The organism is Streptoalloteichus hindustanus (assembly GCF_900129375.1).
GTDB lineage: Bacteria > Actinomycetota > Actinomycetes > Mycobacteriales > Pseudonocardiaceae > Streptoalloteichus > Streptoalloteichus hindustanus.
In genome coordinates this window covers 57,672-111,643 of record NZ_FQVN01000002.1, presented here as the reverse complement: position 1 = coordinate 111,643, position 53,972 = coordinate 57,672, and the positions used below count along the sequence as shown (strand labels likewise).

Annotated in this window: 64 protein-coding genes (2 of these 64 cut by a window edge); 37 read left to right on the top strand and 27 right to left on the bottom strand. The window is 70.4% G+C overall.

Going from position 1 to position 53,972, the window contains the following annotated elements; all coding sequences use genetic code 11:
- On the top strand, nucleotides 1-788 hold the 3' portion of the coding sequence (locus tag BUE43_RS06075; protein ID WP_073480423.1) for a M20/M25/M40 family metallo-hydrolase. The gene continues 580 nt to the left of window position 1, outside the view; 788 of the gene's 1,368 nt are visible here — the last part of the coding sequence; its start codon lies beyond the left edge, outside the window; its stop codon occupies nucleotides 786-788.
- A gap of 127 nt (nucleotides 789-915) precedes the next feature.
- Here the strand turns inward: BUE43_RS06075 and BUE43_RS06070 are convergent, their stop codons facing one another.
- From BUE43_RS06070 to BUE43_RS06060, 3 genes are read right to left on the bottom strand one after another with little or no spacing between them, the layout of a single operon-like run.
- Nucleotides 916-1,440: a DUF2017 family protein gene (locus tag BUE43_RS06070; RefSeq protein WP_073480422.1), complete on the bottom strand. Its 525-nt coding sequence runs from the start codon at nucleotides 1,438-1,440 to the stop codon at nucleotides 916-918.
- Complete coding sequence (locus BUE43_RS34070) at nucleotides 1,440-1,682, bottom strand: ATP-dependent Clp protease adaptor ClpS (RefSeq protein ID WP_159447697.1); 243 nt, start codon at nucleotides 1,680-1,682, stop codon at nucleotides 1,440-1,442. The genes BUE43_RS06070 and BUE43_RS34070 overlap by 1 nt, the downstream gene beginning before the upstream one ends.
- A gap of 56 nt (nucleotides 1,683-1,738) precedes the next feature.
- Nucleotides 1,739-2,809, bottom strand: coding sequence for an ABC transporter substrate-binding protein (locus BUE43_RS06060; protein WP_234995574.1), 1,071 nt, complete (start codon nucleotides 2,807-2,809; stop codon nucleotides 1,739-1,741).
- 169 nt (nucleotides 2,810-2,978) lie between these two features.
- On the opposite strand from BUE43_RS06060, the gene BUE43_RS06055 reads away from it, so the two are divergent.
- On the top strand, nucleotides 2,979-3,683 hold the full coding sequence (locus tag BUE43_RS06055) for a Clp protease N-terminal domain-containing protein (RefSeq protein WP_073480419.1): 705 nt from the start codon (nucleotides 2,979-2,981) through the stop codon (nucleotides 3,681-3,683).
- 145 nt (nucleotides 3,684-3,828) lie between these two features.
- On the opposite strand, the gene BUE43_RS06050 is transcribed toward BUE43_RS06055, so the two are convergent.
- Entirely contained in the window at nucleotides 3,829-5,076 is a 1,248-nt protein-coding gene (locus tag BUE43_RS06050) for an FAD-dependent monooxygenase (RefSeq protein WP_073480418.1), read from the bottom strand.
- Nucleotides 5,077-5,220: 144 nt separating this feature from the next.
- On the opposite strand from BUE43_RS06050, the gene BUE43_RS06045 reads away from it, so the two are divergent.
- On the top strand, nucleotides 5,221-6,006 hold the full coding sequence (locus BUE43_RS06045) for a TetR/AcrR family transcriptional regulator (RefSeq protein ID WP_073480417.1): 786 nt from the start codon (nucleotides 5,221-5,223) through the stop codon (nucleotides 6,004-6,006).
- Nucleotides 6,007-6,157: 151 nt separating this feature from the next.
- On the opposite strand, the gene BUE43_RS06040 is transcribed toward BUE43_RS06045, so the two are convergent.
- On the bottom strand, nucleotides 6,158-6,907 hold the full coding sequence (locus BUE43_RS06040) for an SDR family oxidoreductase (RefSeq protein WP_073480416.1): 750 nt from the start codon (nucleotides 6,905-6,907) through the stop codon (nucleotides 6,158-6,160).
- Nucleotides 6,908-6,926: 19 nt separating this feature from the next.
- On the bottom strand, nucleotides 6,927-7,805 hold the full coding sequence (locus tag BUE43_RS06035; protein WP_456114860.1) for an NAD(P)-dependent oxidoreductase: 879 nt from the start codon (nucleotides 7,803-7,805) through the stop codon (nucleotides 6,927-6,929).
- A gap of 166 nt (nucleotides 7,806-7,971) precedes the next feature.
- Between BUE43_RS06035 and BUE43_RS06030 the strand changes: the two genes are divergently transcribed.
- Nucleotides 7,972-11,241, top strand: a complete 3,270-nt coding sequence (locus tag BUE43_RS06030) for an AfsR/SARP family transcriptional regulator (RefSeq protein ID WP_073480415.1) — start codon at nucleotides 7,972-7,974, stop codon at nucleotides 11,239-11,241.
- A gap of 25 nt (nucleotides 11,242-11,266) precedes the next feature.
- Here BUE43_RS06030 and BUE43_RS06025 read toward each other — a convergent pair whose 3' ends face one another.
- The gene (locus BUE43_RS06025) at nucleotides 11,267-12,277 is read right to left on the bottom strand and encodes a helix-turn-helix domain-containing protein (protein WP_073480414.1); all 1,011 of its coding nucleotides are present in this window, start codon (nucleotides 12,275-12,277) and stop codon (nucleotides 11,267-11,269) included.
- 252 nt (nucleotides 12,278-12,529) lie between these two features.
- Here BUE43_RS06025 and BUE43_RS06020 point away from each other — a divergent pair, with 252 nt between their 5' ends.
- Nucleotides 12,530-13,111 carry a maleylpyruvate isomerase N-terminal domain-containing protein gene (locus BUE43_RS06020; RefSeq protein WP_073480413.1) on the top strand — a complete coding sequence of 194 codons (582 nt, stop codon included), beginning with the start codon at nucleotides 12,530-12,532 and terminating at the stop codon, nucleotides 13,109-13,111.
- 347 nt (nucleotides 13,112-13,458) lie between these two features.
- Here BUE43_RS06020 and BUE43_RS35575 read toward each other — a convergent pair whose 3' ends face one another.
- Nucleotides 13,459-13,593 carry a hypothetical protein gene (locus tag BUE43_RS35575; protein ID WP_268844411.1) on the bottom strand — a complete coding sequence of 45 codons (135 nt, stop codon included), beginning with the start codon at nucleotides 13,591-13,593 and terminating at the stop codon, nucleotides 13,459-13,461.
- 27 nt (nucleotides 13,594-13,620) lie between these two features.
- Complete coding sequence (locus tag BUE43_RS06015) at nucleotides 13,621-14,331, bottom strand: TetR/AcrR family transcriptional regulator (RefSeq protein ID WP_073480412.1); 711 nt, start codon at nucleotides 14,329-14,331, stop codon at nucleotides 13,621-13,623.
- A 104-nt stretch (nucleotides 14,332-14,435) separates the two neighbouring features.
- Here BUE43_RS06015 and BUE43_RS06010 point away from each other — a divergent pair, with 104 nt between their 5' ends.
- Nucleotides 14,436-15,377, top strand: coding sequence for a quinone oxidoreductase family protein (locus BUE43_RS06010; protein ID WP_073480411.1), 942 nt, complete (start codon nucleotides 14,436-14,438; stop codon nucleotides 15,375-15,377).
- A 40-nt stretch (nucleotides 15,378-15,417) separates the two neighbouring features.
- On the opposite strand, the gene BUE43_RS06005 is transcribed toward BUE43_RS06010, so the two are convergent.
- On the bottom strand, nucleotides 15,418-16,356 hold the full coding sequence (locus tag BUE43_RS06005; RefSeq protein WP_073480410.1) for an amidohydrolase family protein: 939 nt from the start codon (nucleotides 16,354-16,356) through the stop codon (nucleotides 15,418-15,420).
- A gap of 261 nt (nucleotides 16,357-16,617) precedes the next feature.
- Between BUE43_RS06005 and BUE43_RS06000 the strand changes: the two genes are divergently transcribed.
- From BUE43_RS06000 to BUE43_RS05990, 3 genes are all read left to right on the top strand, one after another.
- On the top strand, nucleotides 16,618-17,460 hold the full coding sequence (locus BUE43_RS06000) for an isocitrate lyase/PEP mutase family protein (RefSeq protein ID WP_073480409.1): 843 nt from the start codon (nucleotides 16,618-16,620) through the stop codon (nucleotides 17,458-17,460).
- 194 nt (nucleotides 17,461-17,654) lie between these two features.
- Nucleotides 17,655-18,350: an esterase/lipase family protein gene (locus BUE43_RS05995; RefSeq protein WP_143173987.1), complete on the top strand. Its 696-nt coding sequence runs from the start codon at nucleotides 17,655-17,657 to the stop codon at nucleotides 18,348-18,350.
- 244 nt (nucleotides 18,351-18,594) lie between these two features.
- A complete protein-coding gene (locus tag BUE43_RS05990) occupies nucleotides 18,595-19,452 on the top strand; it encodes an NAD(P)H-binding protein (protein WP_073480407.1) in 858 nt (285 codons plus the stop codon).
- A gap of 64 nt (nucleotides 19,453-19,516) precedes the next feature.
- Here BUE43_RS05990 and BUE43_RS05985 read toward each other — a convergent pair whose 3' ends face one another.
- Nucleotides 19,517-19,918, bottom strand: a complete 402-nt coding sequence (locus tag BUE43_RS05985) for a J domain-containing protein (RefSeq protein WP_073480406.1) — start codon at nucleotides 19,916-19,918, stop codon at nucleotides 19,517-19,519.
- Between the two features lie 458 nt (nucleotides 19,919-20,376).
- Entirely contained in the window at nucleotides 20,377-20,808 is a 432-nt protein-coding gene (locus tag BUE43_RS05980) for an Hsp20/alpha crystallin family protein (RefSeq protein ID WP_073480405.1), read from the bottom strand.
- A gap of 226 nt (nucleotides 20,809-21,034) precedes the next feature.
- On the opposite strand from BUE43_RS05980, the gene BUE43_RS05975 reads away from it, so the two are divergent.
- Nucleotides 21,035-21,751, top strand: a complete 717-nt coding sequence (locus tag BUE43_RS05975) for a methyltransferase (protein WP_073480921.1) — start codon at nucleotides 21,035-21,037, stop codon at nucleotides 21,749-21,751.
- A gap of 88 nt (nucleotides 21,752-21,839) precedes the next feature.
- Nucleotides 21,840-22,736 (top strand): dihydrodipicolinate synthase family protein, encoded by an 897-nt coding sequence (locus BUE43_RS05970; protein WP_073480920.1) that lies wholly within the window; start codon nucleotides 21,840-21,842, stop codon nucleotides 22,734-22,736.
- 124 nt (nucleotides 22,737-22,860) lie between these two features.
- Here the strand turns inward: BUE43_RS05970 and BUE43_RS05965 are convergent, their stop codons facing one another.
- The gene (locus tag BUE43_RS05965; RefSeq protein WP_073480404.1) at nucleotides 22,861-23,862 is read right to left on the bottom strand and encodes a helix-turn-helix domain-containing protein; all 1,002 of its coding nucleotides are present in this window, start codon (nucleotides 23,860-23,862) and stop codon (nucleotides 22,861-22,863) included.
- A gap of 70 nt (nucleotides 23,863-23,932) precedes the next feature.
- Here BUE43_RS05965 and BUE43_RS33285 point away from each other — a divergent pair, with 70 nt between their 5' ends.
- Entirely contained in the window at nucleotides 23,933-24,175 is a 243-nt protein-coding gene (locus BUE43_RS33285; protein WP_143173986.1) for a hypothetical protein, read from the top strand.
- Here BUE43_RS33285 and BUE43_RS05960 read toward each other — a convergent pair.
- Nucleotides 24,117-24,761, bottom strand: a complete 645-nt coding sequence (locus BUE43_RS05960; protein ID WP_073480403.1) for a TetR/AcrR family transcriptional regulator — start codon at nucleotides 24,759-24,761, stop codon at nucleotides 24,117-24,119. The two genes, BUE43_RS33285 and BUE43_RS05960, sit on opposite strands and share 59 nt — an antisense overlap.
- 92 nt (nucleotides 24,762-24,853) lie before the next feature.
- On the opposite strand from BUE43_RS05960, the gene BUE43_RS05955 reads away from it, so the two are divergent.
- The 3 genes from BUE43_RS05955 to BUE43_RS05945 all read left to right on the top strand — a co-directional run bounded on the left by BUE43_RS05955 (nucleotide 24,854) and on the right by BUE43_RS05945 (nucleotide 27,290).
- Entirely contained in the window at nucleotides 24,854-25,327 is a 474-nt protein-coding gene (locus BUE43_RS05955) for a nuclear transport factor 2 family protein (RefSeq protein WP_073480402.1), read from the top strand.
- Entirely contained in the window at nucleotides 25,324-26,199 is an 876-nt protein-coding gene (locus BUE43_RS05950; protein WP_073480401.1) for an NAD(P)H-binding protein, read from the top strand. The genes BUE43_RS05955 and BUE43_RS05950 overlap by 4 nt, the downstream gene beginning before the upstream one ends.
- 71 nt (nucleotides 26,200-26,270) lie before the next feature.
- A complete protein-coding gene (locus tag BUE43_RS05945) occupies nucleotides 26,271-27,290 on the top strand; it encodes an SDR family oxidoreductase (RefSeq protein ID WP_073480400.1) in 1,020 nt (339 codons plus the stop codon).
- Between the two features lie 117 nt (nucleotides 27,291-27,407).
- Here the strand turns inward: BUE43_RS05945 and BUE43_RS05940 are convergent, their stop codons facing one another.
- A complete protein-coding gene (locus BUE43_RS05940) occupies nucleotides 27,408-27,755 on the bottom strand; it encodes a BP74-related protein (protein ID WP_073480399.1) in 348 nt (115 codons plus the stop codon).
- Between the two features lie 364 nt (nucleotides 27,756-28,119).
- On the opposite strand from BUE43_RS05940, the gene BUE43_RS05935 reads away from it, so the two are divergent.
- The gene (locus BUE43_RS05935; RefSeq protein WP_073480398.1) at nucleotides 28,120-28,461 is read left to right on the top strand and encodes a hypothetical protein; all 342 of its coding nucleotides are present in this window, start codon (nucleotides 28,120-28,122) and stop codon (nucleotides 28,459-28,461) included.
- Between the two features lie 65 nt (nucleotides 28,462-28,526).
- Nucleotides 28,527-28,850 (top strand): hypothetical protein, encoded by a 324-nt coding sequence (locus BUE43_RS05930; protein WP_073480397.1) that lies wholly within the window; start codon nucleotides 28,527-28,529, stop codon nucleotides 28,848-28,850.
- Nucleotides 28,851-28,877: 27 nt separating this feature from the next.
- Here the strand turns inward: BUE43_RS05930 and BUE43_RS35905 are convergent, their stop codons facing one another.
- Together BUE43_RS35905 and BUE43_RS33275 are read right to left on the bottom strand one after the other, a co-directional pair.
- Complete coding sequence (locus BUE43_RS35905) at nucleotides 28,878-29,171, bottom strand: HC3 family zinc finger protein (protein ID WP_159447696.1); 294 nt, start codon at nucleotides 29,169-29,171, stop codon at nucleotides 28,878-28,880.
- Nucleotides 29,172-29,627: 456 nt separating this feature from the next.
- Nucleotides 29,628-29,912 (bottom strand): hypothetical protein, encoded by a 285-nt coding sequence (locus BUE43_RS33275; RefSeq protein ID WP_143173985.1) that lies wholly within the window; start codon nucleotides 29,910-29,912, stop codon nucleotides 29,628-29,630.
- Between the two features lie 236 nt (nucleotides 29,913-30,148).
- On the opposite strand from BUE43_RS33275, the gene BUE43_RS05925 reads away from it, so the two are divergent.
- From BUE43_RS05925 to BUE43_RS05915, 3 genes are all read left to right on the top strand, one after another.
- Entirely contained in the window at nucleotides 30,149-31,006 is an 858-nt protein-coding gene (locus tag BUE43_RS05925) for a helix-turn-helix domain-containing protein (protein ID WP_073480396.1), read from the top strand.
- A gap of 12 nt (nucleotides 31,007-31,018) precedes the next feature.
- On the top strand, nucleotides 31,019-31,228 hold the full coding sequence (locus tag BUE43_RS05920; RefSeq protein WP_073480395.1) for a DUF397 domain-containing protein: 210 nt from the start codon (nucleotides 31,019-31,021) through the stop codon (nucleotides 31,226-31,228).
- Nucleotides 31,229-31,328: 100 nt separating this feature from the next.
- Nucleotides 31,329-31,544: a DUF397 domain-containing protein gene (locus BUE43_RS05915; protein ID WP_073480394.1), complete on the top strand. Its 216-nt coding sequence runs from the start codon at nucleotides 31,329-31,331 to the stop codon at nucleotides 31,542-31,544.
- 79 nt (nucleotides 31,545-31,623) lie between these two features.
- Here the strand turns inward: BUE43_RS05915 and BUE43_RS05910 are convergent, their stop codons facing one another.
- Nucleotides 31,624-32,340, bottom strand: a complete 717-nt coding sequence (locus BUE43_RS05910; RefSeq protein WP_200797391.1) for a hypothetical protein — start codon at nucleotides 32,338-32,340, stop codon at nucleotides 31,624-31,626.
- Nucleotides 32,341-32,718: 378 nt separating this feature from the next.
- Between BUE43_RS05910 and BUE43_RS05905 the strand changes: the two genes are divergently transcribed.
- From BUE43_RS05905 to BUE43_RS05865, 9 genes are all read left to right on the top strand, one after another.
- A complete protein-coding gene (locus tag BUE43_RS05905) occupies nucleotides 32,719-32,931 on the top strand; it encodes a DUF397 domain-containing protein (RefSeq protein ID WP_073480393.1) in 213 nt (70 codons plus the stop codon).
- 151 nt (nucleotides 32,932-33,082) lie between these two features.
- On the top strand, nucleotides 33,083-33,298 hold the full coding sequence (locus BUE43_RS05900) for a helix-hairpin-helix domain-containing protein (protein ID WP_073480392.1): 216 nt from the start codon (nucleotides 33,083-33,085) through the stop codon (nucleotides 33,296-33,298).
- A gap of 114 nt (nucleotides 33,299-33,412) precedes the next feature.
- Nucleotides 33,413-33,856: a PE domain-containing protein gene (locus tag BUE43_RS05895; protein ID WP_073480391.1), complete on the top strand. Its 444-nt coding sequence runs from the start codon at nucleotides 33,413-33,415 to the stop codon at nucleotides 33,854-33,856.
- 1 nt (nucleotide 33,857) lies between these two features.
- Complete coding sequence (locus BUE43_RS05890) at nucleotides 33,858-34,469, top strand: DUF3558 domain-containing protein (protein ID WP_073480390.1); 612 nt, start codon at nucleotides 33,858-33,860, stop codon at nucleotides 34,467-34,469.
- Between the two features lie 4 nt (nucleotides 34,470-34,473).
- Nucleotides 34,474-35,139 carry a DUF3558 domain-containing protein gene (locus BUE43_RS05885; protein ID WP_083959394.1) on the top strand — a complete coding sequence of 222 codons (666 nt, stop codon included), beginning with the start codon at nucleotides 34,474-34,476 and terminating at the stop codon, nucleotides 35,137-35,139.
- 57 nt (nucleotides 35,140-35,196) lie between these two features.
- Complete coding sequence (locus BUE43_RS05880) at nucleotides 35,197-35,721, top strand: DUF3558 domain-containing protein (RefSeq protein WP_073480388.1); 525 nt, start codon at nucleotides 35,197-35,199, stop codon at nucleotides 35,719-35,721.
- Nucleotides 35,722-35,864: 143 nt separating this feature from the next.
- Nucleotides 35,865-36,473: a DUF3558 domain-containing protein gene (locus BUE43_RS05875; protein ID WP_073480387.1), complete on the top strand. Its 609-nt coding sequence runs from the start codon at nucleotides 35,865-35,867 to the stop codon at nucleotides 36,471-36,473.
- Nucleotides 36,474-36,528: 55 nt separating this feature from the next.
- On the top strand, nucleotides 36,529-37,128 hold the full coding sequence (locus BUE43_RS05870) for a DUF3558 domain-containing protein (RefSeq protein WP_073480386.1): 600 nt from the start codon (nucleotides 36,529-36,531) through the stop codon (nucleotides 37,126-37,128).
- A 32-nt stretch (nucleotides 37,129-37,160) separates the two neighbouring features.
- Nucleotides 37,161-37,754, top strand: a complete 594-nt coding sequence (locus BUE43_RS05865; protein WP_073480385.1) for a P-loop nucleotide/nucleoside kinase family protein — start codon at nucleotides 37,161-37,163, stop codon at nucleotides 37,752-37,754.
- On the opposite strand, the gene BUE43_RS05860 is transcribed toward BUE43_RS05865, so the two are convergent.
- From BUE43_RS05860 to BUE43_RS05850, 3 genes are all read right to left on the bottom strand, one after another.
- A complete protein-coding gene (locus BUE43_RS05860) occupies nucleotides 37,699-39,489 on the bottom strand; it encodes a thiamine pyrophosphate-requiring protein (RefSeq protein WP_073480384.1) in 1,791 nt (596 codons plus the stop codon). The genes BUE43_RS05865 and BUE43_RS05860 overlap by 56 nt on opposite strands.
- 102 nt (nucleotides 39,490-39,591) lie before the next feature.
- Nucleotides 39,592-40,260 carry a response regulator gene (locus BUE43_RS05855; protein WP_073480383.1) on the bottom strand — a complete coding sequence of 223 codons (669 nt, stop codon included), beginning with the start codon at nucleotides 40,258-40,260 and terminating at the stop codon, nucleotides 39,592-39,594.
- Nucleotides 40,257-41,918 (bottom strand): sensor histidine kinase, encoded by a 1,662-nt coding sequence (locus BUE43_RS05850; protein ID WP_234995573.1) that lies wholly within the window; start codon nucleotides 41,916-41,918, stop codon nucleotides 40,257-40,259. Before BUE43_RS05850 ends, BUE43_RS05855 begins: the two co-directional genes overlap by 4 nt.
- Nucleotides 41,919-42,111: 193 nt before the next feature.
- Between BUE43_RS05850 and BUE43_RS05845 the strand changes: the two genes are divergently transcribed.
- From BUE43_RS05845 to BUE43_RS05830, 4 genes are all read left to right on the top strand, one after another.
- On the top strand, nucleotides 42,112-42,921 hold the full coding sequence (locus BUE43_RS05845) for an ABC transporter ATP-binding protein (RefSeq protein ID WP_073480381.1): 810 nt from the start codon (nucleotides 42,112-42,114) through the stop codon (nucleotides 42,919-42,921).
- A gap of 91 nt (nucleotides 42,922-43,012) precedes the next feature.
- Nucleotides 43,013-43,852 (top strand): ABC transporter permease, encoded by an 840-nt coding sequence (locus BUE43_RS05840; RefSeq protein ID WP_073480919.1) that lies wholly within the window; start codon nucleotides 43,013-43,015, stop codon nucleotides 43,850-43,852.
- Between the two features lies 1 nt (nucleotide 43,853).
- Nucleotides 43,854-44,903, top strand: coding sequence for an ABC transporter substrate-binding protein (locus tag BUE43_RS05835; protein ID WP_073480380.1), 1,050 nt, complete (start codon nucleotides 43,854-43,856; stop codon nucleotides 44,901-44,903).
- A 240-nt stretch (nucleotides 44,904-45,143) separates the two neighbouring features.
- Nucleotides 45,144-45,698, top strand: coding sequence for a snapalysin family zinc-dependent metalloprotease (locus BUE43_RS05830; protein ID WP_073480379.1), 555 nt, complete (start codon nucleotides 45,144-45,146; stop codon nucleotides 45,696-45,698).
- 196 nt (nucleotides 45,699-45,894) lie between these two features.
- Here BUE43_RS05830 and BUE43_RS05825 read toward each other — a convergent pair whose 3' ends face one another.
- From BUE43_RS05825 to BUE43_RS05815, 4 genes are all read right to left on the bottom strand, one after another.
- Complete coding sequence (locus BUE43_RS05825; RefSeq protein WP_159447695.1) at nucleotides 45,895-47,094, bottom strand: cytochrome P450; 1,200 nt, start codon at nucleotides 47,092-47,094, stop codon at nucleotides 45,895-45,897.
- A gap of 2 nt (nucleotides 47,095-47,096) precedes the next feature.
- Nucleotides 47,097-47,852, bottom strand: a complete 756-nt coding sequence (locus BUE43_RS05820) for a TetR/AcrR family transcriptional regulator (protein ID WP_083959391.1) — start codon at nucleotides 47,850-47,852, stop codon at nucleotides 47,097-47,099.
- A gap of 427 nt (nucleotides 47,853-48,279) precedes the next feature.
- On the bottom strand, nucleotides 48,280-48,426 hold the full coding sequence (locus BUE43_RS34970; RefSeq protein WP_234995572.1) for a hypothetical protein: 147 nt from the start codon (nucleotides 48,424-48,426) through the stop codon (nucleotides 48,280-48,282).
- A gap of 99 nt (nucleotides 48,427-48,525) precedes the next feature.
- Nucleotides 48,526-49,071, bottom strand: coding sequence for an MFS transporter (locus BUE43_RS05815; protein ID WP_073480376.1), 546 nt, complete (start codon nucleotides 49,069-49,071; stop codon nucleotides 48,526-48,528).
- A 136-nt stretch (nucleotides 49,072-49,207) separates the two neighbouring features.
- Between BUE43_RS05815 and BUE43_RS05810 the strand changes: the two genes are divergently transcribed.
- A complete protein-coding gene (locus BUE43_RS05810) occupies nucleotides 49,208-49,606 on the top strand; it encodes a MerR family transcriptional regulator (protein WP_073480375.1) in 399 nt (132 codons plus the stop codon).
- 1 nt (nucleotide 49,607) lies between these two features.
- Entirely contained in the window at nucleotides 49,608-50,300 is a 693-nt protein-coding gene (locus tag BUE43_RS05805; protein WP_073480374.1) for a CPBP family intramembrane glutamic endopeptidase, read from the top strand.
- Nucleotides 50,301-50,372: 72 nt separating this feature from the next.
- Here the strand turns inward: BUE43_RS05805 and BUE43_RS05800 are convergent, their stop codons facing one another.
- Nucleotides 50,373-51,491 carry a sulfite exporter TauE/SafE family protein gene (locus BUE43_RS05800; protein WP_073480373.1) on the bottom strand — a complete coding sequence of 373 codons (1,119 nt, stop codon included), beginning with the start codon at nucleotides 51,489-51,491 and terminating at the stop codon, nucleotides 50,373-50,375.
- A gap of 229 nt (nucleotides 51,492-51,720) precedes the next feature.
- On the opposite strand from BUE43_RS05800, the gene BUE43_RS05795 reads away from it, so the two are divergent.
- Both BUE43_RS05795 and BUE43_RS05790 read left to right on the top strand, forming a co-directional pair.
- Nucleotides 51,721-52,116: a hypothetical protein gene (locus BUE43_RS05795; RefSeq protein ID WP_073480372.1), complete on the top strand. Its 396-nt coding sequence runs from the start codon at nucleotides 51,721-51,723 to the stop codon at nucleotides 52,114-52,116.
- Between the two features lie 48 nt (nucleotides 52,117-52,164).
- Nucleotides 52,165-53,913 (top strand): hypothetical protein, encoded by a 1,749-nt coding sequence (locus BUE43_RS05790; RefSeq protein ID WP_143173983.1) that lies wholly within the window; start codon nucleotides 52,165-52,167, stop codon nucleotides 53,911-53,913.
- 3 nt (nucleotides 53,914-53,916) lie between these two features.
- Here BUE43_RS05790 and BUE43_RS05785 read toward each other — a convergent pair whose 3' ends face one another.
- Nucleotides 53,917-53,972, bottom strand: partial view of a tetratricopeptide repeat protein gene (locus BUE43_RS05785; RefSeq protein WP_159447694.1) — the end only. Its footprint extends 2,104 nt past the window's final position; only the last 56 of its 2,160 coding nucleotides appear in the window; its start codon lies beyond the right edge, outside the window; the stop codon is at nucleotides 53,917-53,919.

The following is a 53,972-nucleotide window of genomic DNA, read 5'->3' as shown; positions in this document are numbered from 1 at the left end:
GCGCCAGGGGAACCGCGACGCACTCGTCGAAGCCCATGCCGGACTCGGCGATCCTCCGCGTCAACCGCGCGGTCAGCAGGATCGGCGAGTACCAACCGGAAGTCGCGCTCACCCCGATCAACCGCGGTTACTTCGAGGCGCTCGCGGGCGCGACGAACGACCCGGTGTTCGCGCACGCGATCCGACTGCTGCTGCACGCCCAGTCCCCGCGGCAGACCGAACGCGCCGCCCGACTCGTCGTGGAGCGCAGCCCCTATCCCTGGCTGCACAACGCGTTGCTGCGGACGACGATCTCCTACGTCATCCAGGACGGCGGCTACAAGACCAACGTCATCCCCTCCCGCGCCTCGGTCCAGATCGGAGTCCGGATCGTCCCGCAGGGGCAACGGCCCTCGGCCGTGCTGGACCGCTTCCGGTCCCTCGTCGGCGACGGGGTCGAGGTGGCGTTGGTGACGCCCGCCGGCGTGTCCCAGGACCAACTCCTGGCCCTGCTGGAGGAGCGGTGGGCCGCCGAGCCGGCGCCGACCGACACCGACGTCTTCACCGCGTGGCGGGCCGCGGCGGCGGAGGTCCTGCCAGGGGTTCCCGCCGTTCCGGCGATGTTCGAGGCGGCGACCAGCGGATATCCCTGGAACCAGCGGGGAGTTCCGGTCTACGGCATCTACCCCTACGTCGTGGACAACGCCTCGGTCATCTCGATGCACGGCGACGACGAACGTGTCCGCGTCGACGCGCTGCGTCAGGGCGCCGAGCTGGTGTACCGGATGTTCCGCCGCCTGACCGTGTGACGCCCCAGGCAGGACCTGTGTGGCTTCCCGAGCAGGGCCGAGGAAACGGCGGAACCGCCACGGCCCGGTCGCGGTGACGGACTCTCGCCGGCCGGTGGTCGGCGAGAGCCGTTCGCGGGTCGGCGGCTCAGGAAAGCTGGGCGAGGGCGGACAACGACGGGTGCGACGCCGCCACCAGGCGGTCCATCAGGAAGTTCAGCCACACCACCTCCATGACGTCGCGGCTCCTCCGCCGTCCGCCGAACAGGAAGCGCGCCAGCCCGGCGACCACGAACCAGTCGTCGACATCCTGACGCTCCAGGTACATCAGCGGCTGGCCCGCCCAGCGCTGCCGGACGCGTTGGGCCGCCGCCAGCGCCTCGGCGCGCATCGCCGACCGGTGCCGCGCCCGGAACGCGGCGGTCGACGCGGAGTCCTGGTAGGCGTCCGGGAACATCCGGTCCAACAGGTCCTCAGTGGACGGTGCGCGGCGCAGGCCGAACCAGCGCCGAGGCCCTGGCGCTTCGCCGTCGGCCAGGAACCTGGTCAACCGCTCCAGGATGTGCTCCACGACCACGGCCACGTTCTCGGACATCCGCACCACGACGCCGTCCGGCGCGGCCACCGCCTCCAGGTAGTCGACGTCCTGGGCGTAGTGGACCTCCGGTCCCATCAGACGCTCCGCACCACGCCGTGCAGCCCGTGGAGCTGGAGCCGGGCGGCGAACGCCTCGGCCTCCTCCCGGCCGCGGAAACAGCCGACCATCCCGGAACCGCGCTCGTGCACCTGCCGCGTCAGCCCCACCGCGCCCGGAACGGACAACGCGCAGAGCCGATGCAGCAGGTACGCGACCGTGGTGGTCGTGTTGATGTCGTCGTTGAGCAGCAGCACGTGCCAGTGCGACGTCGCAGTCACACCCGGGATATGGTCCGCCCCCGACGGACCGTTACCCCCGGCGCGCGTCGTCGGCGTCAGCTGACCTTCTTGGCGCTCTGCACGGCCTTGGCGAGCGCCTCGACGAGCGGAGCCGCTCCCGCGTAGGAGAAGCGCGGTTCGCTCTGCCACGGGATGACCTGGCCGGCGCGCACGGCGGGGAGGTTCGCCCACGCGGGACGGGAGGCCAGGTCGTTCGGCTGCAGGGCGGCGGTGCGGTTGTCGAGCATGATGATGTCGGCCGGGTACTTGGTGGCGTTCTCCCAGCTCAGGTACTCGAAGAAACCACCCTCGACCTTGTTGGGAACGACGATGTCCACGCCCAGCTCGCGGAAGTAGCTCAGGTCGGGGTAGACGTTCGGGTCCGACACGTAGAACAGCTCGGGGCTGCCCGAGGCGGCGATCACCTTCAGCCCGCCGTTGTCCTTGGCCGCCTTGCGCAGCGTCTCCGCCGCCCGCTCGAACCGCGCCTTCGCGTCGGTGACCGGCTTCGCCGTGAGGTCGGCCCCGAGGGACTGGGCCAGTTCGGAGTAGCGCTGGATGGCGGAGAGCAGCGAGACCTTGGCACTGCTGATGGCCACCGCGGGGGCGAACCCGAGGATCTTGTCCTTGCCCTCGTCGGGCACGAACCAGAGCGTGTTCGGCTGGAACATGTTGGTGACCAGCAGCTCGGGGCGCAGGCCCGCGTACTTCTCGATGTCGAAGGAGCCCCACTCGTTGCCGATGATGGTCACCTTGTTGACGTCGAGGTCGCCGGCCTGGACGTCGGGGCTGCCGTCCTTGCGCTTGGTGGGCCCGAACACGCCGACGATCTCGTCGCGGAGCCCGAAGTCCCACAGCGCGGCGGCCGACCCGACGTAGGCGGTGATCCGCCGGGGGCGGCGCGGGCTGGTCGCCCGCTCGTTCCGGTCGTCGGTGAACGACCAGGCCGCGTCCTGGGGCGAGCCCGACCCCGACCCCGACCCCGAGCCGGAGCCGGAGCCCGAGCCGCCGCCGGACCCGCACCCGACGACCAGGGCGCCGAGGCCGACGGCGCCGAACGCGGCGAGCAGGCCACGGCGGGAGAGCTGGGTAGCTCGGGGCTGCGACATCGTGGTGCCTTCCTTCATCTGTTCGGAGTAACGACCCCTCGATTAGGGCAGCCTAACCAAAGAACGGCCCAGTTCAACAATTCCTGTCCGAGCACACGGACCGCGCACGCCTGGCCCCATCGGGTGATCTCCCCACGCGCGTCAACCCAAGGTTGACGGACACCAATCGTCAACCTACGGTTGACGCATGGCTGAAGCACCTCGTCTGGACGACCTCATCAACGCCATCCGGCAGCGGCACCCCGACGGCGACCCGCTGCACCAGCTGAGCGACGCCGTCCTGCTCGGCGACCACCTCGGCGAACTCGCCGACCACCTGATCGGCCACTTCGTGGACCGCGCGCGGCACGCCGGCGCGTCGTGGACCGAGATCGGCCACAGCATGGGCGTCAGCAAGCAGGCGGCCCAGAAGCGGTTCGTGCCCAGGGGACCCACCACCCCCGAGGAGTCCGGCCTCGCCACCTTCGCCCGGTACGACACCTCGGCGCGGTCCGCCCTCGTGCGGGCGCAGGAGGAGGCGCACCAGGCCGGACACGACCACATCGCGCCGGAGCACGTCGTGCTGGGCCTGCTGCACGAGCCGGATTCGGTGGCAGCCGAGGCACTCCACGCGCTCTGCGGGTCGCTCGACGCCGTGCGCGAGGAGATCGCCGGAGGCTTCGGGCCGTCGACCGGGACCCATCCCCTGCCGATCCCGTTCACCGGCGAGAGCAAGAAGGCGCTGGAGCTGACCTCCCGCGAGGCGTTGCGGCTCGGCCACTCCCGGATCGGCGCCGAGCACGTGTTGTTGGGCGTCCTGGCCCTCGGTGAGGGCGACGCCGTGGCCGCGCTGCACAGGCTGGGCGCGACCAGGGACCAGGTCGAGGCGGAGGTGCGCCGGCTCCTCGCATGAGACAACCATCGAGGCAGGCCCGCGGTCCGGCACTCCGACCACGGGCCTGTCCCCTTGCCCCGCAAGGCGTTCCGGCAAGCGACGGGGAAGATCTTTCCACTGAGGACCACTGGCCAGGCCTGCCGGCGCCGGGCCAGCAAAGTCCTCATTGGACAGATGAAGGATCAATCCGTGACGGGATCGACGCGGCGGTCGAGTAGTCCCGCAGTGTGATGCCGTTCGCCGCCTCCCGCATGGACTTCATCACCTTCTCCATGATCCTGTCCTTCCCCGGCAGGTAGGGCATCATCCGCATCGACACGCCCCGCAGCCACGCCTGCCACCGGGTCGCGGGCACCATCTGGCGCGCGGCCTCCTGCCCGAGCTTCTGGTTCAGCTCGACGTACCCCCGCATCGCCTCCTCGTACCGCGCGAACGCCACCCGGTGGTCTCCCCCTGCCGACGCCAGCTCTCCCGCCAGCACGTAGGCCCCCACCAGCGCCGTGCTCGTGCCCTGCCCGGACGCCGGCGAGGGGCAGTAGGCCGCGTCCCCGAGCAGCGCCACCCGACCCGAGGACCACCGGGGCATCCGGATCTGGCTCAGCGAGTCGAAGTAGAAGTCGGGCGCGGTCGGCAGGGCGGAGAGCAGGCGCGGGATCTCCCAACCCTGTCCGGCGAACGCCTCCGTCAGGATCTCCCGCTGCTGTCGGACGTTCCGCCGGTCGTAGCCCGTCTCCGGCGTGCGGAAGAAGAACTGCGCCTTGGCGTTCTCGTCCCGCCGGACGCTGTACACGTTCGCCAGCCGCCCCGGGGCGGAGCAGATCATCTCCCACCGGTCCAGGTTGAGGTGGTTCGGCACGCTGAAGATCGCGACGCTGATGCCGAGGTCGTGGCGGAACGACTCCTCCGCGCCGAAGGCCAGCCCCCGCGTGCAGGAGTGCAGGCCGTCGGCCCCGACGACCAGGTCGAAGGTTCGCGGCTCGCCGCGCGTGAAGCGCACCCGCACGCCGTCGGCGCGCTGCTCGATCTCCGTGATGGAGGTGTCGAACAGGTACTCGACGTCGGTCCCGGTCGCCTCGAACAGGACGCGGGCCAGGTCGCCCCGCAGGATCTCCAGCTCGCCGGGGTCCCGGAAGCCGATCACGTCGGCGCCCAGGGTCGCGACGACCCTGCCCGCCGCGTTGAGCATCGTGCCCCCGCGCATGTCGGTGGCCTGCCGGCGGACCTCCGCCAGGAGCCCCATCCGCTCGACCACGTCGACGGCGACGCCCCGGACGTCGACCTTGTAGCCGCCCTCACGGAGGGCCGGCGACCGCTCCACCACCGTGACCGTGAAGCCGTGTCGGCGCAACCAGTACGCCAGCGCGGGCCCGGCGATGCTCGCGCCGGAGACGAGAACGTTCTTGTGTTCCACCGGAACTCCCCCTCAGTGGGCGTGGTCGACGGCCAGACCCGCCGACTGCGTAGCCAGTACGCTCTACTGCGTATCTCATACGCGATGCTGCGTATGCTATACACAGACGGGCGGGGAACGTCAACATCGGGGAAAGCGACGGCGATGGGCGAGGAAGCGGACGAGGGCGGCACCGGTGTGCCGGCGAGCATCGAGGCGGCGTGGGGCGTGCGGGAGCGGCCGGGCAAGGGGCCGCGGCCCGGCCTGAGCCTGGGTCGGATCGTCGGGGCCGCCGTGCGCGTCGCCGACGCCGACGGCCTCGCGGCGGTCTCCATGACGCGGGTCGCCACGGACCTCGGCGCGTCCACGATGTCGCTCTACCGCTACGTCGCGGCCAAGGACGAGCTGCTCGACCTCATGATCGACGCCGTGTTCGCGACCCCGCCGGAGGACCCGGCGCCGGACGAGGGCTGGCGCTCGGCGCTGTCCCGGTGGACCTGGGAGCACCTCGCCGTACTGCGGCGCCACCCCTGGGTGCTGCGGGTTCCGGTCACCGGGCCGCCGATCACCCCGAACCAGATCGCGTGGCTGGAGCACGGCCTGCGCTCCCTGCGCGGAACCGGGCTCACCGAGAGCGAGAAGCTCTCGGTGATCGTGCTGCTCAGCGGTTTCGTACGCAACGCGGCCGCGCAGGAGACCGTGATGACCGATGCCGGGGGGACGTCGGGCGCCGGCGCGCGGAAGGGCCGGCCGCCGTACGGACAGGTTCTGGCGAAACTGGTTGACCCACAACGCTTTCCCGAGGTCAGCAAGCTCATCCAGTCCGGCGTCACCGACGAGCCGGACGACCTGGACGCCGACTTCGCGTTCGGCCTCGACCGAGTGCTCGACGGCATCGACACGCTCGTCGGCGCGCGTCGCGGCCGCTCCACCGGCGACGACCGCGGCTGACACCAGCGCCCTCAGTCGCCAAACCCGGCTCGGAGGAAGAAAAAGAGCCGGGCGCCATCCCGACGAGGATGACGCCCGGCTTCTGTCCGTTGAGGACGAGTCCGTTGAGGACAAGACCGTCCACTGAGGACGATGCGCCGCGGAGCGGCGACTACGAGATGCGCTGCGCCAGTCCCCCGTCCACCGGCAGCTTGACGGCGGTGGTGAAGGTCGCGTCGAAGGCCAGGAACATCGCGGCCGCCGCGACCTCCTCCATGGAGCCGTGCCGGCGCATCGGCGTGATCTCGTCGCCCAGCCGGCGCAGCTCCTCCTTCCCCTCCCCCGGCGCGTCGATGCCCATCGACGGGGTGTCGATGAACCCGGGCGCGACGGCGTTGACCCGGATCCGCCGGGGCAGCAGCCCGGCGGCCAGGCTCTGGGCGAAGGACCACAGCGCGGCCTTCGTCGCCGAGTAGACGATCATGTCGGGGAAGCCGCCCGAGTCCGAGGCCGAGCTGGTGAACACGATCGAACCGCCGTCCCTGACCAGCGGGGCCAACCGCTGGACCGTGAAGAACGCGCCCTTGGTGTTGACGGTGAACTGCCGGTCGTACGTGGCCTCGGTGACCTGGGCCAACGGCTCCAGCTTCGCGTACCCGTGGTTGACGAACAGCGCGTCGACCGCGCCGAACTCCTCCTCGACCAGTCGGCCGAGCGCGTCGACGTCGGCCATGCTCGCCGCGTCGGAGCGCACCACCCGGACCCGGGAGCCCAGCTCGGTCCTGGCCGCCTCGGTGTTCCGCTCGTCGCGGCCGGTCAGCAGCACCTCGGCGCCGCCGTCGAGCAGCGCCCTGACCATCGCCAGGCCCATCCCGTGGGTGCCGCCCGTGACGACGGCCCTCTTCCCCTCGTACCTGCCCATGAGAATCCCCCTGCCGAGATCAGTTCTTGAGGAGGTCGACGACGACGGCGACGTCCTCGGCCCCGTGGCCGGCGGCGACGGCCTGGTCCATCAGCCGCTGGATGGGAGCCATCAGGTCGGGCCGGATGCCCTGGTCCAGGCTGGCCTGGACGATGTTGGGGAAGGCGGCCGCCTGCATCGCCAGGTTGGACACGACCTCGTGGCCGTAGTCGCCGGTGTCGAGCTGGTGGGCGAGCCGGTCCAGGTTGCCGCCGATCATGGCCTGCATCCACGGCCCGAGCATCGGCACGAACTCGGCCGCCGACACGTTCTCCGTGCGCACCATCGCCAGGGAGTGCCACAGGCCGGCGAACGTGCCGTACATGCCGCTGAGCAGGGCGAGGTCGAACAGCGCCGCCAGCCCGGCGTCCGCGCCGAGGTACTTCGCGGCGCCCAGCCGCTCCAGCACCTCGCGGTGCGCCTCGAACGCGGCCTCGGCCCCGCTGTAGAGCACGAAGGCGTGCTCGGTGCCGATGCCCGGCGGAATCGCCATGATCCCGCCGTCGACGTACTCGACGCCGTGCTCGGCCGCCCAGGCCGCCATCTCCCTGGCCTGTGCCGGGGTGCCGTTGGTCAGGTTGACCACGACCCGGCCGGCCAGCGCGTCGGCGACGGGGTGGAGCACGTCCCGCACGACGGCGTCGTCCCACAGGCAGACGACGACCAGCGGGCTCGCGGCGACCGCCTCGGCGACGGTCTCCGCCACGACCGCGCCCCTGGCGACCACGCCGTCGGCCTTGCCGGGGGTGCGGTTCCACACCGTCGTCGCGTGCCCACCGGCGAGGAAGGCCTCGACCAACGCGGTCCCCATCGCGCCGAGGCCGAGGACGGTCACCCTGGAGTTGTGCTGCGTGGAAATCGGACTCTCCTCACACTCGCCCGGCCTTCTCGCCGGTGTCGCTCATCGGGTTCCACCCTGCTGACCAGCGCTTCGGGCGGGCTTCGGGTCCGCTTCGGCCCGGCTTCGGGCGCGTGCCGAAGAGCGAGCCGGCTGACGTGTCGGCGCCCTGCACTACCGTGACGACGTGCGTTTCGGGGTGCTCGGTCCGTTGGAGGTCTGGACGGCGGACGGGAGACCGGTCCGGGTTCCCGAGCTGAAGGTCCGCGCCCTGTTGGCCGACCTGCTGGCGCACCGGGGCCGTCCGGTGTCGACGGACCGGCTGGTCGAGGACCTGTGGGGCGCGACCCCACCGTCGAATCCCGCCGGCGCGGTGCAGGCCAAGGTGTCGCAGCTCCGCCGGGCGCTGGCCGAGGCCGAGCCGGGCGGCCGGGACCTCGTGCTGTCCCGCCCGCCGGGTTACCTGCTCCGGGTCGACGCCGACGCCGTGGACGCGGAGCGGTTCACCGCGCTGGTCGCCGAAGCCCGCTCCACCGACGACCCCGCCACCCGGGCCGCACTGCTCACCGACGCCCTCGCGCTGTGGCGCGGGCCGGCGTTCGCCGACTTCGCCGACAGCGAGTTCGCCCGACCCGTGATCCACCGGCTGGGCGAGCTGCGCCTAGTCGCCGTCGAGGAGCAGGCCGAGGCGCGGTTGGCCCTCGGCGAGCACGGGACGCTGGTCGGCGAGCTGGCCGACCTGGTCGCCCGCCACCCCCTCCGGGAACGGCTGCGCGCGGCCCACCTGCGGGCCCTCTACCGCTCCGGGCGGCAGAGCGAGGCCCTGGACAGCTACCGCGAGCTCCGGGACCGGCTGGCCGAGGAGCTGGGCGTCGACCCCAACCCCGAGCTGACCGCCCTGCACCAGGCGATCCTGCGGCAGGACCCGGCACTCGCCGCCGCGCCGCCGCCCGTTTCCCCGGCCGCGCGACCGCGCACGAACCTGCCCGCGCCGATCACCCACCTGGTCGGCAGGGCCGAGGCGCTCGACGACGTGCGCTCCCTGCTCGACCGGCACCGACTGGTGACGCTCACCGGGCCGGGCGGAGTGGGCAAGACCCGGCTGGCGCTGGCCGCGGCTGCGGAACTGCTCCCCCGCTACCCGGACGGCGTGTGGCTGGTCGAGCTCGCCGGTCGCGGCTGGCAGACCGAGATGACGACGTCGTGCACGCTGACCGAAGTGGCCGAGACCGTGGCGGCGGCGCTGGAGATCCGCGACGACGCCGCCGCCGACTCCACGCCGGGCACACGACCGGCCGACCTGGCCCACCGGCTCACCGAAACCCTGCGCGCCAAGCGGATGCTGCTCGTGCTCGACAACTGCGAGCACGTGGTCGACGCGGTCGCCGAGTTCGTCGACGTGCTGCTGGGCGGCGCGCCGGACGTGCGGGTCCTGGCGACGAGTCAGGAGCCGGTCGGGCTGGCTGGGGAGACACTGTGGACAGTGCCGCCACTGGAACTACCCACGCCGACCGCGGATTCCGACCCGGTGACACTGGAACAGTTCAGCGCCATCCAGCTGTTCGTGGCACGCGCCTCCGCCGCCTCCCCCGGTTTTCGCCTCACCGCGGACAACGCGGCCACCGTCGCCGCGATCTGCCGTTGCCTGGACGGGATTCCGCTGGCGCTGGAGCTGGCCGCCACCCGCGTGCGCGCGCTCGGCGTGCCCGAGCTGCTGGACCGGCTCGACGACCGGTTCCGGCTGTTGGCCTCCGGACACCGGGGCGCGCCGGCCCGGCAGCAGACCCTCCGGGCGATGATCGACTGGAGTTGGGAGCTGCTGACCGAGGCCGAGCGCGTCGTCCTGCGGCGGCTGGCCGTGCACGCCGAGGGATGCGCCCTGGAGGCCGCCGAGACCGTGTGCGCCGGGGACGGCGTGAAGGCGCACGAGGTCCTGGACCTGTTGACCCGGCTGGTGGACCGCTCGCTCGTCGTCGTGGTCGACGGGTCGGACGGCGGCCTGCGGTACCGGTTGCTGGAGTCCGTCGCGGCCTACTGCCTCGAACGCCTCCGGGAGGCCGGTGAGATCGAGCAGGTGCGCCAGCGCCATCGCCACTACTACACGGAACTGGCGCTGCGGGCCGACGTGGAGCTCCGCGGCCGGGACCAACAACGATGGCTGGAACGGCTCGACGCGGAGACGCCGAACCTGCGCGTCGCGCTGGACAGCGCGGTGCGGCACCGGGACGTCGACCTCGCGCTGCGGTTGGTGAACTCCTTGTCCTGGTACTGGTTCCTCCGCGGCCGCCTCGGCGAGGGGCACCGGTCGCTCACCATGGCCCTGGCGATCATCGAGAACCACTCCTCCCGGGGCCACGCCGCACACGTGGCCGCGATGACCTGGCACATGAGCATGGCGATCCTGATGGGCGAGGGCGCCGACCTGGCGGAGCGCGCGGGCGAGGTGTTGGCGCTCTACGACGGCGACGACGACCTGGGACAGCGGTGCCGCGCCGAGTGGTTCCTGAACCTCGTGCTGATCGGCGTCGGCGATCTGGCCGCCCGCGAGGAACGGGTGCGCCAGATGCTGGACGGCTTCCACGCCCTCGGCGACGAGTGGGGTGCGGCCGCGGCGCTGGGCACCCGCGCCGAGCAGGCTCTCTCCCGGGGCGACCTCGACCTCGCACGGCGCAGCGGCGAGCGGAGCCTGGCCGCCTTCCGGGAGCTGGGCGACCGCTGGGGCCAGCTCAAGGCGCTCAGCACGCTCGGCAAGCTGGCCGAGATCGACGGGGACTACGAGTGGACTGTCCAGTTGCGACAGGACGGGCTGCGGATGGCCGAGGAGCTCGGGTTGTCGATCGAGGTCTCCTACCTGCTGTCCGAGCTGGGCAGGACCGCCCTGTTGCGCGGCGAGCACGAGCGTGCGACGGAGTTGCACGAACGGGCGCTGCGGATGGCCGCCGAGCAGTCGCACCGGCGCGGCGAGCAGTTCGCGGAGGTGGGGCTGGGGCTCGTCGCCCGGCGCGCGGGCCGGCTCGACGCCGCGGAGGCGCACCTGCGTCGCTGGCTCGACTGGTGCCGGCAGGTGGACGGGGACCTGGGGCTCGCGTTGATCCTGGCCGAACTGGGTTTCGTCGCCGAGGAGCGCGGCGACGCGGACGCGGCGTTGGCCCTGCACAACGAAAGCCTGGAGGCCGCGCGCACCACCGGTGATCCGCGGTCGGTGGCGCTGGCCCTGGAGGGGCTCGCCGGGGCGCGGTCCCTCGCCGGGCGCCACGGCCACGCCGCCGCCCTGTTGGGCGCGGCCACCGCCGCGCGGGAGTCCGTGGCCGCGCCCCTGCCGCCCGCCGAGCGGGGCGACGTCGACCGGATCACGGCCCGGGTGCGGGCCGCGCTCGGCGAGGCCGCGTTCGCGGTGGAGTTCGAGCGCGGCGCCACCGGCGCGCCCGAGGAGCTGGTTCGCGTCACCGCCGTCTGAGTCCACACAGGACTGCGCACGGCGCTCACGGCCGCGGCCCGCTCTCCTCCTGTCCCGCCCGCGGGCTGAGAAAGGAGCGCCGGTACTCGGTGGGCGAGACTCCTATGTGGAGGGTGAAGTGCCGTCGCAGGTTGGCCGCCGTGCCCAGTCCGCTGCGCTGGCTGACCTGGTCGACCGGCAGGGTGGTGGCCTCCAGCAGGCCGCGCGCGTGCGCGAGCCGCTGGTGCAGGAGCCAGCGCAACGGGGTGCTGCCGGTGGCGGACCGCAGTCGGCGGAAGAAGGTGCGCGGGCTCATCCCGGCCCGTTTCGCCAGGTCGTCGACGGTCAGGGGTTGGTCCAGCCGCTCGGTGGCCCACTGGAGCACGGGCGCGAGGCTGTCGTCGTCGGTCTCGGGCACGGGGAGCTCGATGAACGGCGACTGACCGCCGGGCCGGTGGGCGGGGACCACCATCCGGCGGGCGAGCTGGTTGGCCACGTGCGCGCCGAGGTCGGAGCGGACCAGGTGCAGGCACAGGTCGAGGCCGGCGGTGAGGCCGGCGCTGGTGAGCACGTCGCCGTCGTCGACGTAGAGCACGGAGTCGTCGACGAGCACCTCCGGGTACCGGCGGGCCAGGAGGTCGGTGTACATCCAGTGGGAGGTGGCCCGCCGGCCGTCGAGGAGGCCGGCGGCGGCGAGCGCGAAAGCGCCCGTGCAGAGGGAAACCACGCGCGCGCCGCGTTCGCTGGCCGCGCGCAGCGCGTCGAGGAGCTCCGGTGGCAGTTCCTCGCCGTTCCTGGCGCACTCGTCCGGCACCGAGGGGACGATCACGGTGTCGGCGTCGACCAGGTCGTCCAGCCCGTGGTCCGTCCTGAGGACGAAACCGGCGGCGGCCCGCGACGCCGCCGGGCGCGCCGCGCACAGCCGAAGGTCGTACCAGGTCGGGGCGAGGTCGGGCTGCGGGATGCCGAACACGGTGCAGGTGATGCCCAACTCGTACAGGTCCCACAGGGGGATGTCGGGGTCGAGGACGACGACGGCGACGGAACCGGGGCGCACGACAGGAATGCTACGGCACGAATTTTGCGAATGTCGTCAGTCCTGCCACTGTCCGTCGCGAGAGGACGGTGGAAACCTGGTGGCACAGGAGCAGCGCCCGACACGACGCAGTGAGTCCATTGTGGACTGACCTGTCGCGGAAACGGCGCGGGCTGCCCCCGACCGGCCGGCGGCACGAGCTCCACTCACGCGATGGACCGGTGCCCGCACCGACGCTCGCCCCTTCCCCGCCCGCACGACAAGGACGACACGATGACGACGTCTTGGCCCGAACTCCTGCTCGCGACCGCCACCGAGTGCACCGACGTCCTGGCGAGGGGCGCCGACCAGGACTGGTCACGCGACGCCGGCGACCTGGACTGGAGCTGCCGGACGACGCTGGACCACCTCGCCCTCGGGATCGTCGGCTACGCGGGCCTGCTCGTCGCGCGCCCCACCGACCGGTACATCACCCTCTTCGCCTCGCTGGACCCGCAGGCGCCCGTTCCGGCCTGCCTGGAGGGCATCCGCATCGCGGCCACGCTGCTCGCCTCGACGGTCCGCGAGACCGCGCCCGAGGTGCGGGCCTGGCACCCCTGGGGCCACTCCGACCGCGCCGGCTTCGCCGCCATGGGCGTCACCGAGCTGGTCGTGCACACCCACGACATCACCCGCACCCTGGGCTTCGACTGGACGCCCCCGGACGAGCTCTGCGCGCCGGCCGTCGCCCGGATCTTCCCCGACGCGCCCACCGGGCACGGCCCGGCCGAAACCCTTCTCTGGTGCACGGGCCGCCTCGCGCTGCCCGGCCTGGAGCGCCGCCAGGCGTGGCAGTGGGACGGGACCGTCCGCTGACGTCCCGCGCCAGCTCCGACGTCCACTGAGGACACTCGCTCCTCTGTCGTCAACGCCGCCGTGCTCACGGAGACCGTCCGTGATCACGGCGGCGTCGTCGCACGGACACGACAGATCTCGTCCGCAGAGGACACGTCACGGCGGGAACCCCGTCGGCAGGGGCGACGGAGGTCCCGTGCCTCCGTCAGGACAGGCAGGTGTCGCCGAAGTCTCCAGCAGTGAGCGCAGCGTCCCGGTGAACCGCTCGTACTCTGCCCGGTCGATGCGGTTGGTGATCGCGCCCGAGGTGACCATCGTGGCCTTCAGGAGGCCGGACGCGGTCAACTCGTAGGGCGGTCTCGACCGCCCTACGTGGTGAGCACGCCGAACTCCCACGTCTCCAGGCAGCGTTCCGCGTAGAACGTCCGCAGCTCGCGGTCCAGCACCCGGGCCAGTCGCTGCACCCGGCCGACGATGCCGACCGGCCACAGGTCGTCAGCCACACGCCCTTAGCTCAACGTTGGGGATTATCAAGGGCGCCGCGCTTCCCGGTCAGCTCCCCTCCCTTTCCGACCCAGCCGCCCGAGGGAGGGTTCCACCAGGCCGAAAGCACGTACGGCGGAGGCGGTGATCGCGTCGGCGACCCGCTCGTGAGCCTCGCCCGCCAGGATTCGCCGCAACGTCTCGTGGAACAGGACTCGGTGGACCGAGCCGATCAGCGCGGCGGCGGCGCGCACCGTGAGGTCGTCGTCGCCGTCCACCTCGTCGGCGAGCGCGGCGGCGAGCGCGTCCTCCTGCTGCTCGTGGATCTCCCGGAGCCGGGCGAGCAGCGCGGGACTGTCCACGATCATGCGGGCGAAGGCGGGTCCGCAGAAGCCGAGGACGGGGTCCCGTTCCGCCACTCCCGCGAGATAGGCGCGGCGGAGCGCGGCGAGGGCGGACTCGCCGGCCGGCCGCTCGGAGACGACGCGGGCAGGACGGTCGACGACCTCCTCGTACGCGTCGAGCGCGAGATCCTCCTTGCGCGGGAAGTAGTTGGTGACGGTCATCTTGGCCACGCCCGCCGCCGCAGCGACGTCCGCGATCGTGACCTCGGCGAAGCCGTGCTTGAGGAACAGCCGGGTCGCGCTGTCCGAGATCGCCTGCCGGGTCTGCCGCTTCCGCAGCTCCCGCAGCCCGGCGCCCGCGTGTCCGGTGCCTCCGTGTCCAGTGCCCGCGTGCCGGGCGCCCACAGCGGCCATCGCCCACCTCCCGAGGTCCGACCGGAGTTTAGCCTTGTCCCAAACTTAGGTCCGACCTATAGTTAGACCCGACCTAAGAACAAGACGACGAGAGGGAGGCGCCCGTGCGCCGACTGCGGCACCACGAGCACGGCGGACCCGAGGTCCTGCGGATCGAGGAGGCGCCGGTCCCGGAGCCGGGGCCGGGCGAGGTGCTGGTCCGGGTGGCGGCGGTGGGCGCGACGCTGCCGATGCTGGGCCACCTCCGGTCCGGGCCGGCCACGTCGTTGCCTTCCTGTCCGGGCGGGGAGATCGCCGGCGAGGTCGTGGCCCTCGGGCCCGACGTGCGGAAGTTCCGCGTGGGTGAGCGCGTCGCCGGCGTCGTGTTCGACGGCGCCCACGCGGAGTTCGTCGCCGCGCCGGTCGCGCTGCTCGACGCGGCGCCGGCGGACGTGCGGCCGGTGGACGCCATGGTCGTGGCCCGCAGCGGCCTGGTCGCGCTCGGCGCGCTGCGCGCGGGCCGCGTCGCCGAGGGCGAGCGCGTGCTCGTCACGGCCGCCGCCGGCGGGGTTGGGCACGTGGCCGTGCAACTGGCCAGGGCACTGGGCGCGGCCACGGTGGTCGCGGCGGTCGGGTCGCGGGACAAAGCGGACTTCGCGCGGGATCTGGGCGCCGACGAGGTGGTCTGCTACGACGACGAGGACTGGGGCGAGCCGGTCGACGTGGTGATCGACGGCGTGGGCGGCGACGTCCTGCGACGCGGGGTCGAGGCGCTGGCACCCTTCGGGCGACTGGTCTCCTACAGCGCCGCCGGCGGGCAGGTCGACGCGAACGCGCTGCGCGCGGGGATGCGCGGCGTGGTCGGCTTCGCGGTCGGCCGCCTCGCGTCCGCCCGGCCCGAGGTGGTGGAGCGGATGCGCCGCGAGCTGTGGGACTTCCACGCGGACGGGCGGCTGTGCCCGGTCGTCCACGCCGAGTTCCCCCTGGAGGAGGTGGCACGGGCCTACGCCGTCATCCAGGCCCGCGCCAACCGGGGCAAGGTCGCGCTCCGACCGTCCGTCCACTGAGGACAGTGGACGGACGGCGCGCGACGACCCGGGAGCCGGCTCAGGAAAGGCGGGGGAACAGCAGCTTCGCGTTCCCGTTGTCGATCTCGCGCCGGCGGTCGGGGTCCAACCCCTCGTAGGACGCCAACTGCTGGTCGAAGTAGGCCACGGCGGGCTCGGGCGCGAGCGGCCAGTCGCTGCCGTACAGCACGTGCCCGGGTCGGGCGAACGCGAGCAGGCTGGGCAGGGTGTCCGGCGTGCCGGACAGGGCGATGTCGAAGTAGAAGCTCCGCAGTTCCTCCAGCAGGGACGGGATTTCCCTGCCGGTCTCGAAGGAGAGCGCGAGGGCGAGGCGGTGTGCCGCGTAGGGCACGAACGCGCCCGCGTGGGCCAGCACGAACCGGATTCGGGGGAAGCGCGAGGGAATCTCCCGCCGAACCAGGTTCACCACCGCGCGGGTGGTGTCGAGCAGGAAGTCCGCGGCGACCGGCGGGATGCCCGGCACCGGCGCTCCCGGCAGGACGGCCGGGTGCACGAACACCACGGCCGAGCGCCGATCCAGTTCGGCCATCAACGGATCGAGCTCCTCGGCGCCGAGGTACGTGCCCGCGCTGTTGGCCAACAACACGACCCCGTCGGCGGACAGGTCGTCGAAGGCGTGGGCCACCGCGTCGAGAGCGCCGTCCACATCGGGCAGCGGCACGCTCGCGAAGAAACCGAACCGGTCCGGACGGTCGCGCACGAGGCCGGCGCTGAACTCGTTGACGCGGCCGGCCATCTCCCTGGCCTCGGCGTCGTCGCCCAGGTGCACACCGGGAAAGGTGACCGAGAGGATCGCCGTGGCGATCGACCGCCGGTCCATGACGTCCAGCGCCAGGTCCGCGCTCCACTCGGGCAACGGGCGCCCGCCGGAGTCGTGGATGCCGTGGCCCGCCAGCCATCGGACGTAGTCGGGCGGAAGCACGTGCTGGTGCACGTCGACACGGGCAGGATCGGTCATCGCGCTCCCTCTCCGAACACCGTCGGCGGAAGGCCCCCGGCCACACCGTCCACCCGGGAGCCGCCGATGTTGATCGACATCACAACGACCGTACTCGATCAACGACTGTCGGGTCCGACGCCGGGGACGGCGACCAGGGGGTCGGCTGTCGTCCCGTCGGCGAGTGGCGCGGTCCCCGGCGACGTCAAGCCCTCACACCAAACGAACGAATGTGGCGAATATCCGCCGGGACCCTTTCGCCCCGGCTGCTTGACTGTGCCCATGACGATCTCGCAACGTGACAAGGCCCTGCTGTTCCACGAACTGCACCGCAAGGGAGAGCCGCTGGTCCTGGCCAACGCCTGGGACGTGGCCAGCGCGCGGATCATCGAGGACGCCGGCTCGCCGGCGGTCGCCACGACCAGCGCCGGCGTCGCCTGGAGCCTGGGGATCGCCGACGGCGACCGGCTCGGCCGGGACGCCGCCGTCGACGTCGTCGCCAGGGTTGCCGCCGCCGTCAACGTTCCGGTCACCGCGGACATCGAGACCGGCTTCGGCGAGTCGCCCGAGGAACTGGCCGAGACGATCCGCCAGGTGCTCGACGCCGGCGCCATCGGCGTCAACCTGGAGGACGGCGTCTTCTCGGGATCGACCCCGCTGCGGGCGGTCGACGAGCAGGTGGAGCGCCTGCGGGCGGCGCGTCAGGCCGCGGACGCGGCCGACGTCCCCCTGTACGTCAACGCCCGCGTCGACACCTACATCCGGCAGGCCGGCGACCCCGCCACCCGGCTCCAGGAGACGCTGGACCGCGCGGCCGCGTACCTGGCGGCCGGCGCCTCCGGCATCTTCGTGCCAGCCGTGGTCGACAAGGACACGGTGAGCGCCCTGGTCAAGGGGATCGACGCGCCGCTGAACATCCTCGCCTGGCGGCCGGAGCACCCGACGGTTCCCGAGCTGGCGGAGCTGGGCGTGGCCCGCGTCAGCGTCGGTTCGGGCGTCGCCTCCGCCGCCTACGCGGTGGCCCAGCGCAGCATCAGGGAGCTGCTCTCGAAGGGCTCGTCCGCGGAGCTCGCGGGCGCCCTCGACTACGGCTACATCAACGGGCTGCTCGCCCCGAAGGCGTGAGCGACCGCCCCTTGGTCGTCGCTGTCCCGGGGGCAGTCGACCAAGGGGCGTTCCCGTCAAGCCAGTCATCGCACAACGACCCTCCAGTGTGGACAGTGCGCCGTGGTTCGACCGGGTGACAGCACCCGAGTTCTCCCCCGGGCGGCACGCGACGCGGTTACCGTTGCCGCCACGAGACCGGCCGGGAGGACACCGTGCTCCGTGCGACGCTCACCCTGGTTCTGTTGCTGGTACTGGGTTCGCCGGCCGCTCCCGCGACAGCCTCTCCCTCGGGAGCGCCGCCCCGACAGGCCGCCGAGCCCGTGATCCTGGTGCACGGGTGGCACTCCTCCGCGCAGGGCATGGCCGTGATGCGCGATCGTTTCACGGCGGCCGGTCACCCCGCCTTCGCGCTCGACCTGCCCGGCGAGGACAACGTCGTCAACGCCCGAGCGATCTCCCGCTTCGTCGACGACGTCCTCTCCCGGACCGGCGCGGCCAGAGCACACCTCGTCGGGCACAGCATGGGCGGCCTGTCCACCCGGCACTTCCTCAAGCGCATGGGCGGAACCGACCGCGTGCGCACCTACGTCTCCTTCGGCACCGGCCAGTACGGCTACCTGCCCGCCTGCCTGTTGGCCGAGGACCAGGGCGGCCAGATGTGCCCGTTCAGCGCTTTCCTCGCCGACCTCAACGCCGGTGACGACACACCAGGCGACGTCGCGTACACGACGATGCGCAGCACGCTCGACACCCCGGACACGTACCGCCTGGACGGCGGCGCGTGCTTCCACGAGATCCCGGACGTGCCGCACGCCGAGGAGCCCGACTCCCCCGAGTTCTTCGCCGCCGCGCTCAGCGCCGTGCGCGGAGTCTGCCCGGGACGCCACGTGGAGTTGCCCATCAGGTGAACACCGGGCGACGCGCCGGTTCGTTCACAGTGGACACGGATCACAGTCGACACGGAACACATGGACACGGAACACATGGACACGGAACACAGTGGACGGAGCCCCGGCTCGTTCCCGCGCTCTGTTCGCTCCCGGCGGAGTTGACTTCAACTTCGGTGCAGGTTTTACGTTCGCTTCCGTCGCCGGAACAGCCCGGCGGCAGGGGCCGGCACGACCGGCACGACCAGAGATGGGGGAATCTCCGATGTCGCAGCAGAAGGTGATCCTGGTGACCGGCGCGACCGGCAACGTCGGGAGTCAGGTCGTCGCGCAGCTGCGCGGACTGGACGTCACAGTGCGCGCGCTGACCCGCGATCCCGCGGCCACCGACCTGCCCGAGGACGTGGAGGTCGTGGGCGGCGACCTCGCCGACCCCTCGACCCTGGAGGCGGCCGTGGCCGGCGTCGACGCCGTGTTCCTCGTGTGGCCGTTCTTCAGCACCGAGGCCGCGCCCGCGGCGCTGGACGTGATCGGCCGGCACGCGCGCCGTGTCGTCTACCTGTCGGCGGCCGGGGTGCGGGACGACGGCGAGCCGGAGAGCGGCGGAATCCAGTTCCACGCCGAGATGGAGACGCTGCTCAGGCGGTCCGGACTGGAGTGGACGTTCCTGCGGGCTGGCGGCTTCGCGACCAACGCCCTGATCTGGGCGGACCAGATCAGGGCGGGCGACGTCGTGCGCTGGCCCTACGGCGCGGCGGCCCGGTCGCTGATCCACGAGGCGGACATCGCGGCGGTGGCCGTGCGCGCCCTGACCGAGGACGGCCACCACGGGGCCCGGTACCACCTGACCGGCCCGGAGCTGCTGACCCAGGTCGAGCAGGTGGAGGCCGTCGGGGCGGCGCTCGGCCGCCCGGTGCGCTGGGAGGAGCTGAGCCGGGAGGACGCGCGCGAGCACCTGCTGGGCCTCGGCTGGCCGGCGGCGTTCGCGGACGGCGCGCTGGACGCGTGGGCCGCGCTGGTGGCGAACCCGGAAGAGGTGACGTCCACTGTGGAGGATGTGACCGGTGTCCCTGCCCGGACCTTCCGCCAGTGGGCGGCCGACCGCGCCGACGACTTCCGCTGAGCGGCCGCTTTTCCCGCCGCGCCAACCAGAAGTCAGAGCGCTCGACGGGCCGCCACGGCCGGTGTCACGGGCGCCAGAGCCAGCGGAACAGGTCCGCGAGGTCGACGAGCGGAGGAGGTTCGCCGACCTCGCGGAACCTGGCTGGCGGGGCGGAATCGTGGCGCCGGACGGGTCCCGCCCGCAGGGGTGGCTCCGAGATCGAGAACTGACCGACGTCCACCGCCCCGCCTGATTGAGCCGAGCGTTGCTGGTCGTGCTGCGCGCGACGCGCCGGGTCCCGGAGGACCGCGTACGCGGCCACCACCTCACCCAACGACGTCCCGCCGGCGGTGTCGGCGTCCCCGCTGTCAGGATGGTGTTGCCGCACCAGGGAACGGTAGGCATGGGCGATCTCCTGCTGGGAAGCCGTTGTCGGCACACCCAGCACCTCGTAGGGATCGCGTCCGTCGACCGGTTCCCCGATCATCTCGGATCATCTCGCCCCGTCCGTACCGCGCCCGGCGTCGCCGGGATGTCCTGGGACCAGTGCGGAGATCTTCCGCGTCGCGCTGCCCGGGTGGCCCGCGATGATCAACGGTGGCCGCAGCGGCGCCGCCTGGAAAGCGCCGCGCGGGTTTCCGGGGCACCTCGCCCGGGTCCGCTGTGAGGGAAGAACGCGGACCACCCGGGCAGCCGGTGTCGCACGTGCGTCGCTCCGCCGATCAACCACCTCCCTCCACCCGCTCCGGCCGTGTCTCCCGAGCAGCGGGTCAACCCGCCGCGATGTCGGTGTTCGGGCCGGATCTGCTTCTCAGTCACTGCCGCCGCCCCCGAGACCGGAGTCGGCGACGGCGCCCCGGGGCGTGGCGGAAACCGTGGCGGGAGCGCCACGAGGAGCGCGCCAACGCCCCGGGACCCGGTGTTCGGTCGTGGAGGCGGCGCCGGTCAGGCGCTGATCTCCTTGGGGGAGGTCTCGCCCCGGGTGATGGCGATCTTGCGTGGCCGCGCCCGTTCGGCGATCGGAATCCGCAGGGTCAGCACGCCCGCGTCGTAGACGGCGTCGATGTGCTCGGTGTCGAGGTTGTCCCCGAGGAAGAGCTGTCGGCTGTAAACGCCGCGGGGACGCTCGGCCACCACCAGCTCGGAATCCGGCACCGCCGGCCCCTTGCGCTCGGCCCGGACGGTCAGGACGTTGCGCTCGACGTCCAGGTCCACCGAGTCCGGGTCGACGCCCGGCAGGTCGAAGTGGACCAGGAACTGGTCGCCCTCGCGGTAGGCGTCCATCGGCATCGCCACGGGACGCGTCCGGCTGCCGTTGTCCAGGAGATGTTGGGTGAGCCGGTCCAGCTCACGGAACGGATCGGTCCGCATCAGCATCGCGGGTCTCCTCCTTCCACCTCGGCGTCTCCCGCTCGCAGGTGCTCCTTGAACCAACCCGGAGACGTGACCACGGCCACGACTCCGCCCCGACAAACGCGGACGTCGGGCGTCGTGTTCCCTTCTTCGTCCCCCGTTCGGGTGAATCTGGGGGGCTGATCCCGGGCACTTCCCCGGAACGGAGGAGATCGGCGGCCGGGGCGCGGGGGCGGCTAGGGTGCGGCCCATGCGCGAGCATGGCGAGCCACCGGCCCCCTCGGGCTACACGCCCCGGCTCCCCGCGGCGGAGATCGAGCGCGTCCGGCGCTGGCACGAGGACGCCTACCGGTTCCGGAAGGCGCTCGGGGAGCAGACCACCGACTACCTCGGCCTCACCCTGGTCGTCCCGCCCGAGGTCCAGCCGATCACCCCGGTGTCGTTCCTGCTCGGTGAGGCCGTCCTCGCCGAGGTCCGCGAGGAGGACCGCGTGCTCGACATGGGCACGGGCAGCGGTGTCAACGCCATCCTCGCCGCCAGGACGGCAGCCGAGGTGGTGGCGGTCGACATCAACCCGCACGCCCTGGAGGCGGCCCGCCGCAACGCGGAACGCAACGGGGTCGCCGAGCGCGTCGAGGTGCGCCACAGCGACGTCTTCGCCGCCGTCGACGGCCGGTTCGACCTGATCGTCTTCGACCCGCCGTTCCGCTGGTTCGCCCCGCGCGACCTGGCCGAGCGGGCCACCACCGACGAGAACTACCGGGCGATGACGGAGTTCTTCCGCCAGGCGCGGCGGCGCCTGACCGACCGGGGCCGGATGTTGGTGTTCTTCGGCAGCACCGGCGACCTGGCCTACCTGACGCGACTGGCGGACGAGGAGGGCTTCGGCCGGGAGGTCGTGGCGCGCCTGGACGCGACCAGGGACGACTGGCCGGTCGAGTACCTCACCTTCCGCCTGACGCCCTGACCAGCCCTGACCAGCCCTGACCAGCCACGATCGCCGGACGACCGGCCGGCTGGTGGCGCACGAGGGGGAAATCTGGAAGAACACGGGCATGACGCTCTTCCAGGGCCTCTCGGCCTTCCCGATCACCCCGTCGGCTCCGGACGGCAAGGTCCTCACCGACGACCTGCGGGCGCTGGTCCGGCGGTTGGTCGACGCGGGGGTCGACTCCGTCGGGCTGCTCGGCAGCACCGGCACCTCCCCCTACCTCGACCGCGACCAGCGCGCCGCGGCCGTCCGGGCCGGGGTCGAGGAGGCGGCCGGCCGGGTGCCGGTGATGGTGGGGATCGGCGCGCTCAGCACGCAGGAGGTGCTGCGGTTGGCGCACGACGCCCAGGAAGCCGGGGCCGACGCGGTGCTGCTGGCTCCGATCAGCTATGTGCCGCTGACCGAACAGGAGGTGTACACCCACTACGAGACCGTCGCCGGCGCGCTCGACATTCCGCTGTGCGTCTACAACAACCCCGCGTACACCCACTTCACCTTCAGCAGCAAGCTGATCGCCCGCCTCAGCGAGGTGCCGCGCATCGCGGCGGTGAAGAACCCCGCGCCCGCGGGCGACGCCGCCGTCAAGACCCATCTCGCGGGTCTGCGCGCCCAGGTCACGGCCGGGTTCTCCTGCGGGTACGCCATTGACTGGCTGTGCGCCGAGGCGATGTTGGCCGGAGCCGACGCGTGGTACTCCGTCCTCAGTGGACTCTTCCCCGACGTCGTCGTGCCGATCGCCCGCGCGGCGCGGGCCGGGGACCACGCGACCGCCCGCGAGCACCACGCGCGCCTGCAACCGCTGTGGGAGTTGCTCCTCGAACTGGGCAGCCTGCGCGTCGTCTACGCCGCCGCGAACCAGCTCGGCATCACCACCGCACAGCCCCCGCTGCCGCTTCTTCCCCTCGCCGAGGCTGATCGGCAGCGGGTGGCTCGTACCGTCGAAACCCTCGGCCTCGCCTGAGAAAGCTCGTTTCCGGTCGTTCGCTTCCCGGTGATCTTCCTCGGCCTGGCGTCGAGCGGTTCCGGTTCCACCCGGGACCGCTCGACGTCCGAACCGGGCGAACGACCATGTGCAGCGGTCCGGATCACCGTGCCGCCGCGTGCGCGGCGACCGCCTCCCCCGCGTGGAAGGACCTGCGGTACGCGGAAGGCGCGAGCCCCATCGCCCTGACGAAGTGATGGCGGAAGGTGACCGCGGTGTCGAACCCCACCGCGGTCGCGATCTCCTCGACGGAGGCGGACGTGGTCTCCAGCAGGGGCAGGCTGGCCTGCACGCGCTGCGCGATCAGCCACCGCACGGGCGTGGTGCCCGTGGCGCGGGTGAAGTGGCGCAGGTAGCTCCGCGCCGACATCGTCGCCCGCGCGGCGAGCTGGTCCAGGGTGATCGGCTGGTTGAGGTTCTCCAACGCCCAGGCCATGCTGCGGGAGATCCGGTCGTCCTCGGGGTCGACCCCGATCGGCGCCTCGACGAACTGGGCCTGTCCCCCCTCCCGGTGGGGTGGGACCACCAGCCGGCGCGCGACCGCGTTGGCGATCGCCGCGCCGTGGTCCTTGCGCACCAGGTGCAGGCACAGATCCATCCCGGCGGAGCACCCGGCGCTGGTGAGCACGTCCCCGCTGTCGACGTAGAGCGGAGCCGGGTCGACCTCCACGCTGGGGTACCGCGCGCGCAGGAGATCGGCGTAGCGCCAGTGCGTGGTCGCGACCCGCCCGTCGAGCAGACCGGCCTCGGCGACCGGAAACGCCCCCGTGCAGATCGAGACGATTCGGGCGCCGGCCTCGTGCGCCTTCCGCAGCACGGCGACCACCCGGGGAGACGGCGCCGTGCGCGGGTCGCGGACGCTGGGGATCACGACCGTCTGGGCTTCGGCCAGCTCCTCCAGCCCGTGCGGGGTGCTGAGCGTCGCCCCGCCGATCACCCGCACCGGCTCGGGGCGCTCGGTGCAGATCTTGAGGTCGTACCAGGGCACATCGATGTCGGGCCAGCGCAGGCCGAAGACCTCGGTCACGATCCCGCTCTCGTAGCCGGTCATGCCGTCGTAGGCGAGAACGGCGACGGTGTGGCCCGCGGTCCCGTCAGCGGTCATGGCGATATCTTAGCGATACGTGTCATCCACGCCAGTGGTCCGCGCGCCCGTCGCCGCCGACCATGGCCCCATGCCGAACACTCCCGCACTGATCAAGGCATTTCTCCGACTGTGCAAGGACTTCGCCTACGGCGTGCACGCCGGGCACGCGATCAGGCACGGCATCAAGCCGGGCCGCCCGCGCGAATCCGAGGCCGAGGCGCGGGACGACCGCCCCGCTCCCACTCTGTCCGTTGTGGACAGTGACGAGGCGTTCAGGAAGCCCCGTCGCCTTCCCGCGATGCGCCCGGCGGTGCGGCGGACACCATGCTGACCAGGGCGTCGGCCAGGTTCTCCAGGTAGTCCGGCGTGACGGGGACGTGCCGGCCCCGAAGCCGCCAGTAGAGCGGAGCGGCGATCAGGTCGAGCACGACCTCGCGGTCCAGGTCGGCTCGGACGTCGCCCCGCGCGACGCCCCGGTCCAGCAACGCCGCGCCCCGGAGGCGCCGGGGCTCGCCGACGTGTTTCGCCAGCGCGTCCGCCAACGCGGGGGTGCGGACCGCCTCCGCGAGCAGATCCGGGAGCACACTGCGGAACCGGGGGTGGTCCAGCCAGTCCAGGACCGCCCGCAGCGTCGCCAGGAGGTCATCGCGCAGCGACCCGGTGTCCGGAACATCGGCCAGCGGCACGCTCAACCGGGACACCACGTCCACGACCATGTCCTGTTTGGACGGCCAACGCCGGTAGAGCGCGCTCTTGCCGACACCGGCACGCCGGGCCACGGCGTCCATCGACAACCGGCCGTACCCGTGCTCGGCCAGCTCGTCGAGCACGGCCTCCGCGATCGACTCGGTCAGCTCCGGTCGGAGAACGGCGGCCCCGGTCGGAGTCCGGCGCGGCGTGGGTCGGTCGGCACTCATGCCCGAATTCTAACGAGTGGACGGGACGGTACCGTCCGGCGTACCGTGGTCGGGACGGAACCGTCCCGTCCACCCCTGCCAAGGAGCGCACCGTGTCCGACCACCTCAGCGTCGACGCCCGTCGCCGGCGCGCGCACAGCACGGTTGACGAGGCACTGCGGTTGTTGCTGGCCAAGGACATGGCCGGCTTCGCGGGCCTGTGGGCGCCGAACGGGACCATGGAGTTCCCGTTCGCGCCGGCCGGCCGCCCCCGGCGGCTCGACGGCGCCGCGGCGGTGCGGGAGTACCTGCGGAACTACACCGACCACCTCGACGTGCACGCGGTCACCGCGCAGACGCGACACGAGACCCAGAATCCCGACGTACTGGTCGTGGAGTTCACTGTGGACGGTGTGGCGGTGCGGACCGGCCGGCCCTACCAGCTCAGCTACGTCGCCGTGGTCGAGGTGGGCGCGGAGGGGATCGTCTCCTACCGGGACTACTGGAACCCGCTCGCCGCCGCCGAGGCCCTGGGCGGGCTGGACGAGCTGGTCGGCGGCACGACGACCGGCGAGGTGCGGCGATGAGCACCCGGGTCCTGGTCACCGGGGCGTCCGGCAACACCGGCCGGCCCCTCGTCCGGCTCCTGCGTGAGCAGGGCGCGTGGGTGCGCGCCGCGACTCGACACGCGGCGTCACCGGAGGCCGACGAGCACGTGCGGTTCGACTGGACCGATTCGTCCACCCACGAGTCGGCCCTCCGTGACGTCGACCGGATCTACCTCGTCGCACCCGTCGGCGTCGCCGAGCCGGAACCCCTGGTTCAGCCCTTCCTCGCGCTGGCCCGACGTGCCGGGGTGCGTCGGGTCGTGGTGTTGAGCTCCTCCGCGATCCGCGACGGCGATCCGGGCATGGGCCGGCTGAACCACCTGGCGCGCACGATGTTTCCGGAGTGGACGGTACTGCGCCCCTCGTGGTTCATGCAGAACTTCGTCGGGGACCACCCCGTCGCCCACGGAATCCGCGCCGAGAACCAGATCGTCACCGCGACCGGGGACGGCAGGGTCGGCTTCGTGGACGCCGCCGACATCGCGGCGGTCGCGGTGCGGGCACTGCTCGACGAAGTGCCGCACAACACCGAGCATCTGATCACCGGGCCGGAGGCGCTGAGCTACACCGAGGTCGCCGCCCTGGCCACCGAGCTGACGGGCCGCGAGGTCCGGCACCTGAGCGTGTCCACTATGGACTTCGCGGACCGGCTCGTGGCGGCCGGTTACCCCGCCGAGTTCGCCAGCGTGCTGGCCGGTCTGGACGAGGAGATCCGGCAGGGCTCGGAGGACCGGACGACCGACACGGTCCTGCGGGTCACGGGCCGCACCCCACGATCCCTGCGCGCCTTCCTCACCGACCACCTCCCGGCCCTCCACCCCGGAGAGAGGGGTGGTGTTTCACGAACCTGAACCGGGGAACCCGGGCACTGCCGGGCGGCAGTCACGGCACGCTGGGTAGTGGACGAGACGAGCGAGGCTCCATGAGCGGAACGAGGAAGCCGCGCGTCGTCGTGGTGACCGGCGCGAGCGCGGGCGTCGGACGCGCGACGGCCAGGGAGTTCGCCGAGCGGGGCGACCACGTCGCCCTGCTCGCGCGCGGGCAACACGGCCTGGAGGCCGCGGCCGACGACGTGACGGCCGCCGGCAGCCGAGCGCTGGTCGTTCCCGTCGACATGGCCGACCACCAGGCCGTGGCCGACGCCGCAGCGCGGGTGGAGGAGGAGCTCGGCCCAATCGACGTGTGGGTCAACAACGCCTTCAGTACCGTCTTCGCGCCGTTCACCCAGATCACGCCCGACGAGTTCCGGCGCGTCACCGAGGTGACCTACCTCGGGTTCGTCAACGGCACGCGCGCCGCGCTCGACCACATGCTGCCGCGCGGCCACGGCACGATCGTCCAGGTCGGCTCGGCACTCGCCTACCGCGGAATCCCGCTCCAGTCGGCCTACTGCGGCGCCAAGCACGCCATCCAGGGCTTCACCGAATCCCTGCGCTGCGAGCTCCTGCACGACGGCATGGACGTGCACGTGACGATGGTGCAGCTACCGGCGGTCAACACTCCCCAGTTCGACTGGGCACGCACCCGCATGCCGCAGAAGGCCCAGCCCGTCCCCCCGATCTACCAACCCGAGGTGGCGGCCAGGGCGGTCGTGCACGCCGCGAACCACCCGCGCCGGCGGGAGTACTGGGTGGGGTCCAGCACGGTGGGCACCCTGCTCGGCGACAAGTTCATCCCCGGCCTGCTCGACCGGTACCTGGCCAGGACGGGATACCGCTCGCAACAGGACGACAAGCCGGAGGCGCCCAACCGCCCGGCGAACCTGTGGAATCCCCTGGACGACGGGCAGGGCCGCGACTACGGCGCGCACGGCCGGTTCGACCCCCTGGCCAAGAACCGCAGCCCACAGCTGTGGCTCTCCCAGCACCACCGCACTCTCCTGGCCGGGGCGGCAGCCGTGCTCATCGGCGTGGCCTGCGGCCTGCGTTCCGCCCGCCGCTGAAACGCCGAGAACACCGCCCCGACGACTGGCTTTCGCCAGTCCGGGCCGGTGTTCTCGTGCGAGCCCCCGTCAACCCGGGGAAACCGGGACCTCCAGGCGTGGTCGCCGCGACCGCCGTCAGGAGGAGGGCTTGACCTCGCGGGTCAGCCGCGAATCCCACGGGCACCAGTGGCCACCGGGAAGGAACGCGCCGCCAGCCTCGTCCAGGTGATCATCGACGTACTGCATGTTGGCGTCGCACACCTCGATCGCCACCTCGAAGAACTGGATGGTGTCCGGGTCGAGGTGGTAGTCCCAGTGCGGGTTGTAGGGCTTCTTGGTCTTCTTGATCCTGCCGTGGACGTGGATCCGGTCCTTCTCCTCGCCCGACAGGATTCGCCTCGCGTGGGCGATCTTCTCCTCGTCGGTCAGCTCGAAGACGAACTCCTGCCCCCGCTGTTGCGTGAACGCGAAATACGCCGGCATGGCTCTGCGACCTCCATCGTTTTCCTCCGGACGGACGGCAGCGAAGCTATCGACATGATCAACTAGGCGGCAACTACCTGAACGTATGACACCCGTCTCACTGACCGTCACAGTTGCCCCGGAGTCCTTGCCCTCCCCTTACGCCATCAGGTGGGGAGGCTGACCAGCGCCGTCGCAGGTATGTCATTTCCCTTGACTTGTGACCGTGACCGTGAAATCTGTTCGGGACGAAGGTGTCCCGCTCCGCCGAGGAAGCTGGAGAACACACTCGCCCCCACCCCCTTCCGGTCGCACCCTCCAGACCCCCTCGGGGACGGAACACCCAGGTCACGGCCACTCGATCGCCAACACCGAAGGAGTAGCGATGAAGAGGGCGAAGAGGGCTCTGGGAGCCACCGCACTGGCACTCGGCCTCGTGCTCGGCTCCACCGGTTTCGCCACCGCGGAAACTCCCACCACCACGCAGTCGGACTGGTACGACTGCTCCACGGGCGAGGAAACGCCACGCAAGAGGATCAGGGAAAACGGCACCACCATCATTCTTGCCCACAACTGCACCGACAGGCCGCTCAGACGCAACGCCTACGTCCGCGACAAGATTCGCCGCTACCTCGGCTGCAAGACGATCCCGCCGCACCAGACCGTGAAATGGGAGACCCGCAGGAGTCTTCCGGGATACGGAATTGACGAGTGCACGAACGACTGAGACAGCGGAACTTGGCTCGCACGACCCGCCACACCGCTCTGGACCTCAGACCGTCAGGAGCAACGATGAAGAGGACTCTGGCAGCAGCCGTCCTGGCACTCGGCCTCGCGCTCTCCACCACCAGCGTCGCCACCGCGACGCCCCCCGAGGTCACGGCCGACGACAAGTTCGACTGTTCCAAGGGCGACCCGGCCCCGTTCACAAAGCGCTGGACCGTCCACAAGCTCATCATCCGAGTCCACAACTGCACGGACAAGCCCCTCCGACGCAACCCGTACGTCCTCTACGAAGGGCGCCGCAAGCACCTCGGCTGCAGGACCATCGCACCCCACGACACCGAGCAGTGGTGGACGCGGGACGGCATGCGAATCGGGCTCACCCCCTGTTAGGCCAACCAGGGAGTAGAACGCCGTCCGCTAACAACGGCGGTAGCCCTCCCGACAGGGCGGCCGGTCGCCGTAGGCGTGCAGGGTCGCCCGGCGTTCCCGGGCAGCCCACTCTCGACGGGTAGCACACTCCCCAACCAGCACATGGCAAACGTCGCACTCCGGCCACAGCCACTCCGGCCCTTCCAGAGGATAGGTCGCGACGGGCACGGAGAGCCGGCAGAAGAGAGTGACCACGTCGCCGTCCGAGCGCTTCGCGCCCGGGTAGGCGTGCCGCCGGCCGTCGTGCGGTAGCCAGGTGTGGCCAGGAAAGTCAAGAGACACAGCGAATCTCCACTGTGGACGAGAAGCGAGGAGGCGGCGGGGCCGAGGGAGATGCGCGGGGGAAGCGCTCCCTCCAGCCCCGCCGCCCCGGGGACCCAGCGCGGACCGAGGGGACGCTCAACTCCGCACTGGGGGAATGGAAGGCCGATCAGGCAACGCCCTGTTCCGGGCTGCCACCATCGTCCGGTGTGGACAGACGAACCTCGACCTCACAGAGTCTTCTGGCTTTCCCACCAGGCTTACTCGCGGCGACGTGCACCGTGACCAACCACCGCTGCCCAGGAGCGACCAAGTCGGGCTCCCGGACGAAGAACTCCCGAATCAGAGCCCTGGCGTAGACCTCAGGACCACCACGGCAGAAGTAGAACCAGTCGTCGTCGAGAGATTCCCTGCCACGCAGGACACGACAGCCACTTTCGATGAGGTAGTACTGAACCAGGTGCCGGCGCGGGGGAATCACGACGCACGCTCACCTTCTGCCACGTTGATGCGCCGCAGCCTGACGAGCGCGTCGTCAATCCGCCGCAGCGTTTCCGTTGACGCATCAGCAAGTTGCCGCCTGATCCGCGCGAGCCGCCGCGACGCACGCGGCCGCCGCACGTCTCCACGCCGCAAGAGATCAGCCACGGACAAGCCACCACCACGCGCCCCTAGCGCATGACGTGGCGACGAGGACGAAGGTTCGGCCAGGACCAGGCCGCCGAAGAGCGTGACGAATCCACCGATGACGAGGGGAACCACGGGATCGCCTCCCGGTAGGACGGTTGGCGTGCTGTGAGGTCAGGGGAGTCGCTGCTGGTTGGCGGATCACCATCTCCGCCGGTGATCTCCAGCCGACGACAGACAGAATCGGGGAAGATTGTCTGCCAGGCAAGGTCCACCACGCGAAAACTTTCTTGACTACCCGATCGGATGACGTTCGTCCTCGCCGCCGGCCTCGTAGGCTCCACGGGACAGTCCAGGCCAAGGAGGGCGAGTTGCCAGAGGACTTCAGGGCGGGAGTACGCCTCCGCCGAGTCGGCCGCGAACTTCGGAAGTGGCGAAACCGCGCGGGTCTGACGCTCGCCGACGCGGCGAAGGCGGTCCGCTGGTCATCCTCGAAGCTCAGCAAGATCGAGACAGCGTCCCAGCCGATCCAAGGCGTCGACGTCCTCGCGATCGCCCTGGGCTACGGCGTCCCGGAAGACGAGCGCAACCAGCTCTACCACGCCGCCCTCACGGCCCAGGACCCCGGCTGGTGGCAGGAGTACGACGACGTTCTGTTCAAAGCCGCACAGGACCTCGCCGAACTGGAGTCGGAAGCATCCCTTGTCCGGAGCTTCCATGCCCAACTCATACCTGGTCTCTTCCAGACGAAGTCCTACTTCGGCGCACTCGCCCATGCGTGGATTCCACCCGCCTCGGAAGAGGCCGTACGTCAGCGCGCCGAGGCGCGGTCCACCCGCCAGGAGCGGTTGTACGGCAACAACCCTCTGGTCGTAGAGGCGGTCATCTGGGAACCCGTCCTGCGTCAGGTTGTCGGAGGTCCCGCGGTGATGACCGAGCAGCTCGATCACCTGCTTGCACTCACGGAGATGGCGAACGTGACAGTCCAGGTGCTGCCAGCTCTCGGTGCCTACCCAGCCATGGGGTCCACCTTCGACGTGCTGTCCTTTGGCCAAGACCACTACGACGACGTCGTGTACCTGGAGACCCTCACGCATGGCATGTACGTAGAGGAGGTACACGACGTCGAGCTGTATAGGCTGAACTTTGCCGGATTGCAGGAAGCCTCGCTCGACGCTCAGGCGTCGACCAAGCTGATTGCGGAGATCGCAGGCAACATGCAGCACTGACAAGGAGAGCCCATGCGCACCGCCGACTTGTCACACGCCAAGTGGCGCAAGAGCAGTCGCAGCAACGGGGGCGGCGGCGCCTGTGTCGAGATCGCCGCCACCAAGAGTGTGGCGGGCATCCGCGACTCCAAGGACCCGGCCGGTCCGGCTCTCGTCGTCACATCGACCGCGTTCGCCGCGCTCGTGGACGCGGTGAAGACTGGCCGGCTCGACCTGAGCTGACCAACACAGCCGAGGGCGAGGGCCGACCAGCAGCGCTCCCGGTAGAAGAGAACTCACCCGCTGGACCAAGTGATCAACCATCAGTCCTAGGAGAGTGCCTATGCTTGCGCCCGATCTCACCCTGTCCGCTCCATGGCGCAAGTCATCTCGGAGCAACAACGGTGCCCATAACTGTGTTGAGGTTGCGGGGATCACCGGACACAGTGCCGCAGTTCGCGACTCCAAGAACCCGACCGGCGCGGCACTCGTCTTCACGCCGGCCGCGTTCGCCGCGTTCGTGGACGCGGTGAAGACTGGCCAGCTCGACCCGAGCTGACCCAACACAGCCGAGGGCGAGGGTCGACCAAGCGGCCCTCGCCCTCTTACAGAGCGGAACCCACGTTCTGAAGGGCCGATCAGCTGACCATGCCGACCTTCTTCGCGAGGCCGTGAAGGCGGTCCCGCGTCCGGCCCGCCGCGTTCATCATCTCGCCCACCATCTGGCGCGCGTACCCGTTGAACTGGATGGTTTCCGGCGCGGCGTCATACGCCTGGTCAAGCAGGGTCATCACGGCCTCATGCTCGCGTCGCTCGTGGTAGGCCCGTGCGACCTCAATGAGGTGTCGAGCCCGACGAGGGCGGGACGGAATGGCTGCCGGGTCGACGGCCGTTCCCTGCCGAGCCGCTTCCCCAGCCTGGCGTAGCTCGACGTGGATCGTCACGGCGTGCACTCGCATGATGCCCGCCGAGAACGAGGTCATCGGTTGGTAGTAGCCGGCGGGAAGCCGTCGGGCGGCCTGGTCCGCCTGGTCGAGAAAGCTCAGCGCGACTCCTTGGTCGCCCACGCGCGCGGCCGTGTACGCCGCATCGGCCTGGAGGGACCCCCACATCCCCAGCAGCTCGGGCGACCCCTCCGGGAGCAGCGGATCGAGAAGCCGAAGAGCACGGTCCGTCACTTCCTGTGCCTGCTCCCATTCGTCGGCGTCCCGGTGCGCCTGCGCCAAGGACCAGGCGGACATCGCAATCACACGAGGGTCCTCCGCCTCGTACGCCGCCGCCATCGCCCGCTCAACCGCTCGCCACAACAAACTCGCCGCCGGCTGGTAGGCGACGTAGAACGTCACCAGGTTCATGACCTCAGCGAGAAGCGCATACGCCTCACGCCGTTCCCGGGGCTCCAACGCACCTCGGACCGCCACCTGCGCATCCCTGATCAGCCCCGGGAGCAACTCGCGGTCTCGACCGCCTTCAACCAGCTTTTGGACTTTCCCAGGAGACCGGCGAGGACAGCCCTGGTCTTCCCCGAGCGCTGGCGATGGTACTGAGTTCGCTTGCCGACCGGTAGTTCTGGGGAACTCGGTGGGGTTCTGCGTGGCACCGTCCCGATGGCTCGGCGTCTCCACCGCTCAGGGTAGACAGGCAGGAACAATCTGCATCAGGCCCTGCGAACCCCCTTCCCTACTCAGTAACCTGAGCCAAGGCCAGGACCGTGCGACGCGAAGGAGGCACGTATGTATCCCGATCTCACCCTGTCCGGTCCATGGCGCAAGTCGTCTCGGAGCAACAACGGTGCCAACAACTGTGTTGAGGTTGCGGGGATCATGGGATGCAGTGCCGCCGTGCGCGACTCCAAGAACCCAACCGGCCCGGCACTCATCTTCCCGCCAGCAGCGTTCACCGCGCTCGTGACTGCCGTGAAGACCGGACGGCTCAACCTAAGCTGACCCAACACAACTGAAGACGAGGGTCCTCGCCCTCGCCTTCCTGTGACAGTTGCGGCCTCCACTGTGATGTTGTCCGACAAGAGTGTCTGTGCCCCTGGCTAGGCTCGCCGCGGTGTGAAGAACACGGGCTGGCCGCCAGGAAGGGGCACTCATGCCACCTCAGGACTCCCCGGTGCCGACGGAGTATCCGCAGTCGATCGGCAGGACCGCTCGTCGCGTGCTCGCCCTGAACGGCTACACGCGATACGACCAGCTCACCACCGTGACGACCGCCGAGCTGCTGAAGATCCACGGCGTCGGCCCCAAGGCAGTCCGGATCCTCCGCGAGGAGCTGGCCTCGCGAGGACTCAACTTCGCCGACTCCTGAACGCCGAGGTCGCGCGCCAGGCTCCGCGGTCACGCCCAGTTCCGGGAAGCCCTGATCACTCCCCCACCCGTGCGGCAAGATACGTGTACCGCACACGTTTGGGAGGGACGACCCATGGGTGAGATGGTCAGCGGCTTCTGGTCAGCCGCTGGTGACGCGGTGGCGAGAGCAGGAGCCACCATCGCCGGTCAGGCGGCCAACGCCGCCCGAGCGGTCAACAGCGGTGCAGGCGGTGGCGGGGGCGCCGCAGGCAACCACTTCGCGGTCCAGGCAGACAAGATCCCCGATCTCATCGCTGAACTGCGGCACGCCAAGGACAATCTGGCCGATGCCGCAGAGTTGGCGCAGAGCTCGGCGAAGATCGCCCCCATGGGCATGGACCCTTTCAGCCCATCAGCCGCAGAACGCATGGGGCCCAAGCTGGTTAACAACTACCTCGCTGCGAACAGGCGCCAGCAGGAGGACATCCAGCGTATGATCGACAGCCTCGAGGCCGCCAAGAAGACCTACGAGAACACTGAGGCTGCCAACAGTGCCGCGCTGAGGAAGCAGAGCTGACGTGACGAGCAAGGTTACGAAGACCGCCATTCCAGTTCTGGCAACGCTGCTGTTGGCAAGTTGCTCCGGAGGATCGGTGCGGGGTACCGCCCAACCCACCAGCGGCCCCGCCACCAGCGCGAACGCATCTTCGGATGCCCTGCCACCCGGTGTCCCACGCGTGCCGAAGACCTTGGACACCACGCGGTTCCAACAGGACCCCTGCAGCGTCCTGACGCCGGCACAGCTTCAAATGTTCAAGCTCCCCAATTCAGGCAGGACCCGCAAAGAGCCCTCCCCCGCATGCTCTTGGTCCGACTGGAGCGGACCGGCAAGGATGGGCCTGTCGGTCACAATTGCGACCGATCGAGACGGCCTGGCAGGACTCTACCGCCGACAAAAAAACCTTAAAGTCTTCGAACCCCTGGAAATCGAAGGTTACCCAGCAGCGATCGTGCTCGCAGCTCGGGACGAACGTCCCGACGGAGTGTGCGACGTCGAGTTTGCAGTCACCGACAAACTCAGCATTAGCGTGCGAACTACTCTAGAAACAGCCGACAAGGCAACGAATCCCTGCGGTCCAACGAAGGCCGGTGCCGCTGAGGTCCTGAAAACCCTCAAGGCCGCCAACTGACCCGGTGACGGCGGGGGCCCATCCTAGCCCCCGCCGTCACACGTTCCCGGAGCTGACTGTGCCGAAGAGGATTACAAAGATCGCCGTTCCGTTGCTGGGAACGCTGCTGTTGGCAAGCTGCGCCGGAGGATCAGTGCGGGGCACCGCCCAACCAACCAACAGCCCGGCCAACGGAGCCAGCGCGTCGTCTGACGCCCCTCCCTCCGACGTGCCCCGCGTACCGAAGGCGTTGGACACCACACGCTTCCAACAAGACCCCTGCACCATCCTGACACCAGCACAGCTCCAAGGGTTCAAACTTGGCGAGCCAGGCACGGCTTACCAGAACCCAGCTCCCTCCTGCTCTTGGTCCGATTCGAGCGGCCCAGCACGAATGGGCCTGACGGTCACCATCGCGACCGACCGAGACGGCCTGGCCGGACTCTACCGTCGCCAAAAGACCTATAAGGTCTTCGAGCCACTAACCATCGAAGGCTACCCCGCGACAGTCGTGGCGGCAGCACGGGACCAACGCCCCGAGGGAGTGTGCGACGTCGAGTTCGCCGTCACCGACAAACTCAGCATCAGCGTCCAGACTTCCCTACAGACCGCCGACAGGGCGGCGAACCCCTGCGGGCCAACGAAGACCGCGGCTACGGAAGTCCTGAAGACCCTCAAGGCGGCCAACTAAGGCATCGACGGCGGGGCCCATCCCAGCCCCCGCCGTCACACGTTCCCGGAGCTGACTGTGCCGAAGAAGATTAAGAAGATCGGCGTTCCAATTTTGGGAACGCTGCTGTTGGCAAGCTGCGCTGGAGGATCAGTGCGGGGCACCGCCCAACCCACCAGCGGCCCTGCCACGAGCGCGAAAACATCATCCGACGCCCTGCCTTCCGATGTCCCCCGCGTTCCCAAAGCATTGGACACTACGCGGTTCCAACAGGACCCCTGCAGTATCCTGGCGCCGGCGCAGCTCCAGATGTTCAAGCTCCCCAGTGCAGGCAAACCACGCAAGGAGCCCTCCCCCTACTGCATCTGGTCTGACTTTAGTGGGCCCGCGAAAATGGGTTTGTCGGTCACCATCGCAACCGAACGAGACGGCCTCGCCGGACTCTACCGCCGCCACAAGGACTTTAAAGTCTTCGAGCCACTGCAAATTGAAGATTACCCAGCAGCAATCGTGGCGACAGCACTGGACAAACGCCCACAGGGAGACTGTGACGTCGAGTTCGCCGCAACCGACAAACTCAGCATCAGCGTAAAGACCACCTGAATACCGCCGACAAGGCAACAAACCCCTGTGGCCCAACAAAGACCGCGGCTACGGAAGTCCTGAAGACCCTCAAGGCGGCCAACTAAGGCATCGACGGCGGGGCCCATCCCAGCCCCCGCCGTCACACGTTCCCGGAGCTGACTGTGCCGAAGAAAATTACGAAGATCGCCGTTCCGATTCTGGGAACGCTGTTGCTGGCGAGCTGTGCCGGAGGATCGGCGCGAGGCTCCGCACAACCCACCAGCGGCCCCGCCACCAGCGCAAACGCTTCATCCGATGCGCTTCCCCCCGACGTCCCCCGCGTACCGAAGGCACTGGACACCACACGCTTCCAACAAGACCCCTGCACCATCCTCACACCGACACAGGTCCAAATATTCAAACTTCACGAAGGCAAGCCCCGTCACAAACCAAACCCTACCTGCTTCTGGCATGACTTGGACGGCACGGCGAAGATGAGCCTGTCGGTCTCCATCGCGACTGACCGAGACGGCCTGGCGGGACTTTACCGCCAACAAAAGAACTTTAAAGTCTTCGAACCCACAAAAATCGAAGACTATCCTGCGGCAATCGTGGCCACAGCATTGGATCAACGCCCTCAGGGAGAATGTGACGTCGAGTTCGCCGTCACCGACAAACTTAGCATCAGCGTAAAGACTTCCCTGGAAACACCTGACAGGGCAGCAAACCCCTGCGGGCCAACGAAGACCGCGGCTACGGAAGTCCTGAAGACCCTCAAGGCCGCCAACTGAAGTTCGACGGCGGGGGCCATCCCAGCCCCGCCGTCACACGTTCCCGGAGCTGACTGTGCCGAAGAAGATTACAAAGATCGCCGTTCCAATTCTGGGAACGCTACTGATGGCAAGCTGCGCCGGAGGACCGGTGCAAGGCACTGCCCAACCCGCCACCAGCGCCAACACTTCATCCGACGCGCTTCCCCCCGACGTCCCCCGCGTACCGAAGGCACTGGACACCACACGCTTCCAACAAGACCCCTGCACCATCCTCACACCAGCACAGCTCCAAGCGCTCAAACTTGGCGAGTCAGGTACGACCTACCAGAGGCCGACCCCCTCCTGCGCCTGGTCGAACTGGAGCGGTCCAGCGAAGATGAGAATGTCGGTCACCTTCGCGACCGATCGAGACGGGCTGGCAGGTCTCTACCGCCGACACAAAAACTTCAAGGTCTTCGAACCCCTGGAAATCGAAGGCTACCCAGCAGCGATCGTGCTCGTGGCTCTGGACCAACGTCCAGACGGAGTCTGCGACGTCGAGTTCGCCGTCACCGACAAACTCAGCATCAGCGTCCAGACCACCCGGCTCAGCACAGACAAAGCAACGAACCCCTGTGGGCCAACGAAGGCCGGTGCGGCTGAGGTCCTGAAGACTCTGAAGGCCGCCAACTGAGGGGGTAGTGTGCGACGGCTATAACTGCTGGGGTGACCGGTCTTCCGACGCTTGTTGTTGTCAGTGGTCCGCCTGGGGCGGGTAAGACCACTCTTGCGCATGCGATCGCTCGGGCGGTCGGGTGTCCGGCGATCTGCCGGGATGAGATCAAGGAGGGCATGGCGCACGCCTCGCCTGGCTTCGTGCCGGGTCCGGTCGACGAGTTGAGTGTGCGGACGTTGCCGACCTTCTTCGGTGTGCTGGAGTTGTTGCTGCGGGCCGGGGTCACGACGGTGGCGGAGGCGGCTTTCCAGGACCGGCTGTGGCGACCCGGGTTGGAGGCATTGCGGGGCCTCGCTCGGATTCGCGTTGTGCACTGCGTGGTTGACGCGGGGGTCGCGCATGCGCGGATGCTTCAGCGGGCGAAGGAGAGTTCGCTTCGCCGGGTTCATGCCGAGCCGAATCCGGATGACCCCGCGGTCCACGCGGAGGGCCACAACGCGTTTCGTCGGGTTTCGGTCGAGGCGCCCTGGATCGAGGTCGACACCACCAGGGGGTACGACCCCGATCTCGGGGCGGTCGTGGACTTCGTCAGCGGCCGGAGCCCGGGAGGAACTCCTGGATCTTGGCTCGGACGCCGGAGCTGACCACGCGCCAGGCGTCCGGGTCGCCCCGTACCAGCGCCTCGGCCATCTTCTCCATCTGGTCGTAGGTGGCGTGCGGTGGGATGGGCGGGACCGTCGGGTCGGTGACGAACTCGACCAGGCAGGGGCGGTCGGCGGCCAGCGCCTGCTCCCACGCGCCCCGGACCTGGGAGGGGTCGTCCACCTTCACGCCGCGCAGGTCGATGCTGTCGGCGAAGCGCGCGTACGGGAAGCTCGGCAGTCGTTGGGAGGGCACGAACGTCGGTGAGCCGCCCATCGCGCGCAGTTCCCAGGTCACCTGGTTGAGGTCGCCGTTGTTGAGGACGCCGACGATCAGCCGGGGGTCGGCCCACTCCTTCCAGTACATGCTGACGGTGACCAGCTCGTTGATGCCGTTCATCTGCATGGCGCCGTCGCCCACGAGGGCGATGGCGGGCCGGTCGGGATGGGCGAACTTGGCCGCGGTGGCGTAGGGCAGCCCCGGTCCCATGGTCGCCAGGGTGCCGGACAGCGAGCCGCGCATGCGGCCGCGGAACCGCAGGTGGCGGGCGTACCAGTTGGCCGCGGACCCGGAGTCGGCGGTCACGATGGCGTCCTCGGGCAGCATCGGCGACAGGTCGTGGAACACCTGTTCGGGGTTGATGGGCTTGGCGGAGACCTTGGCGCGCCGTTCCATGACGTCCCACCAGCGGGAGACCCGGCTCTCGATCCCCTCGCGCCAGGAGCGGTCCGTCTTGCGGCGCAGCAGCGGCAGCAGGGCACGCAGCGTGCGCGCCGCGTCCCCGTGCAGGTTGACCTCGAACGGGTAGCGGAGGCCGAGCATCGTGGGGTCGATGTCGATCTGCACGGCCCTGGCGTTCCCATAGTCCGGGAGGAACTGGCTGTACGGGAAGTTCGAGCCGACCACGAGCAGGGTGTCGCAGTCGCGCATCAGCTCGTAGGACGGGCGGGTGCCGAGCAGGCCGATCGACCCGGTGACGAACGGCAGTTCGTCGGAGAGCACGTCCTTGCCGAGCAGCGCCTTGGCCACCCCGGCCCCCAGGACGTCGGCGACCTCCAGGACCTCGTCCGCGGCGCCCCGCGCGCCCTGCCCGATGAGCATCGCCACGCGCTCGCCCGCGTTGAGGACCTCGGCGGCGGTGCGCAGGTCCTCGTCCGCCGGCACGGGCACGCCCTGGCAGACGCCCAGGCTGGAGGGCACCATCTTGAACTCGTGCGAGGGCGCCTGGTAGTCCAGCTCCTGCACGTCGTTGGGGATGATCAACGCGGTCACGGTGCGCCGGGTGAGCGCGATGCGCAGCGCCCGGTCGAGCACGTTGGGCAACTGCTCGGGGACCATGACCATCTGCACGTACTCGTTGGCCACGTCCTTGAACAGGCTGAGCAGGTCGACCTCCTGCTGGTAGGCGCCGCCCATCGCGCTGCGGGCGGTCTGGCCCACGATCGCCACCACCGGGACGTGGTCCAGCTTGGCGTCGTAGAGCCCGTTGAGCAGGTGGATCGCCCCCGGCCCCGAGGTCGCGACGCAGACGCCGACGTGCCCGGAGAACTTGGCGTAGCCGACCGCCTCGAACGCCGCCAGCTCCTCGTGCCTGGCCTGGACGAACCGGGGTCGGTCCTTGGCGCGCGCCCACGCGGCCACCAGTCCGTTGATGCCGTCGCCGGGATAGCCGAAGACGTGCTCCACACCCCACTCGCGGAGCCGCCGCAGCAGGTAGTCGCCAACCTTCTCGGCCATGACACCTCCCACAGGCCAGCCTCGGCCCCACCCGGTCGGGTGCGGCCGCCGTCCTAAGGCCTTCCCAGGGCGTGTCGGCTGGAAACCCGCGCGGGGGTGGACTCAGCGGGACGCGTCGCTCCAGAGGTACTGGTGTTCGGGCCGGCCGGTCGCGCCGTAGCGCAGGCTCATGGTCGCGTCGCCGTTCTGGGCCAGGGCGGCGAGGTAGCGCTGCGCGGTCGCCCGCGCGATGCCCAGCTCGGCCGCGATCTCGGCGGCGGACCGCGGGACGCCGGCGGAGCGCAGGGCGTCCGCGACCAGGCGGGCGGTCACCGGCGACTGCCCCTTGGGCGCGGGGACGCGGTCGCCCTCGTGCAGCAGCCGCACCGCGCGGTCGATCTCCTCCTGGTTGACCGCGCCGCCGGGTCGTCCCCACTGCGCGCGGTACCGGGCGTAGGCGGCGAGCCGATCGGCCAACTGTTCCGCCGTGAACGGCTTGACCAGGTAGTTCAGCGCGCCGGCCGCGAAGGCCGCGCGGGCGGAAGCGCTGTCGGAGGCGGCGGTGAGCATGATCGTGTCCACCGTGAGCTCGCGGAGCAGGCTCAGACCCGACTCGTCGGGCAGGTAGTGGTCCAGCAGCACCAGGTCCGGCGCGAGCGCGCGCACCATCTCCCGCGCCTCGGCCGCGCTGCGCGCGGTGCCCACCACGGCGAACCCGACCACCTGCTCGGTGAACGCGGCGTGCACCTGCCCCACCCGGAAGTCGTCCTCGACGACGAGCACCCGGATCACGACCTCGCCCCCTCCCGTGTCGCGCCCGCCCTGTCCCCGAGCTCGGGGAGGTCGGACCCGTCCAGCACCTCGGGCATCCGGGCCACGAACACCGCTCCGTGCCCGGTCCCCTCCCCCGCGTCCGCCCCGGAGCCGGGGTCGGTCAGCCGGACCTCCCCGCCGAGACCGCGGACCGTCTGCCGGACCAACGCCAAACCCAGTCCCCGCCCCTCACCGTCGCGTGTGGACACTCCATCCGAGAAGATCGCCGACCGCAGTCGGTTCGGCACTCCGTCACCACTGTCCACAACGGACACGTGGAGCGTGGTCCCCTCGGCGAGGAGGTCGACCTCCACCCACGCCGGCCGGCGCGCGCCGAGCCGGGCCGCCTCCAGCGCGTTGTCAACGAGGTTGCCGACGACCGTGGTGACCTCGACCGGGGCCACGACCCGGCTCGGCACCCAGGAGGCCGGCCCGACCTGGAGCGAGACGCCCTTCTCCTCGGCCTCGGCCGTCTTCGCCGCCAGGAACGACTGGAGGTAGGGGTCGGCCACCGCCTCGCCGCCCGGCCCGAGCGCGGCGACCCCGCCGGCGGACAGCGCCTGGAGGTACTCCACGGCCTCCCGGTGGTGGTGGGTCTGCAACAGCCCGGACAACGTGTGCAGCCGGTTCGCGAACTCGTGCCGCTGGGCGCGCAGGGCGTCGGTCAGCCCCCGCACCGAGTCCAGCTCCCTGGTCAGGTTCTCCAGGTCGGTGCGGTCACGCAGGGTGAGCACCCCGCCGAGGTCCCGCCCCTCCCTGCGCACCGGCCGGTGCCTGGCCACCAACACCCGGTCGCCGGCCACCGTGATCAGGTTGTCCACCCGGCCGCCGGACATCGCCGCCCGGAGTCGGGGTGGCAGCGCCAGCTCGTCCACGGGCGTGCCCGGTGTCAACCGGAGCCCCAACAACCGCTCGGCCTCCCGGTTACCCACAGTGACCCGCCCGCGCGCGTCCACCGCGAGCACGCCCTCGCCGATCCCGGTGAGCACGGCCTCCCGCTCCTGGAGCAGCCCGGCGAGTTCGTGCGGCTCCAGGCCGAGCGTCCGGCGCTTGAGCAGCCGGGTGAGCAACGTCGAGCCGACGACGCCCAGCGCCAGCGCGCCGCCGACGAACGCCCCGGCCGCGCCCAGCAGCTCGTGGCGCGTCGCGGCGAGGTCGTCGGCGTCGAAACCCACGCTGACCTCGCCGACGACCGCGCCGGCGGCGTCCCGCAGCGGCACCTTCCCCCGCGCCGACAACCCGAGGGTGCCGTGCTCGACCTGGGCCACCTCGTGCCCGGCCAGCGCCCCGCCCGGGTCGGTGCTCACCCGCTGGCCGAGCTGGTCCGGGTTCGGGTGCGCGAACCGGATGCCCCGCTCGTCGGTGACCACGACGAACAGCGCCCGCGTCGCCAGGCGCACGCGCTCGGCCCTGGCCTGCACGACCCGTTCGGGGTCGTCGCGCACGACGGCCGCGGCCACGTCCCCGTCGGCGGCGACGGCCCGGGCCACGGCCAGCGCGCGCTGCTCGTACTGGTGCACGAGGTGGCGTTCCAGCAGCCAGCCGACCAGCGCGAAGCCGACCCCGACCACCAGCGTGACCAGGCAGACCTGCGACAGCAGCACCTGGCGGGCGAACGGCATCCGGGGCTGTGACATGCGCGGACGCTACCTCCCGCCGCGCCATGAGCAGAACGCGCGAAACGCGGACAACGCGGAATGGGAGAACAACGCCGAGAAGACTTCGCGGCGTGAGCGGGGTCACCTACGGTCCAGCGCCAACGAGACATCCGCTGATCGCGGCCACGACTTCCGCCTCCACGCGCGGCGGAGACGAACCAGGAGCAGGCGCATGACCGAAGATCCCGTGATCCGGTTGCGGGGCGCGACGAAACGCTTCCGAAGCAGCTCGGGCGGCGTGCACACGGCGGTGCACGACCTGACCATGACGGTGGGGCGCGGCGAGTTCGTCGCGGTGGTCGGTCCGACCGGCTGCGGCAAGTCGACGACGTTGTCCCTGGTCTCCGGGCTGGAGGCGCCCTCGGAGGGTGAGGCCGTGGTGAACGGCCGCCCGGTGGCGGGCATCCCGGACGGGGTCGGCTACATGTTCCAGGCCGACGCGGTGCTGCCGTGGCGCACGGTGCTGGACAACGTGGCCACCGGCCCGCGCTACCGGGGCGCCAGCCGGAAGGAGGCCAGGGAGCGGGCCGGCGACTGGGTGCGCCGGGTCGGCCTGGGCGGGTTCGAGGACTACTACCCGCACCAGCTCTCCGGCGGCATGCGCAAGCGCGTGGCGATGGCCCAGACCCTGGTCAACGAGCCGTCGATCCTGCTCATGGACGAGCCGTTCAGCGCGCTGGACGTGCAGACCAGGGCGCTGATGCAGGACGAGTTGCTGCGGCTGTGGTCGGGCACCGGCGCGGCGGTCATCTTCGTGACGCACGACCTGGAGGAGGCGATCTGCCTCGCCGACCGGGTGCTGGTCATGACCGCCGGCCCGGCGACGGTGAAGGCGGCGTTCCCGGTGCCGCTGGACCGCCCGCGCGACGTCGAGCGCATCCGGCTCACCACCGAGTTCCTCGACGTCTACCGGGAGATCTGGGAGTCGCTGCGGGAAGAGGTCGAGGAGACCAGGCAGAGGGGAACCCACCGTGTCGCGTGAGGGACTGGACGTGCGGGAGGCCGAGTCCCCCGCCACCGTGACCACCGGCGGGACCACCGGCGGGACTGCCGCCGAGCACGCGCGGAGCGCGCTGCCGGACACGGCCGCGCTCCAGCGCCAGGCCAGCGCGGCGCGGCGCCGCCGGCGCGCCGGCATGTGGGCGCTGCGCCTGCTCCTCGTCGTGGTGTGGCTCGGGAGTTGGGAAGCCGCGGCGACGTGGTGGATCGACCCGTTCTTCTACTCCAAGCCCAGCGCGATCGCCGTGCGGTTGGCGGAGTGGTTCGACATCGGCACCCAGTTCGGCTCCGTGTGGGAGCAGATCGCGGTGACGCTGGAGGAGGCGGTGCTGGGCTTCGCGCTCGGCGCCGTGGCCGGGGTGGTGCTCGGTGTCCTGCTGGGCCGCAGCCGGTACCTGGCCGACGTGCTCGCGCCGTTCATCAAGGCGGCCAACGCCGTCCCGCGCATCGTGCTCGCATCGCTGTTCATCATCTGGTTCGGCTTCGGGCTGACCTCCAAGGTCGCCACCGTGGTGGTGCTGGTGTTCTTCGCGGTGTTCTTCAACGCCTTCACCGGCGCCCGCGAGGTGGACCGCAACCTGTTGAACAACGCCAGGATTCTCGGGGCGAGCCGGGCGCAGGTGCTGGGCACCATCGTGCTGCCGAGCGCCACCTCCTGGATTCTGTCCTCCTTGCACACCGCGTTCGGCTTCGCGTTGATCGGCGCGGTGGTCGGCGAGTACGCGGGCGCGAGCAAGGGACTGGGCCTGCTGATCAGCAACGCGCAGGGCACCTTCGACTCGGCGGGCATCTACGCCGGCATGATCATCATCACGGTGGTCGCGCTGGTCGCGGAGTGGGTGCTGACCCTGGCGGAGAAGCGGTTGCTGCGGTGGCGGCCGCCGGCGGCCGGCGAGTCCTCGGCGGGGGTGTGAGATGCGCCGTCCACTGTGGACCCGGGGCGCGGCCGCGGCGCTGGCGGTCGTCGCCGTGCTGGCCAGCGCCGGCTGTCGGGAGTCGCGGACCGTGCCGGTCGGGGCGGACGGGCAGCCGGAGATCACTATCATGGTCGGCGGCGTGGACAAGGTGATCTACCTGCCGGCGATGCTGACCGAGCGGCTCGGCGGCTTCGAGCGCCAGGGGCTCCGGGTGAAGCTGCTCAGCGAGCAGTCCGGGGCCAACGCGGAGACGACGCTGCTGAGCGGGGACGTGCAGGCGGTCGTCGGGTTCTACGACCACACGATCGACCTCCAGGCCAAGGACCAGTGCATCACCAGCGTCGTCCAGCTCGCCGACGTGCCGGGCGAGGTCGAGCTGGTGGCGGCGGACAAGGCCGAGGAGATCCGCGGCCCCGCCGACTTCCGCGGCCGGAAGCTGGGCGTCACCTCGCTCGGCTCGTCCACCGACTTCCTCACCCGCTACCTCGCCGGGTCGGCCGGTCTGTCCACTTCGGACTACACGACGGTGAAGGTGGGCGCCGGCCAGACGTTCGTCGCCGGCATCACCAACGGCGGGATCGACGCCGGCATGACCACCGACCCCACGGTGGCGCAGCTCGTCAACACCGGGCGGGCGAAGGTCATCGCGGACATGCGCACCGAGGAGGGCACGCGCGCGGCCCTCGGCGGGCTCTACCCGGCCAGCTCGGTGTACATGAAGTGCGAGATCGTCGAACGCTATCCCGAGGTGGTGCGGAAGCTGGCCGCCGCTTTTGTCGAGACCCTGCGCTGGATGAAGCAGCACAGCCCCGAGGAGATCGCCGACCGGATGCCGGCCTCCTACGCCAACGCGGGGCGGGACCTGTACGTGCAGTCGATCCGCGACAGCGTCGGGATGTTCAACGGCACCGGCCGGATGAACCCCGAGGGCGCGCGGAACGTGCTGAAGGTCCTGAGCGAGTTCTCCACCAACGTGAAGCCGAAGAAGGACCGGATCGACCTGTCCCGTACCTACACCACGAAGTTCGTCGACCAGGTTCCGTCCTAGACCCTGCACTGGGCCCTGCACTGGGACGGGAGGTTCCGGGACCCGCTTCCCCCGGCGGGCCCCGGAACCTCGTCATAAGCCGGCGGAATGACCGGACCGCCCGATATCGTTCGGCGTCACCCCTGGTCCGCGCCTCCCGGCCGTTATGACATTTCGTTATGCCACAAGTCGTTGCTGGCCGTTTCGGGACCGCCCTACGCTCCGGGCACTCCCCTTCCCCCCGGCGCGAGGAGACTTACCGTGTTCCTTCGCAGGACGACACGCGCACTGGTCGCCTTACTGGTCCTCACCCTGGGCCTGGTGGGCGTCGGCCTCGGCACCGCGAGCGCCGCTCCCGAGGTCGACGCCAGCGCGGTCCGCACCCTCTACTACGACAGCAGCCGCGCGGGCGAGTTCAAGGAGGTGATCGACGAGGCGGCGGTCGTCTGGAACAACCACGTGAAGAACGTGAAGCTGCAGAAGGGCTCCTCCCGGGCCAACATCGTGGTCATCGCCGACAACGGCTGGCCCCGCGCCCAGACGACCAGCCTGGGCAACGGCCGGGTCTACATGGGACGCCAGGCCGTGCAGCAGGGCTACGACACGCTGCGGATCGCCACCCACGAGCTCGGCCACATCCTCGGCCTGCCCGACCGCAAGCCCGGCCCCTGCTCGTCGCTGATGTCCGGCAGCAGCGCGGGAACCGAGTGCCGCAACCCGAACCCCAACGCGCGGGAGATCTCCGAGGTGGAGCGCAACTTCCGTCGCGGCGCCGTCGTCGCCGAGGCCCTGCCCGAGGCCGTCCGCGTCTTCTGATTCCACTTCTGGTTCCCGCATTCCGACGTCGAACCCGTGCCTCGACGCGAGAACATCGCGTCTTCGTACGGGTTCTTCGTCGTTTCCTCTGGTTCCAACAGGCCTGGCGGGGAGGAGACGCGAAGCGGGGGGTGCGCCCCCTCCCCGACTCCCGGTGTCCGGCCCCCGCGGCAGCTGCCGCGGAGGGGACCCGTGGTCAGGCCGGGACGACGTCCAGCGGCAGCTCCGACGCGCTGAGGAGCGAGTTCGCGTCGGTGTACCGCACCGCGTCCCAGTCCACGGACAGCTTCGCGTAGCGGTCCATGAGCAGGTTCAGCGCGATCTTCGACTCCAGCCGGGCGAGCGGAGCGCCCAGGCAGAAGTGGATGCCGTGCCCGAAGGACACGTGCGGGTTGGGGTCGCGGTGCAGGGAGAACCGGTCGGGGTCGGGGAACTGCCGCTCGTCCCGGTTGGCCGCGGCCAGCCACAGGATCACCAGCGCGCTCTTCGGCAGCGTCGTGCCGCCGAGCTCCACCTCCCTGGTGGTCACCCGCACCATGCGCGTGAACGGGGTGCGCAGCCGCAACGTCTCCTCGATCGCGGCGGGCACCAGGTCCCGGTCGGCCCGGACCTCGGCCCCCGCCACGGGGTTCTCGTCCAGGCACAGCACCATGTTGCCGAGCAACGCGGTCGTGCTGACGTGCCCCGCCACGAGCAACAGCATCATGAAGGCGCTGATCTCGTCGTCGTCCAGCCGCTCCCCGTCGACCTCGGCCTCGACCAGCTTGGTGGTCAGGTCGTCCCGCGCGTCGTCCCGGCGGATCTCGATGTGCCGACGCAGGTACTCGATCATCTCCAGGACGTTCTCGCGCACGACGGCCATCCGCTCCTCCGACGGCAGCGTCGAGTCGCTGCGGCCGCCCTCGAACAGGGCGGTGGCCCACCGGCGGTACTTGTCGCGGTCGGCGACCGGGACCCCGAGCATCTCCGCGATCACCGTCACCGGCAGCGGATAGGCCACGTCCCGCACCAGGTCGATCCGCCCCTGGCCCGCGACCTCGTCCAGCAGCTCGGTGGTGAGCTCCCTGATCCGCGGCCCGAGCTGGGCGACCATGCGCGGGGTGAACGCCTGGCTGGCGAGCCGACGCAGCTTGCGGTGCTGCGGCGGGTCCATCCGCACGAAGCTGCCCCGGTTCAACCGCTCCAGCGCCGGGTCCGGCGGAATGACGCCACTGGTGTCCGACGAGAAGGTCTCGTAGTCGGACATCGCCCGTAACGTCTCCGCGTAGCGGAACACCTCCCAGATGTTCTCCGACTCCCGCCGAAGCGGTGCGGCGTTCCGGAGTTCGGCCAACGCGGCCAGGAACCGGCGGCCACCGTCCTCGACGTCGATCGCGGTCAACTTCACGTCGCTCATCATCACTCCCCGGTCGATTTCGTCGTGCTGGCCTGGACTTCACGTCCCCGGCCCAGAGCCTCGACGCGACACACATCCCTGAACCGCGTGTACTCGCGGACCAGTTGCTCGGCGACGGTGGTCAGGTCGGGGTGGTCGAGGGCGTCCGGCGCCTCGAAGGCGCTGCGGAGCACGTGCGCGAGGGAGGCGGCCCGGTCCTCGACCGAGATGTCCAGTGCCGAGGGCAGCAGAGCGGTCGCCGAGTAGAAGCCCAGGTTCGTCGCCGACACCCCGAACACCAACTGGTCCAGGGTCAGCTCCGGCCGGACCAGGCCGTACTCCATCAACGTCCGGTAGTAAACGAGGTTGATCTGCGTCTTCCTCGCCTGCACCGCCTGCCCCGCGTCGGTGTGCACGAGCTTGCCGAGCATGTCGACGTCCGGCACGAACATCGCCCGGGTCAACGGCCGACGCATCGCCGCCAGGTAGGACAACGACCCCATGCGGTGCGGCAGCACGTCGGCGGGCTCGGTCCGCAGACACTCGACCAGCTCGTCCAACAACTCCGCCATCTCACGGAGCAGGACACCGAGGAACAACTCCTCCCGGCTCCGCCAGTGCAGGTAGAGCGTGCCCTTGCCCACCCCGGCCGACCGCGCGACGTCGTCGATCGTCACCCGCCGATATCCGTGCCGCAGCAACAGATCCGCCGCCGTGTCGAGAATGTGCTCCGCGCGCCGCTCCCGCTCCGTCCGCACGTCCCCCACTGCCTCAACCATCCCCCGCCCCCACCTCCGAAACACATGACCAGATACGAAATCTGGTCATCAGTCACGCGAGATCGACGCTAGACCCACCCCCACAGACCCGACAATGAGGCAAACAGCCCAACCCGATCAGCCAACCCGACGCGCCACTGACCCCGACCACCCACACGGCCAGGGCCAGCTCTCACCCACGACCAGCACCGGCCCCGGAGGGCCGGTGCTGCGTGCCGTCGCCTTCGAATACCTTCGGCGGGAAGTAGTTGCGATCCTCACCGGTCCCGGAGGGCCGGTGCTGCCCTGCCTCACCAGCAGGGATGGGTCTCCGCAGGAAGAACACCGGGGCTGGTCGTACCAGCGGTGGACGACACGCCGGCGAGGAGCTTCGGAAACTACCGAGGGTGTCGGCGAGCACCAGAGGTCCCGAAGATCACACGACCCGTCACGCGTGCCGAGCTGGGAAACCGTGGGTGCGAGCGGAGATCACCACGATCAGCGCCGGTAGGGCGAGCACGAGAACGCTCCAGGGTAGGGAGAGCGAGCCGAACAGGTCGAGGAGAACACCGCCGACAACCCCGCCGACCGCCATGGCCGTGTTCCAGAGGGTAACGAGAGCGGCCTGCGCCGGGTCCGCGGCTTCTCCGCCCGCATGACCCACAGCGGTTTGCAGGAGCGTGCCCGCACCGCCCTATCCGAGGCCCCAGAACGCCATCGCGATGTAGACCAGCACCGGGCTGTCGGACAGCGAAGCCAGGACCGAGGCCACCACGGCGAACAGGGCGACACTCACGATCGTGAGGGGTCGCAGCCAGCGGTCGATGTAGGCGCCCACGAGCCAAATGCTCACCATCGAGGCGATTCCGAAGACCAGCAACACGACGTCGGTCGAGTCAGCCATCCCAACGCGTGCCAGGAACGTGGTGACGTAGGCGTAGAGAACGGTGTGCGCCAGCACGTAGACCAGGGTGACGACCAGAACTGCCACCACACCGGGGATTCTGAGCGCTTCCGGAATCGTGATCCGCCGATCCCGTTGCTGGCCCGGGAAGTCCGGACCCCCCACAGCGATCCACACGATCACGACGACGGCGAGCACGGTCATGGCCGAGAACGCCACCTGCCAGCCGAGCGCGCCGCCGAGGAAGGTCCCCGCTGGCACGCCCAGAGACAGGGCGAGTGACACCCCGGTCATGGCGATCGCGACCGCCTTGCCCTGGAGGTGGGCCGGCTCCATGCGCGGGCGTACCCGGCCGGCAGGGGAAGCTTTTCGGGCTGGGCACTGGTGGTCCGCGAGCCGTGATCAAGCATGGCGTTATGCTCAAACCATCACACAAATGTGAGGGTCAAGCGGACGGACGGGAGGCCGGCACATGCGGATCGGAGAGCTGTCGGAGCGCACGAACACCCCTCGCCGGTTGCTGCGCTACTACGAGGAGCAGGGGCTGATCGTCGCCAACCGCGCGCCGAACGGCTACCGGGACTACGACGAGTACAACGTGGACCGGGTCATCCAGATCCGGGGCCTGCTCGACGCCGGTCTGCCGACCCGGATCATCAAGCAGATCCTGCCGTGCCTGAACAAGCCGCGCGTCATCCACTTCTCCGACGCGACCCCGGAGATGATCGCCACGCTGGAGCACGAGCGCGACCGGATGAGCCAACGCATCCGGTGCCTGACCCGCAACCGGGACGCCATCGAGGAGTACCTCCAGACGGTGTTGGAGAACGACCGCCGGAAGGCGGAGACCGAAACCGCGACGGCGTCCTGAGATGGCCGACCTCGTGCGAGAGAACACCACCGGGACGACGACCGTCGCGATCGACTGGCGGCGCAGGCTTCTGCTGGGCGTGGAATACGTCGCGTTGTTCTTCGGCGCTGTCTCGCTCTACGCGCTGCTCGACCGGCCCGGGAGCCCGATCCCGGTGCTGGTGCTGCTGGCCGTGGTCGCGGTGGTCTACCTGCGCCGCCAACCTGCCTTCGACCGCAGGTCGCTCACCAGAGGTGCGGCGGTCACCACCGAACTCCGCCCGATGCTGCTCCTCTGGGCGCTGGCCTCGGTCGCGATGGCCGTGGTGTTGGCCGTGGCCAGCCCGGAGCGCCTTCTCCAGCTCCCCCGCGAACAGCCATTGCTCTGGGGGGTGATCGTCGTGTTCTACCCGTTGCTGAGCGTCTACCCGCAGGAGTTGATCTTCCGGGGGTTCCTGTTCCAGCGCTACGCACCGCTGTTCGGCACCGGGCGGGCCATGGTGGCGGCGAGCGCGGGCGCGTTCGGGTTCGCGCACGTCATCTTCGGGAACTGGTTGTCGGTCGTGCTCACGATCGTGGGCGGCTGGCTGTTCGCCACCCGGTACCAGCGCAGCCAGTCGCTGATCGCGGCCTCCGTGGAGCACGCGCTCTACGGCGTGCTGGTGTTCACGGTCGGGCTCGGCGACTTCTTCTACCACGGCGCGGTGCACCGCTGAGACCTGCCGATCCTCTCCTGGCGGTCCCAGCGGGGCACCCACAGTCCTCTGTGGACGGTCAGCGCGGCGGGGTCACGTGACGACGATCGTGCCCGTGTACATCCCCATGGCGCAGGCGAACTTCACCTCTCCCGGCTGGAGCGTCCCCAGGTCGATCCGGGTCTCACCGTGGGCGGGCAGGACCCGGTCGACGTTGTGCCCGGGAACCACGAACGAGAGGGCGCACCCCTGCACGCCCTCGGAGTGGATCACTAGTGTGGTGGGCACGCCGGCCTTGGCCTCGATCCTCGGCGGGCTGTAGGAGCTGGCGCGGGCGGTGAGCACCAGGAGTTGCCCGCCCTTGTCGTCGCGCACCGCCTGTGCCGGCGGCTCGTCGAACCCCATCGCCCGGCCGATGTTGCTCGCCGCCACCGGCGACCCGGCCAGCTCCAACCCCCCGTTGAGCGTGAGGAGGCCGAGGAACAACACCACCAGCCCGGTCAGGGCGGCCAACCGCCCGCGCCAGGCCGTGGCCGCCTTCCTCGCCGCGTAGCCGAGGACGGCGAACAACGGCGCGGTGCCCACGACGAACACCGCCATGGTGGCGGCGCCCATGAGCGCGGACCCCGTGGTGAGCGCCAACGCCTCCACGGACACGGTGACCCCGCAGGGAACGAGCACCGTCGCCAGTCCCAGCGCAGCCGGGGCCACCGCGGCCCGAGAGCGGGTGCTGGAGCGCACGACCCTGCTCCACGAGTCCGGGGGCGCGAAGACGATCCGCCGGAATCCGGGCACGCCGAGCTGGGCCAGCCCCAGGACGATGATCACCGTCCCGGCGACCAGTTGGAGGGTCACTCGCACGCCCGAGGAAAGCTGAACGACACCGCCGAGCGCGCCCAGCAACGCACCGAGGACGGTGTGCGACACGAGTTTGCCGGCGAGGAACCCGGCGACGGGAGCCAGGTCGTCGCCCAACTTCTGCAGGGCGCCGCGTTCACCGGTGGTGACGGCAGCGGCGTCCTCGGTGTTCTCGGTGTTCTCCGTTTTCTCGGTGTTCTCCGTTTTCTCGGGCGCCGCGCCGGTTTCGGGGGGAGTCGCGACCGGCTCGGCTCGCTGCCGGGCGACGAGGCCGGTCAACAGGCCGCCCTGGACGGCGGCGCACGAGACGCCGCCGGCAACGAGCCCGGTGACGAGAACGGCGGTCAGACTCATCGCGGACCTCCGGGGACCGTGAGGAGGGGCCGGCGGCGTCGACAGCCATGTGAGCACGTGGCGGCCGGCGGCGCGTCCGGCATTCGGGGCTGACTTCCCCGCTGTCCGTGCGAATCCCGCCGTCCCGCCCGTCCGACGGCTGGCGGCGCCCCACTCTCCCGACAATCACCGTGCGTGGTCGGGCGATCCTGCTACGTTCGCGGCATCACGTGATCCGAAGGGGGCAGGTGTGACTGATCCGATGTTCATGGCGGTGGCGGGGGCGCTGGCCGGCAAGGCGGCCGTCGCGCTCGCGTCGAGTGGGCTGGGCTCGCTGTACCGGTTCGTCAAGGAGCGGTTGTCCGGTCGGGCCGACGACACGGCGGCGTTGGAGGAGGCCGAGGCCAGCCCGCAGGACGAGCAGCGGGTCGCGACCCTGAGCGCGACGCTGGAGCGGGTCGCGGCCGAGGACCCGGCCTTCGGCGAGCGCGTCCGCGAGCTGTGGGGGCAGGCCCGCGACGAGGTGCGCGCCGAGAGCGGCGGGGTGGTCAACCAGATCAACGGAACCGTGCACGGGCAGGTGTTCCAGCTCCGGGACGTCCAGGGCGGGCTGCACTTCGGCGTGCCGCCGCAGTCCGGCTCCTGATCCCTCTCGGACGCGGCGGGCGCGGCGGCGGCAGTAAGGTGGTCGTTCGTGCCTGATCGCGAGTGGGTGAGGGTTCCGGTCGGCCCGCATTCGCCGCAGTGGTCGACGATCTCGCCGGAACGCACCGTCCTGGGTGTGGTGCACAACGTCACCGCGGCCACCCGGCTGTTCGACGTGCTGCCGCTGCTCGACGGCGACCACCGCGTCCAGACGGTCTTCACCTGCACCGGCTCCTCACCGTTCCGCGCGGGAACCGACGAGTTCCTGGCGAGCAGGGGCGCGGCCGTCGTGCCGTGGGAACAGGCGGTCCAGCTCGACTTCGACCTCGCGGTCAGCGCCAGCTACGGCGGCGCCCTGCACGAGATCAGGGCGCCGCTCATGGTGCTCCCCCACGGAATGGGCTACAATAAATTCTTTGCTCGGAAACCGGAAACCGGAAACCGGAAACCGGAAACCGGAAACCGGAAACCGGAAACCGGAAACCGGTCCGCGTTCGGGCTCGGAGCGCAGTGGCTGCTGTGGGACGGCGAGCTGGTCCCGTCGGTGATCGTGCTCTCGCACGAGGAGCAGCGCGCCCGCCTGGCGCTGAGCTGTCCCGAGGCCGTCCCGGCCGCGCTGGTCGCCGGCGACCCGTGTTTCGATCGCATGCTCGCCAGTCGGCCGTTGCGGGACGCGTACCGGCGCGCGCTGGGCGCGGAGGGCCGCCGTCTCGTCGTGGTCTCCTCGACCTGGGGCGGGGACTCGCTGTTCGGCCGGCACCCCGACCTCGTCCGCCGGCTCGTGGCCGAGCTCCCGCTGGACGACCACCGGATCGTCCTCGCGCTGCACCCGAACATCTGGCACGGGCACTCGCCGTGGCAGGTGCGGTCCTGGCTGGCCGACTGCGAGCGCGCGGGGGTGGTGGTGCTGCCACCCGACGAGGGCTGGCGCGCGGCGCTGGTCGCCGCCGACGTCGTCGTGGGCGACCACGGCTCGGTGACCTTCTACGGAGCCGCCCTCGGTCAGCCGGTGCTCCTCGCGACGTTTCCCGACGCGGCAGTGGAACCCGCGTCGCCCGTGGGAATGCTGGGAGCCAGCGCGCCGTCGCTGGATCTCGCCAAGCCACTGCTACCGCAGATCGAGCACGTCGTGGACACCCACCATCCCGACGACTTCCGGTCGATAACCTCGCTCACCACCTCGGTCCCCGGCGGCTCCGCCGCGGTGCTGCGCGCGGCGATCTACCGCGAACTCGACCTGCCCGAACCGCCGGCGCTGGCGGAGAGCCCCGCCGTGCCCGTTCCCCCGGTTTCGCCGGTCTCGCCTCGGGCATCGCTGGTGCGGGTGGATCTCAGCACCGGGACGCCGGGCGAAGCCGAAGCCGAGGTGGTCAGGTTTCCCGCCGAGCCGATTCGGCACGGCCTCCCGGTGCCCGACGACACCCATCTCCGCGTCGACACCGACGAGAAGCACCGCCGCTGGCTGGAACTCGCCGACGTGCTCGTGCACCGCGATCCGGACGTCGACGCCGCCGAGTGGATTTCCGCCGCGCTCCGGGCGTATCCAGGCTGTGTTGTGGCCGCCGTCGTGACAGCGGAGGGCTGTGTCGCGGCGACGATGGACGGCGAGATCGTCAGCTTCGTCGTTCCCGATCCCCGGACCGATCCGGCGGTCTGCGCCTCGCTGTTGTACGCGTGGCGCAAGGAAGGCCGTCTCAGCACCGCCTTGCCCGAGCGGTTCACCGTGACCGTGGGAGCGCGTGTGACGACGGTGATCACCGAGCGGACGCCCGAACCGGAGTCGTCCGAACAGGACTGAACTTCAGTCCAGTTCGGACAGACGCCGGTGGAGGGCTTCGGCCTGCGGGAAGTGCCACG

Coding starts and splice junctions, on each gene's coding strand:
- BUE43_RS06070 (WP_073480422.1), bottom strand. CDS start 1,440: ATGGGACCGGAGGTCCACTACGCCCAGGACGTCGACTACCTGGAGGCG.
- BUE43_RS06060 (WP_234995574.1), bottom strand. CDS start 2,809: ATGAAGGAAGGCACCACGATGTCGCAGCCCCGAGCTACCCAGCTCTCC.
- BUE43_RS06055 (WP_073480419.1), top strand. CDS start 2,979: ATGGCTGAAGCACCTCGTCTGGACGACCTCATCAACGCCATCCGGCAG.
- BUE43_RS06045 (WP_073480417.1), top strand. CDS start 5,221: ATGGGCGAGGAAGCGGACGAGGGCGGCACCGGTGTGCCGGCGAGCATC.
- BUE43_RS06040 (WP_073480416.1), bottom strand. CDS start 6,907: ATGGGCAGGTACGAGGGGAAGAGGGCCGTCGTCACGGGCGGCACCCAC.
- BUE43_RS06020 (WP_073480413.1), top strand. CDS start 12,530: ATGACGACGTCTTGGCCCGAACTCCTGCTCGCGACCGCCACCGAGTGC.
- BUE43_RS06015 (WP_073480412.1), bottom strand. CDS start 14,331: ATGGCCGCTGTGGGCGCCCGGCACGCGGGCACTGGACACGGAGGCACC.
- BUE43_RS06005 (WP_073480410.1), bottom strand. CDS start 16,356: ATGACCGATCCTGCCCGTGTCGACGTGCACCAGCACGTGCTTCCGCCC.
- BUE43_RS06000 (WP_073480409.1), top strand. CDS start 16,618: ATGACGATCTCGCAACGTGACAAGGCCCTGCTGTTCCACGAACTGCAC.
- BUE43_RS05990 (WP_073480407.1), top strand. CDS start 18,595: ATGTCGCAGCAGAAGGTGATCCTGGTGACCGGCGCGACCGGCAACGTC.
- BUE43_RS05985 (WP_073480406.1), bottom strand. CDS start 19,918: ATGATCGGGGAACCGGTCGACGGACGCGATCCCTACGAGGTGCTGGGT.
- BUE43_RS05980 (WP_073480405.1), bottom strand. CDS start 20,808: ATGCTGATGCGGACCGATCCGTTCCGTGAGCTGGACCGGCTCACCCAA.
- BUE43_RS05975 (WP_073480921.1), top strand. CDS start 21,035: ATGCGCGAGCATGGCGAGCCACCGGCCCCCTCGGGCTACACGCCCCGG.
- BUE43_RS05970 (WP_073480920.1), top strand. CDS start 21,840: ATGACGCTCTTCCAGGGCCTCTCGGCCTTCCCGATCACCCCGTCGGCT.
- BUE43_RS05965 (WP_073480404.1), bottom strand. CDS start 23,862: ATGACCGCTGACGGGACCGCGGGCCACACCGTCGCCGTTCTCGCCTAC.
- BUE43_RS33285 (WP_143173986.1), top strand. CDS start 23,933: ATGCCGAACACTCCCGCACTGATCAAGGCATTTCTCCGACTGTGCAAG.
- BUE43_RS05960 (WP_073480403.1), bottom strand. CDS start 24,761: ATGAGTGCCGACCGACCCACGCCGCGCCGGACTCCGACCGGGGCCGCC.
- BUE43_RS05950 (WP_073480401.1), top strand. CDS start 25,324: ATGAGCACCCGGGTCCTGGTCACCGGGGCGTCCGGCAACACCGGCCGG.
- BUE43_RS05945 (WP_073480400.1), top strand. CDS start 26,271: ATGAGCGGAACGAGGAAGCCGCGCGTCGTCGTGGTGACCGGCGCGAGC.
- BUE43_RS05940 (WP_073480399.1), bottom strand. CDS start 27,755: ATGCCGGCGTATTTCGCGTTCACGCAACAGCGGGGGCAGGAGTTCGTC.
- BUE43_RS05935 (WP_073480398.1), top strand. CDS start 28,120: ATGAAGAGGGCGAAGAGGGCTCTGGGAGCCACCGCACTGGCACTCGGC.
- BUE43_RS05930 (WP_073480397.1), top strand. CDS start 28,527: ATGAAGAGGACTCTGGCAGCAGCCGTCCTGGCACTCGGCCTCGCGCTC.
- BUE43_RS05920 (WP_073480395.1), top strand. CDS start 31,019: ATGCGCACCGCCGACTTGTCACACGCCAAGTGGCGCAAGAGCAGTCGC.
- BUE43_RS05915 (WP_073480394.1), top strand. CDS start 31,329: ATGCTTGCGCCCGATCTCACCCTGTCCGCTCCATGGCGCAAGTCATCT.
- BUE43_RS05910 (WP_200797391.1), bottom strand. CDS start 32,340: ATGAACCTGGTGACGTTCTACGTCGCCTACCAGCCGGCGGCGAGTTTG.
- BUE43_RS05905 (WP_073480393.1), top strand. CDS start 32,719: ATGTATCCCGATCTCACCCTGTCCGGTCCATGGCGCAAGTCGTCTCGG.
- BUE43_RS05900 (WP_073480392.1), top strand. CDS start 33,083: ATGCCACCTCAGGACTCCCCGGTGCCGACGGAGTATCCGCAGTCGATC.
- BUE43_RS05895 (WP_073480391.1), top strand. CDS start 33,413: ATGGGTGAGATGGTCAGCGGCTTCTGGTCAGCCGCTGGTGACGCGGTG.
- BUE43_RS05860 (WP_073480384.1), bottom strand. CDS start 39,489: ATGGCCGAGAAGGTTGGCGACTACCTGCTGCGGCGGCTCCGCGAGTGG.
- BUE43_RS05850 (WP_234995573.1), bottom strand. CDS start 41,918: ATGTCACAGCCCCGGATGCCGTTCGCCCGCCAGGTGCTGCTGTCGCAG.
- BUE43_RS05845 (WP_073480381.1), top strand. CDS start 42,112: ATGACCGAAGATCCCGTGATCCGGTTGCGGGGCGCGACGAAACGCTTC.
- BUE43_RS05835 (WP_073480380.1), top strand. CDS start 43,854: ATGCGCCGTCCACTGTGGACCCGGGGCGCGGCCGCGGCGCTGGCGGTC.
- BUE43_RS05825 (WP_159447695.1), bottom strand. CDS start 47,094: ATGAGCGACGTGAAGTTGACCGCGATCGACGTCGAGGACGGTGGCCGC.
- BUE43_RS05820 (WP_083959391.1), bottom strand. CDS start 47,852: ATGGTTGAGGCAGTGGGGGACGTGCGGACGGAGCGGGAGCGGCGCGCG.
- BUE43_RS34970 (WP_234995572.1), bottom strand. CDS start 48,426: ATGGCGGTCGGCGGGGTTGTCGGCGGTGTTCTCCTCGACCTGTTCGGC.
- BUE43_RS05815 (WP_073480376.1), bottom strand. CDS start 49,071: ATGGAGCCGGCCCACCTCCAGGGCAAGGCGGTCGCGATCGCCATGACC.
- BUE43_RS05810 (WP_073480375.1), top strand. CDS start 49,208: ATGCGGATCGGAGAGCTGTCGGAGCGCACGAACACCCCTCGCCGGTTG.
- BUE43_RS05805 (WP_073480374.1), top strand. CDS start 49,608: ATGGCCGACCTCGTGCGAGAGAACACCACCGGGACGACGACCGTCGCG.
- BUE43_RS05800 (WP_073480373.1), bottom strand. CDS start 51,491: ATGAGTCTGACCGCCGTTCTCGTCACCGGGCTCGTTGCCGGCGGCGTC.